We start from the raw sequence: 55,685 nt of genomic DNA, 5'->3' as shown, positions 1-55,685 counted from the left end.
ACATCGGTGCAGAGCTTGGCGAGAATGGCCGACACCAGACCGACGGCGAAGATACGGGAGTAGCTCATGACGGCCCCGCCCTGCGAGAGCAGTTCGATGGGCAGCATGGGGAAGTGCTTGATGACGCGCAGGTATCCGATGACGAAGGCTGCGAAGCCCAGGTACATCAACAGGACGCGGGGATCAGCAAAGTTGCCGAAGGCCCCGAAGTCCTTCCCGGCGCGGGTGGCGAAGGCCATCATGACCAGGCCGAACACGCCACCGAACAGCGCGATGCCTTCCCAGGTATGGGCGCTGTCGCGGTGCTTGATGCCCTGCTGAATACGGATGGCCCAGCCCCACAGCACCTGCAGGATGCCGAACAGCAGCGCAAACACCAGAGCGATGTTGCTGAAGTAGCCGGTTTCCAGGCGGGGGAACACGATGGGAATCAGGCCGTAGTGCTTCTCACCGTGCTCTTCGTAACGCGCACCGGTCCAGCCCCACAGGTTGTTGAGCAGATCCGGGTTGACATAGAAGAAGTGCATGTGCTCGAGCAGCGTGCCGAAGAACTCACCGGTCAGGAAGCCCCACAGGATGCTCCAGGCGGCCATCACGTTGGTGACATAGCCCAGGTCCCTCAGGGTGGCCGGCGGCACGTACGCGCCGAAGAAGCTGAGATCCCAGCCCTCGTTGCGGCGGGCCTTGCCCAGCAGCCACATGCCGAACAGCAGGAACAGCAGGCCGTAGCCGATGTCCGCGATGATGATCCCGAAGAACAGCGGGAAGAACACCGCCACCACCCAGGTGGGGTCGAAAGACCCGTACTTGGGCAGGCTCATCAGGCCCATCACGGTCTGGAAAGGGCGCACGTAGCTGTTGTTCTTGAGCTGGACCGGCACGGCGTCGTCGTGGTGCTCGTCGACCGGGTGCAGCTCGTAGCTGACAGCGTCGCCGAACTTGCCCAGCGCCGCCTGCAGTGCAGGCACGCGGTCCACCGGGACGTAACCCTGCATGGCCAGACTGTACTTACCGCGCGCACTTACGGCGCGTACGTCGTGGACGGCAACCCGGTCTTTCAGGGCGTCGCGCACGGCAAACAGGGCGGGGCCGTGGGTCTGGGCCAGCTGGTCACGCTGATCGTTCAGCTGGCGCTGACGGTCGGTGCCGGTGCGCGCGATCTGGTCCATCTCAGCCGCAGCGTCGGTCAGCGAAAGCTGGTCGAAGCGGCCGGGCAGGCGCAGTTCGCCCAGACGGGCGCGGCTCAGTGCGGCGCGGGCAGCGTCGCGCTCGCCACGCAGGGTCGCCACCACACCGACGCGGTTGGCACCCACGCTCTCCATGGATACCGCGTAACGGTCACCCAGAGTCTCGCGCAGGGCCGCGTCGAGTTCGCCAGCGTTATCGGTAGGAGAAAGCAGGAAAGGCACCAGCGCCACACGGCGGCTGCGGCCGAGGCCGCCCACCATACGGGCGAGCGCACGCACGGTATCCCCGTAGGCGCGTTCCGTGTCCAGGTCCGCCTGCAACTCCTGGCGGTCCCGCGCCAGCGCCGAGACCGGCCCGGCGGCGGCTTCCACCACGTCCGCCCACTCGCTTTGAGCCGGCAGGGTAGCGGGGGCAGGGCGGTAGGCACCCAGTTCGGCAATGGTGCTGTCCGCGCGGGCAAGCAGGCGCTCGTCCTCGCGGCGGTGCTGGGCATCCTGCCCGGCGAGCGTGCCGGTGTTCAGCGGCCCGCCCGTGATGGGTTTGAGATGCAGCACTCCGGCGTCCTGCAGGGCCGCAATGACCGACTCGCTGTCGCGCTTGCGCGTGGCGATCACGACCTGCTGCATCGGGTTGATCACGGCAGCACCGCCCTCAGGATGTGCTCGGCAGCCTGCTGAATGCGCGCCGAGGCACGTTCACGGGTTGCATACGCGTCGCCTTCTGCCTTGCTGCGAGCTTCCTCACGGATGCGTGCAGTCTCGGCGGCGAGTTGCTGATCATGCTCGGCCTGCAGGGCCTGCGCGCGCGTTTCCGCGTCGCGGAGGATGCGGGCCGCTTCAGCTTCTGCCGCTTCGACTTCCCGCCTGGCTTCCTCACGGGCGGCTTCGATCTGCGCGTCCAGCGCGGCCTCACGGCTGGCCAGCTCACTCAAGACTCGACTTGAAACGTCCAAATCCCTCCTCCTTTCCCTTCGTGACACGTCTCCAGAATTCCGTCCGAAAATCCCCATCCGGAGATGAGGTGTCAGGAAGCTGGAGCGTGCTGATGGCCCGACCCTTATTACAATTGCGTCAGACTCGCCCAGCATCCTAACACAGCGTTAATAAGCTTCTGGCGGGCCAAGCGTCCCGGAGAGCACTCCTTGAAGTACCCCCTGGAGTCACCCGGTGGGGAACGGTTTCAAGCCAAAAAACTCAGGACTCAGTTGGACACTCGAATAAAAAAACCTGCCCCGGGGATGCGGTCAGGGACAGGGACGTGGAAGGTCAGGAAGTCAGAATTCAGACTCAGTCGCCACCGAGGAAAATGGGAGCACCCAGGCCGGTTTCGTTCTCGCTGTAGCCTTGTTCGCGGTGGGCATGCAGGTCCATGCCGGTCAGTTCCTGACTGGCGGGCACCCGCAGCGGGGTAAGGACGCTGACCAGCTTGAGCAGCACCCAGGTTCCGGCGCCGGCGTACAGCACACTGGCCACCACACTGATCAGCTGGGTGAGCATCTGCTCGGGAAGCGGCTTGCCACTGCCCGTGGTCCAGGCCAGGGCGCCGGTCAGCAGGGCGCCCACGATACCAGCGACGCCGTGGCAGGCGAAGACATCGAGGCTGTCGTCCGCACCCAGCCGATGCTTGAACTGCACGGTCCAGTAGCTGGCTGTAGCGCCCAGAGCCCCGATGACCAGAGCCGCCCAGGGGCTGACAAAGGCGCAGGCGGGGGTGATGGCGACGAGGCCGACCACCAGACCGGTCGCAGCGCCTACGGCCGTGGGCTTGCCGTTGCCTGCACTTTCCCAGGTGAGCCAGGTCAGCATGGCCGCTGCCGGTGCAATCAGAGTGGTAATGAAGGCCAGGGCGGCAGTCTGTCCGGCACTCAGGGCACTTCCGGCATTGAAGCCCATCCACCCAAACCACAGCAGCCCTGCGCCCAGCAGCACCAGCGGCACATTGTGCGGAACGTGGGCCGAGCGCGGATACCCGATGCGGGGGCCGATCACGAAGGCGGCCACCAGGGCGCTGACCCCGGCCGAGATATGGATCACGGTGCCTCCGGCAAAATCCAGCGCGCCGTCCTTGAACAGCCAGCCGTCGGCGCTCCAGACCCAGTGGGCCAGCGGGGAATAGATCAGCAGGCTCCACATGGCCCCGAACAGCACGAAAGCCCCAAAGCGCATCCGCTCGACGACCGCGCCGCTGATCAGGGCCAGGGCGATGATGGCGAACATCGCCTGAAAGGCCGCAAACACGTAGGTGGGGATAGTGCCGGTCAGCTGGTCCTGCATGCCACCAAGGCCCAGGTTGCCCAGTCCTCCCACCAGGGCATTGCCCCCTTCACCAAAGGCCAGCGAGTAGCCGGCGAGCATCCACAGCACGCCAACCATGCCGATAGACACCACGCTCATCATCATGGTGTTCAGCACGCTCTGGGTGCGGGTCAGGCCTCCATAAAAAAAGGCCAGCCCCGGTGTCATCAGCAGCACCAGGGCGGCCGACACCAGCATCCAGGCAGTGTCGCCACTGCTGAGTTCAGGCTTCGCGTCCTGGGCCAGCGTGGCGCCGCCCAGCAATACGGCCAGAGGAAGCAGGTTCTTGATCATCATCAGCGCTCCTAAAGGAAAACAGCTCAGACCGGCACGAGCTTTGTCTCGGTCACGGGGGTCAGGGCGGCGTTGTTCTCCTCGCCGGTGCGGATGCGGACCACACGCTCCAGCGGCTGCACGAAAATCTTGCCGTCACCGACCTCGCCGGTCCGGGCTCCCGAACAGATGGCCTGAATGGCCGCATCGACGAACGGTTCACTGACGGCCATACGGACCTCGACCTTGTCGCGGAATTCCACCATGACGCGGGTGCCCCGGTAATGCTCGACCAGTTCCTGCTCGCCGCCATGGCCGCTGACCCGGGACAGGGTCAGGCCACTGATCCCGGCCTGAAACAGCGACTCCTTGACCTGCTGAACCCGTTCGGGTCTGACGATCGCCGTGATCAGTTTCATGGCGTCTCCTTTTTTCGGAACAATTTGCAGAATTCGCATCCCCGCATATGACGATCTTAGATAGAACCGTACTGGATGTCAAAGATAATTTCGCTTGTTGGCTAGATAATGAATCACAGATTGCACACCAGTAGTCGGGCCAAGCGGATTGAGAACTCTTACTGCGCACTTTGTTCGCAAATCAGCTACCGAGCTGCAGCACGACAGTTGAAAAAGAAGAGGCCTTCCGGCCTCCTCTTTTCCACAACGTCCGAACTAAATCAGGCGGCGTCCGCGTAACCGGCGCCAGAGCCGCGCGGCAAGAAACAGGATGACCACCAGCAGTACCACCGCCAGGACCGGCACAAAAACTGCCAGCAGACTGACGCCCAGGCTGAGTCCATCCTCAGCGGAACTGACCACTGGGTTGGCCAGTCCACCGGTTGTGGCGGTGGCCACCGGCCGCACCACCGTGCGGGTGGCATGAACCCCACCGGCCACGATGACGCCCAGGGCCAGGCTCAGGGCAGGCGGAATGTCCGCGACCCCTGTCTGCGACGCAAAGAGAATGGCCCCTGCCGCCGTATTGACCACGCTACCTACCAGGTGCAGCACATGGTCTACCCCCGGAATCTTGTCTCCGACAAAATCCAGCAGACCAATCACGCCGATGCCCAGCAGCACCCAGGTGTTGGCCAGCAGGTCAAAGGGTGCCGCCAGATCCATCACCCCGGCGCGCGCCAGAAAGCCCACCACCAGCAGGGGAATATAGGCGTTAAGCCCGGCCGCGCCGGACAGGCCCAGTGAAGACAACAGACCGGACAGGATCTCCATGCCTGCACCATGACGCCCGAAACGGCCGGGGTGCCTAACGCCTTTCTTTATTCAGGGGACCCAGATTGAGGCAGCCCCGCCGGGTGGACGGCCCTCAGGCCAGATACGCCAGCAACAGGTCCACCCCGGCCCGCACGTCGTGTTCGTGCACCGACTCCACGATGGTGTGGATGTAGCGGGTTGGAATACTCAGCGTCAGGGTAGGCACCCCTGCCCGGCTGCGCTGGATCGCTCCGCCGTCCGTGCCACCCATCGACAGGACCTCCAGCTGGGCCTTGATGCCACGAGCCTCGGCCAGATCGTAGAACTCGTCGACCAGCCAGCGGGTGCTGATCATGCTGGAGTCGAACACCTTGATACCGATGCCGTCGCCCAGGCGCGTCACGGCGTCTTCAGGGCTGCCGCCCACCCCGTCAATGGCCAGCGTCACGTCCAGACCGATGCCGATGGTGGGTTCCACCCCGTAGGCAGCCGTGATGGCGCCGCGCAGGCCGACCTCTTCCTGAACGCTGAATACCGCATACAGGTCGTGCTTGAGAGTCTGGCCCTTCAGATGGCGCAGCACCTCCAGCAGCATAAAAACGCTGGCACGGTCATCCATGGCCTTGCCGGTGATCAGTTTGCCCACCTGCCGTGCGTTTTGCTCCAGCGTCACCATGTCCCCGATCCGGACCTGACGCTTGGCCTCTTCCCCGTCGAGCCCCAGGTCAATAAAGAATTCGCGGACCTCGGGAATCTTCTTGCGCTCCTCGGCGGAGGCGACATGCACCGGCTTGGTGCCCGGCTGCAGGATGCCGCTGAGTTTGCCCCCGCGCGTGTGCACCGTGACGTTGCGGGCAAACAGGTTGCGGGTATCGAAGCCGCCCAGCGCCTGCACCCGCAGGAAGCCTTTGTCGTCCACGAAGCGCACCAGGAAGCCGATCTCGTCCATGTGGGCCGAGACCATCACGCGCTGACGGTCCTGGGCCTCTCCGGCCGCCGCCCGGTAGGCGATTACGTTGCCCAGGGCGTCGACCCGGACCTCGTCGGCCAGGCCTTCAAGTTCTCCAAGAAGAAAGTCCCGCACCGCATCTTCCTGCCCTGGAACGCCGGGCAGGTCAGAAAGTTGCATCAGCACATCCAGCCGCAAATCAGTTGTAGGCACCCCGGCAGGATACGCCGCTTCTGACGGAGGGCCCTGGGCCCCTGTCCGGTGTCTGGAGACGCCGGTTCAGACCTCCGGACGCTCTACGGGCGCGTCAGCCTGGGGCCTGGAGGGAGTGGCCGGCTGGGGTTCAGGGGCAGGCTGGGATTCAGGAGCTGGCTCCAGCCTGGGACGCAGGTCCGTGCTGTTGAAGGCCTGCTGCGCTTCCCCCAGTCCAGCTGTGGCCCAGCGTTCCACGGCTCCCGCACCCAGACGCACCAGTTCTTCCAGGGTGCTGCGCTCCTCGTCGCGCCAGCGGCTGAGGACCCAGTCTGCCGGGTCCCGACCTGCCGGGGGCCGCGAGATGCCCAGCTTCAGGCGCACGAACGCCTCGGTGCCCAAGAGCCGGATGATGTCCCGCACCCCGTTCTGCCCGCCATGGCGCCCACCCAGCCGGAATTTCATCAGGCCAAAGGGGCTGTCCAGATCGTCCTGCACCACCAGCAGGGCCTCGGGAGGCAGCTTAAAAAACGACAGGCGGGGCACCACCGCCTTGCCCGAGGCGTTCATAAAGGTCTGCGGTTTGACCAGCAGAACCTTGACCCCCGGCGCGGCACCCAGGCGTATTTCGGCGACCTCAGCATCCTTGTCCTTGCGCCAGGTGCCTCCCCAGCGCCGGGCCACCTCGTCCACCACCAGCCAGCCGACGTTGTGCCGGGTCTGCGCATACTGCGCCCCCGGGTTGCCCAGACCCACGACCAGTTTCACGGCCTCAGGCCTCCAGGGCGCCGAGCACTTCTCGCCAGCGCGCCTCGGACTCGCGCACGCGCAGGTCTCCCCGGGCGCGGATGTAGCCCGCACGGAATTCGGCAAATCGGGTGTCAGTGTCGGCAAACAGCAGCCCCAGGGCCGCCTTAACGTCTTCCACGTTCTGACGGGTCAGGGTGGTGTCCTTGGCGTCCAGCACCTCGTCCAGGGTGGCCATCAGACCCGAGAGGGGCCGCAGCCACTGAAAGCCGGGGTGATTCATGACCAGCGAATACAGCTCGAAGGGGCCCTTGACCGGCCCGTGCAGGAATTCGTGCTCGCTCTTGGCGAAATCCAGCAGCGCCGAGTGAAAAGCCCGCAGCGCCGGCACCAGCGCCGTGAGCCTGGCCCGCACCTGAGCATCGGAGGCATTCATGTGTCCAAGGTAGCAAGGGCGGCCAGATCCAGCCGGTCTTTCTCCCTTAATTCCACCCCGTAGTACGCCGAGACGGTGTCTTTCATGACCCGGTGCATGGCGGGGCTCAGGGTCCGGACCCGCACACCACGGACCTCGACCCACCACTCGTCCAGAAAGTGCCCCGGCCAGTTCATCCGCGAGAGTTCACCAAGCATGCGCGGCGGGTCAGCCTGCACCGGAACGAGGTCGACCAGCAGGTCCTCGCGTCTGTAAAACACAGTTCCCGCCTCCAGCGAGCCGTGGGCGTGGAGGAAGCCCTGCTGTTCCAGGGCGGCCCCGGCCTGCCGGCCCTGAGCGGCCGGAATCAGAAAGTCCAGGTCGTCGTGATCGCGCACATGGCGCCGGGCAAGCAGTTCAATGGCGTTGCCCTCGATCAGCCATGCGGTGACTCCTGCCTCCGACAGTGCCCAGTACACCGGGAGGGTGCTTTCAAGCAACATGAGACTCAGCCTGGCGGGACGCCTCTCAAAAGGTGAAGGCCGACGCTGCTGACCATGACAGCGTCGGCCCTCACCCCGGCAGTGCTCAGCGACCGGGCTGCACCGACAGGGGGCGGTCGATCTCGGCCAGAACGACCAGCCACGTGTTGGTCGCCGGCTGACGCTCCACGGCCGCGTGGGTGGCCTTGCGCAACACCTGGGCGCAGGCCATGACCTCGGTCCCGTCGGCCTGACAGGCGCTGACCAGGGCCTGGGGCGTCAGGGTGCCTTCACCGGCATAGGCGCGCATCCACTGGACCTTCACGATGGAAGGCCCTACCTGTGCCCAGCGGTTGCTCGCCCAGCTGTGCAGCCAGCGCAGCTGACCACTGCCGGCGCGCTCGTTGAGACCGCCGCTCACCGGAGTCACCGCCACCTGGTTGAGGTAGCCGTTCTCGGTCAGCGCTGTGCCGGTAGCGGCACGCAGGGCCCGCAGGGCCGCCTGGCCTTCACCGGACAGGTTGGCCTCGGTACTGGCTGCGGAAGTGGCCGCAGTGGTCTGGGGCTGCACGGCCCCCGTTCCGCCGCAGCTGGTCATCAGCGGCAGGGCGAAGCACAGGGCGGTCAGGGCCAGGCTCAGCGGACGGGGGAAGGCGTTGGTCATGACCACACGGTAGTTGGAAAAAGCTCGCCCGGAACGTGGTTTTTTCCATTTTCCGGATTCATGAACCTGATGATCGGTTCCTGTCAGACCACTTCTGACAGCGCCGGAAGCCACATTAAGGTGGTTCTGCATTAAGACGATCAGTGCCTGGGTCTGATGGTTTCCTGACGCTGTACCCGAGCCGCTTCCCGTGACAGACAGCAGCCAGGGCCGGTCAACCCGTCCCGTTCAGTCCTGCGCGCCCACCCACGCACCTTCATGGAGCTGCCGGACGGTCAACCCGCCCGTGTCAGAAAACACCAGATTGTCACAAAGGCTTACCAGCCCAGGCTGCCGGGCTCACCCTTAAACGGACCGACCACCTCTGCCGTTATCCACCCGCCGTAGAACCCGCCGGGCTGCGGGGTCACGCGTTCGCCGGCCACCCGGCATTCGTCCATGTATCCGGCGTAGACCGCGATATGACCGGCAATGTCCTGAAAATCGGGATGCGGATGCTCGTAACTCCAGCCGGCCGCCACGGCCGTTTTACTGCCGGACGACAGTGTCCAGTACGACGCCTGACCCTTCCATTCGCAGACGCTGGCCCCGGGGGCAGGGCTGAGCACACCGGTCTCGAACGCGGTGCGTGGAAGGTAATAGGTGGGAGGGTGGCTGGTCTCCAGGACCCGGAAGGCTCCGGACGTCTCGGCAATCCTTGTTCCCCCCAGCCAGATCTCGATCCGTTTTGCAGTGCGCTCCACGCGAGGTGGACGGGGATAGGCCCAGACGCTTTCCTGACCGGGTTGCGGAATCTGTGGCACAGGCCGTGGCATGTCTTCAGCATGACGTGCCCGGTGGGATGGTGCCAGCGCTGAGCCGGCTCAGCGGCGCGAACGCCGCCCACGCAGGGCTTTTTCGCTTTCCAGCATGCGCTTGAGCGCCGCCTCGCTGCGGGTGAGCCCCTCCAGGCCCTCGCCACTGCGGCTGGCCCGCGGCTCGTAGTCGTCGAGCACCTTTCCTTCCAGATACCGGTCGAAAATCACCGGACAGATATAACTGCCGCGCGTCACTGCCGGGGTGTTGCCCAGGTCCGAGGCCACGTACTTCACGCAGTCCACCAGGGCCCGCCTGGCCTGCCTTTCGTTGTCAGCCACGCCGGTTTCCGCCAGATATTCGGCTGCCAGCAGCGTGCCGCCCCAGGTGCGGAAGTCCTTGGCGGTAAAGGGCCCCATGACCTCCCGCAGGTAGGCATTCAGTTCGCCGGCCCGGACCCGCCGGCGTGCGCCTTCCTCGCCTACAGTCTGAAACAGCCAGGGACCCGGCAGTTCGAGAAGCCGGGCAATGTTGCTGGCCAGGGTCCGGTCGGTGGTGGCCTTGTGCTGTGAGACGCCGTGCTTGCCACGAAAACAGAACGTCACGGTCTGACTCTCAACGGTCACGTGTCGCTGGCGCAGGGTGCTCAGGCCATACGTCTTGTGGCGCTGGGCATACAGGTCGCTGCCGACCCGGAACCGCGCCACGTGCAGCAGCCGGGTCATCAGCCCCATGACCTTGCGCGGTGGCAGGCCACTAACACGCAGGTCAGCGGTGGTGGCGGCGCGTAGAACCGGCAGCACCCCGGCAAAGCGGGTCAGGCGCTGCCATTTGCGCAGGGCACCGGCCTGCACGAAATCCGGGTGGTAGCGGTATTGAAGGCGGCCGGCCGCGTCCCGGCCGAAGGCCTGCAACTCGGCGTCCGGGTCAGGCGAGACATACACGTCGGTATAGGCCGGCGGCACCGCCAGCTGGGCAATGCGCGCCACTCCTTCCGTGTCGTCGTACTCGGAGCCGTCCGGATAGAAATAGCGGAAGGCTTTGGGATCATGTCCCTCGCGGCGCAGGTATTCCTCGGCCAGCAGTTCGGTTCGGCTGGGCATCAGGCGGCCCCGGGCGCGGCGGCCGTCGCATCCTCCAGGGCCTTCATGAAGACCATGTACCCCCATCCCCGGACATCATTCCTCGACCTGTAAGGGCAGCTGCCAGTTAATCGGCGCCTCCCCGACTTCCTCCAGCGCGGCATTGACCCGACTGAACGGCCGGGTGCCCATAAAGCGCGTCACACTCAGCGGACTGGGGTGCGCCGACTCGATAATCACGTGTTGCGGCGCCGCAATCAGCTTGGCCTTCTTGCGGGCATAAGCACCCCACAGCACGAAGACCACCCGGCCCGGCCGGGCATTAACTGCCCGGATCACCGCGTCGGTGAAGTGTTCCCATCCCTTGCCGGCGTGACTGTTGGCTTCGCCGGCCCGCACAGTGAGCACGGCATTGAGCAGCAGCACGCCCTGCTCGGCCCAGGCCCTCAGGTAACCATGGCGCGGCGGCGTAAAGCCCGGGATATCGGTCTGCAATTCCTTGTAGATGTTCTGCAGGCTGGGCGGCACCCGCACGCCGGGACGTACGCTGAAGCTCAGACCGTGCGCCTGACCGGACCCGTGGTAGGGGTCCTGACCCAGGATCATGACCTTCACGTTTTCCAGCGGCGTATAGCGCAGCGCATTGAAGACATCCGCCGCAGGTGGATAGACCGTATGGGCTCGCCGCTCCTCGACCAGGAAGTCTTTCAGGTCGTGAAAGTACGGCGCGGCAAATTCTCCGGCCAGTGCCTCCTGCCAGGACGCCGGCAGCCCGGCAGGCATGATCGCGTGCGGCGCCTTCTCGCCCGTGGGCGTGCCAAACAGGTCGGGAGAGTCACTCATGGTGAGGTGTAGTTTCCTCTGCCGGCGCGGCTGACCGCGCGCCTCCTCAAGGAATGCTCAAGCGTCCGTGCTCAGCCGTAAGGGCAGAGGCGACCAGGAAACGGGATCTCGTTCCACTGGAGTCGCGCGTGCCCCAGAACGCAGGTCACCTCTGGCCATCTCCAGGGCTGGCCCTGAACCGACGTTGCCGGAACCCGTCCTGGCGCCCGCCGCCCGGCAGCCTTTCAGGCACAAAAAACAGGTGCGCACCCGGCGGCGCACACCTGACTGCTATGCAGAACTCAGGAGAAGTTGGAGAGCGTCAGCGACGTCTTGCCCAGAGTGAACTGGATGGTGCAGCCAGCGAGCCCATTCTGATCAGCGAGGATATACGCGGTGGCACTGGCGTTGTTCTGACCGCCACTGGTCAGGATGTTGATCGCCTTGGACGTCGTGGCGGCGTCGGCACTCACCGTCACAACGTGTTCACTGATGCTGTACGTCGCGGAGGTCGCCGTGCCGCTGGTCTTCGTCAGGGTAACGGTCAGTTTCGGATCCACACTGAGTGTGGCGCTGCCGGTCGCGTCGCTGACTGCCGCATCGAAGCGCTGCACCGTCAGCTGAAAGGTAGATGGGAAGCTGCAGGTGCCCTGCACGACCGCCTGGGTAAACTGCGCCTGCAGCTTCATGGCGTGCGGACGAACGCCGAAGGGAACGTCCTCCGGGTATTTCAGGTCCGCAAAAGGCGTGGGGGGGGCAGTCTTGCTGGTGTCGTACCCGACGGTACCTTTGACGGCAGCAGGCTGCAGGGTGCTGGAGCTGCTGAGCTTCGCGCCATCCAGGTTGGCGGGGTTGCTGAAGGTCTGGGGAGGAATCAGCTTGCCGACCACCTGACCACAGCCGGTGGCAAGCGGAACAGTCAGAAGCAGGGCAGCACGAAGAAAGATGGTCATAGCGGTCTCCTGGAAGCTTTTCATACCGCACAAGAAAAGCATAAAATGAGTATTTTGAGCGGCTGGTAAACCCCAGCGGTCGGACCTCATTCAGTCAGGAACCCCGGCTGGGAGCAAGGGACAGATGGAGCATGCCAGAGACGGATATGGCGTGCCATGAGGTTTCCTACAGCCCATCATATTTGTGTAAGGTACATGAGAGAAACAAAGATGACAGTCCTGTAGATAGCGAATCTACACCTCCGAGCTGGAGACACAGCCCACGGGTGACGCGTCACAAGAAACACCGGTGGAGCACGAAGGTCCACCGGTGTCGAGCCGCAGCAAAGTGGCCGCAAAGAGCCTGAAAGGAGGTGTGCCAGAAAGCTTTACCGGCCTGCAGGCAAACAGGATGGTTCAGTCTTCAGGGTAAGGAGCCCGCTCAGTGCAGCGAACCGGGCCAGCGCTCATCCAGCGCCCGGAGCGGCTCAGACGCCCAGGCGCCCGGCCGCAGCCTTAGCCACCGGGGACCCGTTGCCACCGTCGAACGCGTCGATTTCCTCGATGAAGCGGTCGAACAGGTACCGGCTGTCGTGGGGCCCGGGCGATGCTTCGGGGTGGTACTGCACGCTGAACACCGGGTAGCGGCTGTGCGCCATTCCTTCCAGGGTGCCGTCGTTGAGGTTCACGTGGGTGGCCACGAAAGCCCCGTTCGGAATGGAATCGATGTCTACCGCGTAGCCGTGGTTCTGGGAAGTGATCTCCACATTACCGGTCAGCAGGTTCTTGACTGGCTGGTTGCCGCCGCGGTGCCCGAATTTCATCTTGAAGGTCCGGCCGCCGGCCGCCAGCCCCAGAATCTGGTGGCCCAGGCAGATGCCGAAGGTCGGCAGTAGCCCCATCAGTTCCCAGGCGGTCTTGTGGGCGTACTCCAGCGGTGCGGGATCGCCGGGACCGTTGGACAGGAACAGGCCGTGCGGCTGCAGCGCCATGATCTGCGCGGGGGTGGTGTGCGCCGGCACCACGATGGGCTCGATGCCCACCTCGGCCAGCCGCTCGATGATGGTGTGCTTGATTCCGAAATCCATCAGTACCACGCGCTTGCCCTGACGCAGGGTTGGAAAGGCGTAGGGCAGCGCTGTTGTGACCTCGCGGGTCATGTCGTGCCCGTCGATGTCCTGATGGCCCAGGGCACGCTGCACATACACCTGTTCCTCCGCCGGGGTGAATTCGCCGTACGGATCTTCCGGATGGGTGTAACTGCGGTGCGCGATCACGCCCTTGACGACCCCACCGGTCCGCAGGCGACGTACCAGTGCGCGTGTATCAATGCCCTGAATACTGACCACACCGTACTGCTGCATGAAGCTTTCAAGCGACTGCTGCGCGCGGTGGTTGCTGTACTCTCCCGAAAACTCCCGGGAGATAAAGCCGCGTACGTACGGCTTGTTGCTCTCCATGTCATAGATCGCCACGCCGTAGTTGCCGACGTGCGGGTAGGTGATGGTCACGATCTGCCCGTTGTAGCTGGGATCGGTCATGATCTCCTGGTACCCGGTCATGGAGGTGTTGAACACCACCTCACCCACCGTTTCACCACGGTGCCCGAAGGCGTATCCCCGGTATACGGTACCGTCTTCCAGAGCCAGGATGGCCCGTTCCTTTCTGATCATGCTGCTTCCCTCCATTCGCGCCTCACAGGACGCGTTTCATGGCTTGCCGAACGCCGGCCGCCTGAGACCTTAGCAGTCGAACCGAGCGTTCGTCTTGCCGATGATGACATTCCTCCGCACCGTGTGCCGTGAGGTCACATGGACCTGCCGGCCGATCAGCGCCTCGCCGACCAGCGCCAGACGGCTCAGCCACCGGAACCCATCATCCCAAGGCCTTGAACATGGCAATCTCGTTGCAGTTCTCGAAGAACGCGCAGCGCTGACATTCGCTCCAGACCTTGGGGTGCAGGTTGGTCTTCTCGATGCGGTAAAAGCCGCACTTCTCGAAGAACCCCTGCTGGTAGGTCCAGGCGAACAGGGCTGGAAGGGCGATTTCACGGGCCTCCTGCTCACAGGCCGCCACCAGATCACGCCCCAGGCCGCGCCCCTGCATGTTGGGATGAATCGCCAGTCCACGGACCTCTGCCAGGTCCGGGGCCAGCAGGTGCAGGCCACACACGCCGACCAGCCCGCCGGGCTGACCCTCGTGCGGCTCGGCCAGCACCAGATGAAAGTCGCGGATGGTCTCGGCCAGCAGACCCCGGGCACGCACCAGCATCAGCCCGCGGGCGGCCCAGTAGCCGATCAGCTCATGAATGGCGTCAATATCCGACAGGCGCGCCTTGCGCATCCTCAGCGGCGCCTGCGGATGAACATCAGGAATAGCGATGGAATCCAGGGCCAGAAAGGTCATGCCTGACCTCCCGGCCGCTGGGAGCAGGGTCCTGCGGCCAGCTTTACTGGCTCAGGTTGCGCATCCAGGTGGTGCCGCCGGGCCGCTCGCCCCGGGCCTTGTAGGCCTGCACCTGGGGCGCTTCGGGCATGTCGCCCATCACGACCGCCAGCGGCACCTGCTGGAAGCCGAAAGAGCTCCAGTCGCCGCCCTTGCTGAACATGTAGATGGCGCGGTCGCCGCGCGCCTGGGCGTACTCCAGGGCGCTCATGATCAGCCGGCGCCCCAGTCCCCCGCCCCGCGTTTCGGGCAGCACCGCCGCGCCACGCAGCAGGGAGACCCCCTCGCCATGCTCCAGGCCGATGCTGCCCACAGGCTGCCCGCCGCGCTCCAGCACCCAGTAAGTGGTGCCTTCGGCAAGCGCCGCTTCGGTATCCAGGCCCGCTTCGCGGAACACGCGGCAAACGGTGTCCTTGTCGTTGGGGGTGGCAAGACGAATCTGAACATTGGAATCGGTCATGGAAGAGCCCTCCGGATGTGATCACGCCGCACAGGCCCAGAAGCAGGTCTGGCACGGCTGAATGTTGGTTGCCGGCACAATAGCGCACGCACGCGCAGCCCGTCATGGTCATGTTCCGGCCTCCCCACCCGCTTCGTTGAGGCTCCGCCGCCATACCTGCTCGTCATGAATCCAGCCCTTGTCAAAGCCGCTACGGACCTGCGACGCTCCGGGCAGGGCCTCGCCCACGGCCTGCACGGTGGACGGTTCGAAGTCAAAACGCTTCCAGTAGTCCCCGGCCTCGGAGCTGAACAGGTAGACGGTGTGGTCCCCCCGCAGGCTGGCCTGGGTCAACGCCGAGAGCACCAGCGCCCGGCCCAGGCCCTGCGAACGGGCTTCCGGCACCACGGCCGTGGAGCGGATCAGCGAAACGCCGTCGCCGTGCTCCAGCCCGATACAGCCGCCTGGAACGCCGTCGAGCTGGGCAATCCAGTAGGTGCTGCCCTCCGGCGTGACGCTGCCGGTGTGTAGCCCGCAGCGGCCCAGCAGGTCAAGGATCACAGGGAAGTCGGCAGTTGCAGCCTGGCGCAGGCTGATATGCATGGAACTCAGGGATACAGGGGTCAGGGTCATGGGAATACCTCGGAGAAGGCCAAAGGCCAGGAAAAGACAGCAGGAAGCGGCAACAGGAACGGTCAGCGTCGTCGCTTCCGCATGCTGGAGGTCCAGGCCCGGGCGCTCATCTCAGCCCAGCGCCTCATGGGTCAGCGCCTCACGCGCCTGGCCAATGGCCTCGCGGACCCGGTCAGGGGCCGTGCCGCCGAAGCTCTGGCGGGCACGCACGCTCTGCTCGACGGTCAGGGCCTGCGCCACCTCGCCAGTCAGCAGCGGGTGCGCGGCGCGCAGTTCCTCGTCGCTCAGGTCCCACAGCTGCCGCCCGGAACGACTGGCCAGCCCGACCAGTCCACCCACCACCTCGTGCGCTTCGCGGAACGGCACACCCTGGCGGGCCAGGAAGTCGGCCACGTCGGTCGCGGTGCTGTAGCCACGTGCGGCGGCGGCGCGGGTCACGTCGGCGTGCCACACGGTCCGGGGCAGCATCTCGGTATACAGGCGCAGCACGATGCTGAGGGTGTCGTAGGAGTCAAAGACCCCTTCCTTGTCCTCCTGCAGGTCCTTGTTGTAGGCCAGCGGGGTGCCCTTGACCACCGTGAGCAGGCCCATCAGGTTGCCGAAGACCCGGCCGGCCTTGGCGCGGGCCAGTTCCGAGACGTCGGGGTTTTTCTTCTGGGGCATGATCGAACTGCCGGTGGTATGCGAGTCCGGGAGCGTCAGGAAGCCGAATTCGAAGGTGGAGTACACAATCAGCTCTTCGGACAGGCGCGAGAGGTGCGCCGAGAGGATCGCGCAGGCCGACAGGAACTCCAGCGCGAAGTCACGGCTGCCGACACCATCCAGAGAGTTGGCCGTGGGCCGGGCAAAGCCCAGCGCCGCGGCAGTGGCGTGGCGGTCAATCGGCCACGGTGTGCCGGCCAGTGCTGAACTGCCCAGCGGCGACTCGTCCATGCGCGCTGCGGCGTCGCGCAAGCGGCCCTCGTCGCGCTCCAGCATGGCCACGTAGGCCATGAACCAGTGCGCGAGCAAGATCGGCTGCGCCACCTGCAGGTGCGTGTATCCGGGCAGAATGACCTCGTCTGCCAGGTGCTTTTCGGCCTCGGCCAGCATGACTGCACGCAGGCTGCGGGTCTTCTCTGCAAGGTCCAGCGCCGCTTCCTTGGTAAACAGCCGGAAGTCCACCGCCACCTGATCGTTGCGGCTGCGGGCGGTATGCAGCTTGCCGGCCACGGGACCGATGCGGTCACGCAGGGCAGCTTCCACGTTCATGTGAACGTCCTCGCGGTCCAGGCGCCACTCGAAGGTGCCCGCGCGGATGTCGGCCAGTACGGCGCCCAGGCCGTCACTGATCTGCGCGACCTCCTCGCTGGTCAGAATGCCGACCTGTCCCAGCATGACCACGTGGGCCAGCGAGCCACGAATATCCTGCTCGGCGAGGCGCTGGTCAAAACCCACTGAGGCGTTGAACAGTTCGACCAGACCGTCGGTGGCTTCGGCAAAGCGCCCACCCCAGAGCTTCTTGTCTTGTGTTGATGGTGTCATGTGGATCTCCAGCAGACTCTTGACTTGGAAAAGAACCGAAGCCGGTGCTGCTTCACAGGGCTCACGCCGGCACATCCAGGAGTTTGACAAACACCGCAGGCGCCGGACTGGCCGGGTGGGCGTGGGCGTAGGGTTCCTCGGACCGGACGTAGCCCAGACGGATGTAGAAGGGCATGACTTCCCGGTTGAACTGCGAGACGGCCAGCAGCACGCGGGCGTAGCCATCCTGGCGGGCCTGACCCTCCACCGCCTGCACCAGCAAGCGGCCTATTCCCTGCCCACGCACCTCGGGCCGGGCGACCAGCTTATTGAGCGTCAGCGTCTGTGCTCCATCCGGACGGTACCCGACGCAGCCCACCACCTGAGCACCCCCAAGCACAGCAATAAATCCACCCGAGTCCGCACCAAACATCGACCGTTCCAGGTCAGCCAGCGTGGTGCGGTTCCAGCTGCTGCGGGGGTCCATGCCGGCGGCCATCATCACGGCGTGAAAGCCCGGCAGGTCGGCATACATGACAGGACGGATGGATACGGGCTGGCTCATGGCTGCTCCAGGGACAGACGCAGTTCCGGGTTGGTGGACTCCACAAAGCCCAGGCGCTCATAGATGGCCCGGCCCATGGGTGCGGCGTGCAGCTTGACGCTGTGCAGACCTTGCGAGCGGGCCTGCACCAGCATTTCGTTCATCAGCGCCTCGGCCAGCCCACGCCGCCGGTGCTGCGGAACCACGTACATGTTCATGACATAGGCCGAGAACAGGGCCCTGTCCCGGGCGCTGGGTATTTTGGGATGAAGCATCATGCCCACACCGCCGACCACGTGCGCACCGTGGACGACCAGAACTCCGCGGTAATCCCCCTGAGGGATGGCCGAGCGCAGCCAGTCGGCCCACAGGTCCAGCTGCTCTTCGGCACCCTGGGCAGTCAGCTCGTTCATATCCACGAACATCTGCCCCCGTTGCGCCGCGATCACAGCGGCATCTGCCGCCGTGGCGGACCGCAGCGTGTAGCCCCCGGGCAGACTCATAACCCGGCCCGCTCCGGAATCTGTGACAGGTGGTGCAACTGATGAGCCACATAATCCTGCGTCAGGAAGTGCAGGGTGACCGGCGCTCCGCCACCGACGCTCAGGGTATGGTCCAGGCTCCCCGCTGGCAGCGAGGCGATGACATGAGCGAGGTGCTGCTGGTACCCGGCCCACAGCCCCAGCACGTCAGCCCAGGACCTCTCGCTGTAGGCTCCCGCTACAACCCAGGCATTCTGATCGTAGCCAGGCAAGTCGAGACCGCTCTGTGCGCGCGCCTGGACAAAACGGGCGTGGTTGTTGACACCGCTGTCGATCAGGTGACCCAGGATCTCCTTGGCACACCAGACGCCCGGAGCAGGCTTACGGGCGGCCTGCTGCTCAGTCAGGGCCTGCAGGAACGGCAGATGCCCGGTGACAACTTCTGCCAGCTCCGGCACGTCAGACCCCGGCCTTGTCCTTCTGCCCGGCTTTGGCTTCCACCCGCGCCTGGACCCGCATGCGCAGCGCGTTGAGCTTGATAAAGGCCCCAGCGTCGTGCTGGTTGTAGTCGCCGCCCGCCTCGAAGCTCACCAGATCCTTGTCGTACAGGCTGCGCTCGGCCTTGCGCCCAGCCACGATGCAGTTTCCTTTGTACAGCTTGAGGCGCGCGGTGCCGGTTACCGCCTGGGCCACGTGGTCCATGTACACCTGCAGCGCCTCACGCTCGGGCGCGAACCAGAAGCCGTTGTAGACCAGTTCGGCGTACTTGGGACCCAGGGCGTCGCGCTGGTGAAGCACCTCGCGGTCCAGGGTCAGGCTTTCCACCGCACGGCGGGCGTGGTACAGCAGCGTGCCGCCGGGCGTTTCATAAACGCCGCGCGACTTCATGCCCACGAAGCGGTTCTCGACCAGATCGACACGACCGATGCCATGCCGGCCACCGATCTCATTGGCCCGGTCCAGCAGTGCAGCAGGTGACAGGGTCTCGCCGTTGATGGCCACGGCGTCGCCATTCAGGAACTGCACTTCCACGTACTCGGCCTCATCGGGGGCTTCCTCGGGGCCGACCGTCAGCTTGAACATGTGGGCAGGCGGCTCGGCCCAGGGGTCTTCGAGGATGCCGCCCTCGTAGGAGATATGCAGCATGTTGGCATCTGTGCTCCACGGGTCTTTCTTGGTGGTGGGGACCGGAATGCCGTGCTCGTGTGCGAAGGCTTCAAGGTCCGCGCGGCCCTGGAACTCCCAGTCGCGCCACGGAGCGACCGTGACGATGTCGGGCTGCAGGGCATAGGCGGTCATCTCGAAACGCACCTGATCGTTGCCCTTGCCGGTCGCGCCGTGCGACACGGCCACGGCGCCTTCCTTCTGGGCGATCTCGACCATCTTCTTGGCAATCAGCGGCCGGGCAATGGAGGTGCCCAGCAGGTAGTAACCCTCATACAGGGCGCTGGAGCGGAACATGGGAAACACGTAATCGCGCACGAATTCCTCGCGCAGATCCAGGGCGTAGGCTGCGACTGCTCCCGTATTCAGTGCCTTGACGCGGGCTTCCTCGACCTCATCCCCCTGACCCAGGTCGGCGGTAAAGCAGATCACGTCGTAGTTGCGCTCGGTCTGCAGCCACTTGAGGATGATGCTGGTGTCGAGGCCACCACTGTATGCCAGTACGATCTTGTCTTTTGCCATATCCGGATTCTCCTCCGTTTGTGTGAAGGCAGCGCGACAGCCCGGCGCGACTTTCCCAGCCTGTCCAGATTCTGGAAGGCCAGGAAAATTCAGCGTCGGGGGGTCAGGGTCTGCATTATTGAATGGTTATGCGCCAAAAACGCATAGCTATACATGGAAGGTAGCAGCCTGGAGACAGGGGGTCAAGGGAGGCACGCATAAAGACATAGAGAGGACCCGCAAAGAAGCAGGTGCCTCAGAACTCCAGCAGTGTTTTGTGGGCCTTCAAGTGCAGCGCCAGGAGCGCGTTGCCACATGATCGTTTCGCAGTATTGGGTACCTGTTCGCAGGAAGGGGACTACCCGGTCAGCTCAGGTTCAGAGCAAAGAGGAGACCGCGGTTGCCCCGTTGCAAGCCGGATAACCGTGAACAGACGGATATAAGTTCATCGCCCGGGGAAGTCCGTCGTTGGCCAGAATGTTAACTCCTCGGGCCACATCTTCACACAAGAAGGAAGGTGGACCTGGCCGACCAGATCCACCTTCTTGAGACCTGACCTTACTGAATACGGTAGTTCAGACCAATCTTGGCGCCAAAGCCGAAACCAATTCCTGTACCGGCACTGCTCACCACGATCGCAGGACCCGCATTGGCCTCGGCGAAGATGCTCAGTGGGCTGGACACCTGATACCGCATGCCCAGATTGCCATGGGGGTAAACCATAACGCCGGTGGTATTGCCAATGGCCACACCGGCACCAAGACCCAGGCCGTAATAGGGTGTGAGGCCGCCCAGGGTGCTGTTGCTTGGGAAGTCAGCAAGGTAGTCCACGCTGCCGCCTACCGTCAGGGTATTGAAATTGAAGCCGGTGGCTTCCAGGTTCAGGCTGTAGCGCATCGCAGAATTGGTGGTCAGGTCCTGCTGGTAATGCAGGCTGGCACCCGAGCCCACAGACCCACCGACGTAGCCGGCAGCAAAGGCAGGGGAGGTGGCAGTAACGGCCATCAGGCCAAGGAGTACCTTCTTCATAGTGTGAGCATAGCCACCTATGAATACCGGATAAAAAGTGTTTTCTTTACAAACGGCGCGATTTGGCTTGGCGTATTTCTCACATCTTGATCAGCTTGGGACGACCACCGAACAAGGCCTGTCCGGGACTTCCAAGCTGACCATTCAGAGAGAATTTACGCTTTGCAAGAACAGCAGGCACAGGTTGTCCTGAAGATCCAAGGAGACGAAAAGAGAGATGACTCCGTCCCCCTTAGGGGTCTTTCGCAAGACTCTGCCGTCCGATTGCATACCTGGTACTACAGGCAGCTATTGCATAACCATACAAGTACCCCCGACACTCCTCACGGAACCGTGGCATACTCAGCGTCTGGAATGCCTAAGCGTACTGACCTCCAGACCATCCTGATTCTCGGCAGCGGCCCCATCCAGATCGGGCAGGCAGCCGAGTTCGACTATTCCGGTACGCAGGCCCTGAAAGCCCTGCGTGGCGAGGGGTACCGGGTGGTGCTGGTCAACAGCAACCCGGCGACCATCATGACTGACCCCGATCTGGCTGACGCCACCTATCTGGAGCCGCTGACCCCCGAATTCGTGGAAAAGATTATTGCCCTGGAGAAGCCCGACGCGATCCTGCCCACGCTGGGCGGACAGACGGCGCTGAACCTGGCCATGGAACTGCACGAGCGCGGCACGTTGGAGAAATACGGCGTCGAGCTGATTGGCGCCGGGGTCGAGGCCATCAAGAAGGGCGAGGACCGCGAGCTGTTCCAGGCCGCCATGAAAAAGATCGGCGTGGAAACGGCGCGCGGCAAGATGGTGCATTCCATGGAAGAAGCCGTGGAGTACCAGAAGGAGATCGGCCTGCCGATCGTGATCCGGCCGTCCTTTACCCTGGGTGGGACTGGCGGCGGCATCGCGCACACCTACGAGGAATTCCTGACCATCACCGAAGGTGGCCTGCGCGACAGCCCGGTGACCAGCGTGCTGCTCGAAGAGAGCATCCTGGGCTGGAAGGAATACGAGCTTGAAGTCATGCGCGACACCGCCGACACGGTCATCATCATCACCAGCATCGAGAACTTCGACCCCATGGGCGTGCATACCGGCGACAGCATCACGGTGGCTCCGGCCCAGACGCTGAGCGATGTGGAATACCAGCGCCTGCGCGACCAGTCGCTGGCCATCATCCGTGAAATCGGCGTGGCGACCGGCGGCAGCAACATCCAGTTCGCAGTGAACCCCGACAATGGCCGCGTCATCGTCATCGAGATGAACCCGCGTGTCAGCCGCAGCAGCGCGCTGGCCAGCAAGGCCACCGGCTTCCCGATTGCCAAGATCGCCGCGCTGCTGGCGGTCGGCTACCACCTGGACGAGCTGCCCAACGACATCACGCGCGTCACGCCGGCGTCCTTCGAGCCCAGCATCGACTACGTGGTGACCAAGATCCCGCGCTTCGCCTTCGAGAAGTTTCCCGGCACGCCCGACCACCTGGGCACCCAGATGCGCAGCGTGGGTGAAGTGATGGCCATTGGCCGCACTTTCAAGGAGTCGCTGCAAAAAGCCCTGCGTTCCACTGAAGGTGATATCCGCGGGGTGTACGCCGAGATGGACGAGCCGGCCCTGCGCGGCCTGCTCTACCCGAACCCCCGCCGGATCGACGCCGTCATCGAATTGCTGCGCCGCGGCGAAAGCGTGACCGCACTGTTCGACGCCACCAAAATCGACCCCTGGTTTCTGGGGCAGCTCAAGGAAATCATCGATGCCGAGCACGAACTGCTGGACCTGGGTCCCATCGCCGGGTGGAAGTACGAGTACTGGCGCGAGGTCAAACGCCTGGGCTTCAGTGACGCCCGCATCGGCGAAATTGTTGGTCTGAGCGAACTGCAGGTACGCGAACTGCGCAAGGCAGCCCGGGCCACCCCCGTTTACAAGACGGTGGACACCTGCGCCGCCGAATTCGAGGCCCATACGCCCTATCACTACTCCACCTACGAGTGGGAAGACGAGGTTACGGGCACTGACAAGCCAAAGGTCGTGATCCTGGGTTCGGGACCCAACCGCATCGGGCAGGGCGTGGAGTTCGACTACGCCACCGTTCATGCGGTCTGGGCGCTGCAGGAAGCCGGGTATGAGACCATCATGATCAACTCCAACCCCGAGACGGTCAGCACCGACTACGACACCGCCGACCGTCTGTATTTCGAGCCGCTGACCTTTGAAGATGTCATGAACATCGTGGACCACGAAAAGCCAGTGGGCGTGATCGTGCAGCTCGGTGGACAGACACCGCTGAAACTGGCCAGAAAACTTGCCGACGCAGGCGCGCCGATCATCGGCACCAGTCCCGAAACCATTCATGAGGCCGAGGACCGCGCCAGTTTCAATGCGCTGTGCGAGCGGCTGGGCCTCGCGCAGCCGCGGGGCAAGGTGGCGGCGACGCCAGCAGAAGCCCGCCAACTGGCCGCCGAGCTGGGCTTCCCCCTGATGGCCCGCCCCAGTTACGTACTGGGTGGACGGGCCATGCGCACGGTGCGCAGCATGGAAGAGCTGGTCACCTACCTGGACGAGGTCTACACCGCCGTGGAAGGGCAGCCCAGCATCCTGCTCGACCAGTTCCTGGAAGGCGCACTGGAGCTGGACGTGGACACCCTGTGTGACGGCGAAAGGGCCGTGGTGGCCGGCATCATGGAGCACGTGGAGGCTGCCGGGGTGCACAGCGGCGACAGCGCCTGCGTGCTGCCCCCGGTCAACCTGAGTGCCGAGCTTCTTGCACGTGTAAAGGCCGATACCGAGCGCCTGGCGCTGGAGCTGGGTGTGCGCGGCCTGATGAACGTGCAGTGGGCGGTCAAGGACGGCACGGCGTACATCCTGGAGGCCAACCCGCGTGCCAGTCGTACGGTGCCTTTCGTGTCCAAAGCGGTGAACCATCCGCTGGCCAAAAGCGCGGCGCGGATTGCCGTGGGCCATACCCTGGAGCAGATCGGCCTGACCGCGACGCCCGAGGCAGCCATGTACAGCGTGAAGGAGGTGCATCTGCCCTTCCTGAAGTTCAAGGGTGTCAGCCCCATCCTGGGGCCGGAAATGAAGAGCACCGGCGAGAGTATGGGCATCGACGCCGATCCCTACCTGGCCTTCTACCGCGCGCAGCTGGGGGCCAAGAGCAACCTGCCGCTGAGTGGCACGGCCCTGCTGCTGGGCGAAGGGCTTGACGAAGTCGCGGCCACGCTGGGAAAAGCTGGCCTGAGCGTGATCCGGGAGCAGCAGGGCGAGCAGTTGCCCGACCTGTTGATCGACATCACTGGCTCTCCCCTGCTGCGCTTGGCCCTGGAGCGCGGCGTACCGATCGTCAGCACCCGCGAAGCGGCAACTTGGACCGGTAAGGCTATTGCCGCCGCTCAGGGCTCAGAGCTGCGCGTCCGCAGCCTGCAGGGGTGGCAGACGCCGGAAGCTGTGGCTGGCTGAGGCTCCGTTCAGTTCAAGGGCACAAAGGCAGAGGAAACGTGGTTCATTTCACGTTTCCTCTGCTTCTCCCTGCTTGTTTGAGATGAGGCCCGCTAATCCCAACAAGGGCAACGCGGTCAGCTGCAAGAAGCTGGGGTGGATCGCCCACCGGCAATCCGCCCCAGCACTTCAGCTGTTCAATTGCCCGTGGTGGTCGTGCCCGGTGCACTGATGCGGGAGAGCAGGACCACGGTATGTCCCATGCTTTCATAGACACGCAACTGCACCCGTTCACCGTTGCGCTCGAAGGTCTGCACCGGTCCACCATTGCCGACTTCGGGCCGGGTCATGACCGTTGTACCGGTCGTGGTGGTACCGGTGGTGCCAGCGGCTCCGGTGGTTCCGGTCGTGTCCGTTGTGCCGGTCCCGGTCGTGTCAGTGCCAGCCGCTCCCGTAGTGCCCGTCGTGCCAGTTCCGGTACCCGTAGCCCCGGTCGTTCCGGTACCGGCCGCTCCGGTTGCAGTTCCGGTGGCACCGGTAGTCCCAGTCGTGCCCGTTCCCCCGGTTGCGGTACCCGTTGCTCCTGTCGTGCCGGTTCCAGTTGCACCCGTTGCCGTACCAGTGGTCCCAGTCGCTCCGGTGGTTCCTGTAGCTGCTGTCCCAGCTGCGCCTGTCGTTCCCGTTCCGGTGGTGCCAGTCGCTCCAGTACCAGTCGTCCCAGTGCCGGTGGCACCGGTCGCAGCTGTGCCGGTGGCTCCCGCTGTTCCGGTTCCTGTCGTTCCGGTGGTCCCGGTGGCTGCGTCCGTGGTTCCTGTCGTCTCGGTGGTTTCAGTCGTCTCCGTGGTATCGCCGGTTCCCTCCGCGTCCGCGTCGCCGGTTTCCGCGCCAGCAGGTGCAGTGGCGTCAATGGCAGTAAAGCCTCCTGTGGCCAGCGCCTGGGTATACCGCTGCAGGGCGTCAGCGACAGAACCGCGGTAGACCACGCCTACCCCTGTAAAAGTCCTGACGCTTCTGACCGGTGTGGCGCCTTCCAGGTATGGAAGCGCCAGCTCACCGGAACGCAGGGTAAGCGTCGTCTGCGCAGGCAGGGCAGCTGTGCCCGTCTGCCCTGTCTGAGCTCCCGCCATTCCGAGGCTGAGGAGCAGTGTGGTTGTCAGCAGTGCGCGGCGTGCCAGAGTCGTCATAGTTTGACCTCCCAGGGATAGATGCCTTTCACTGAATTGAGCGGTGCGGTGGCTCCCGCCCTCTCACGGCCAGCGTAGGCACCCTCTATGTGAAGCTCTGGCTACTCCGCCCAGCGTTCCTTGGTAAGCGGCTCACATCTCCGTGTAGCAGGCATTGGCTCCTTCTGAGCATCGGAACTTCAGGTACTGGTATTCGGCGCCTCCAGGCCGGGTGGCGGCTCCGAAGTCCATGGCAGCTCGCGGTACGCTGCAGGAGCGGCAGCACTCCTGTGCGCCATGACCAGACTCCTCTGGCCTCTTTCCTAGGCAGGCCGGCGCGCAACCCGGTTGCGGCCGGAGTGCTTGGCGGCATACATCGCCTGGTCCGCAGCGCGGATCAATGCGTCTTCACGTGGAGCGTCGGACGGGAAACTGGCCACACCGATGCTGACTGTGATGCGGAAGGCCGTTCCATCCGGCGCGGAAAAGCCATGATGGGCCGCCACCGCTTCACGGATACGGTCCCCCATGACCAGGGCCACATGTTCGTCGGTGTCCGGGAGCAAAGCGACAATCTCCTCGCCGCCAAAACGCGCCACGACATCTGTCTGGCGAACTACACCACTGACCAGCCCCGCCAGTTCCTGTAATACACGGTCACCCACATCATGGCCGTAGGTGTCGTTCACCACCTTGAAGTGATCCACATCCAGCAGCAGCACGGAGCAGGGCTGGCCGTGCCGGCGCGCCTGGTCCAGGTGCCCTTCCAGGCGGGCCTGGAACTCGCGCCGGTTAAACAGGCCGGTCAGGGCGTCGCGCATGGACAGTTCCCGCAGCACCGCCTGAGACCGCATGATGCTGAACGCACCCAGCAGCAGGCTCAGCACCGTCAGGAAGAAGGCCCCGAGCACCACGCGGGTCAGCGTGCGGTTCCAGCGGGCGGCGCTGGCCAGTTGGCTTCGCGTGCGGGCCCGGTCGGCGTCATGCAACAGACCCACCTGGTCGGACAGGGCCCGAACCTGAACGTCCAGCCCATGAATGCGTTCGTGGATGGCGCGCAGGCCCCCGGCGTTCGGGTCAGGCATGGCGAGGATGGCCGTGACCTGACTTCTTATGGTCTGCCAGGAAGCGGCAATTTCCGCGAACTCTTCGGGATGGGCACCATCGTGCGGCTCCTGGGCCTCGGCCAGGGTGTCGCCGATCTGGCTGGCCAGCAGGGCAAAATGCTCGCGCTGAACGCTGCTGCCCTCAATGTGGTAGTGGTGCACCGGAATCACGGCGCGCTGTAGCAACTTCTGCAGTCTCAGGGTGATCTCGATCCGGTGGGTGGTGTCGCGCGTGATGTGAGCGCTGTGCTCGAACGCCTGGTCAAGTTTCAGGGACGCGAGGCCGGTAACGGTGCCCAGCGCGCAGGTGGCCAGCACCAGCCCGGCAATCAGGCGCGCCTGTGGCTTATGCAGCATGCGGGGGCCGGCTGGGGCGTGTAATCATGGCTGGAAATTCACTCCGTCTGCGGCTGGGCCTGGGTGCCCGGTGCTTTTCTGGCCGCGTGATGATTGTTTGTGGAACGACAATAGAGGACCTCTTCTGACAAAGGCATGACGGAATCGGTCGCTGCGGCCGGACCTGACCCGGAGCAACCACCCTGGCGCCCCATCAGCGTCTTCAGCCACATGAAGGCGGAGTTGACGGCCCCCACACTTCCCCCATTGAACCGGCGCTTACGCTCGGCGCATGACCGACAAGAACAACGAGGCGGAGCAGATGCAACAGGCCTACGCCGAGCGCCAGGAGCATGAAAAGGCGACCGGCAAGACCAGCGCCGGGGGCGCAGGCAGCACGGGCACCCCGGGCAACCAGCAGACTGGCGCGGAGACCACCGACGAGAATGACAGCGGGCCCCGGTCCGGACCCACGGAAAACTAGACCAGAACGCCACAGCTTTATTCAGGTCACCTCACGAAAGGAGCATGAAGTCACTTTTCATGGAGGCGTGGCATCCTGGCAGGATGAGAACGACACTGAAGGTTCTGGCTCTGGCTGCCGCTCTGACTGGCGCGGCGCAGGCGGCGACATCGGTCACGACGACGACGGTCAACCTGCGGCGCCTGCCCGCCATGAGCGGCCCGGTCGTGGGTGTGGTGCCGGCCAACACGCTGCTGACGGTGGCCTGCCGTGGTGACTGGTGCCGGACGTCCTACCAGGGGCGCGGCGGCTACATTGCCCGTACCTTGCTGCGCCCAGTGACGCGCAGCGCTCCCCTGGCCGGCGAGGGGGTGCGTTTCTACGCCACCTGCGCTGCGGCGCGTGCCGCCGGCGCTGCCCCTATGCGGCTCGGGCGCCCAGGATACCGCACCGCGCTGGACGCCAACCACAACGGTCTGGCCTGCGAACCCCGCGAACGCTGAGATTTTCCCCAACAGGAGGCAGCCATTGTGGCCTGCCTCCTGCTTTGTTTTCTAAAGCGGTGGCACAGTGGGGCCTATGACTGCACCTGCCCCTCCAGCTTCCCTGTTTATTCCCACCGCACCGGCTCAGCTGCGGGTGGACGTCTGGTCGGATATCGCCTGCCCCTGGTGCCATATCGGCAAGCGGCGTCTGGAAGCCGCCCTGGAGCGGTTTCCCCAGCGTGATGCTGTGCAGGTGGTGTGGCACAGCTTCGAGCTCGACCCCTCCGCGCCGCTCGAGCAGCCTGCGAGTATGCCCGAGCATCTGGCCCGCAAATACGGCCGCAGCGTCCAGGAGGCCCAGGGCATGATGGACCACATGACCCGTATGGCCGCCGGCGACGGCCTGGAGTACCACTTCGAGCGCACGCGCATGACAAACACCTTCCTGGCCCACCAGCTGATTCATCTGGCGGCTGGGCGTGGGCTCCAGGACGCCATGAAGGAACGTCTGCTGCTCGCGTACCTGAACCAGGGCGAACATATCGGCGAGATCGACACGCTGGTGCGCCTGGGCCAGGAGGTGGGACTGGACGCCACCGAAGTACGTGCTGCCCTGGAGGCTGGCACCTACGCCCAGGCCGTGCGCCAGGACGAGGCACAGGCCCACGCTCTAGGCATCAGCGGTGTGCCGTTTTTCGTCCTGGGCGGCAAATACGGCGTGAGCGGCGCGCAGGAGGCGGACGTTCTGCTGGGTGCCCTGAATCAGGTCTGGCAGGAGACGCATCCCGCCCCCCTGACCCTGCTGGGTGAAGCCGGTGACGGCTGCGACGACGGCAGCTGCGGCGTGCCCGACCGCTCCTGAACTGAAATGCCTGTGCCGCGCCCCCTGGGATCACGTCAGGAGGCGTGCACCTGTACCTGGGCGGCCACAGCCAGCGCCAGCGTCAGGGTGTGGCCCCGCACCTCGGCCGTCAGAGTTCCCAGGGCCACGTCTACACTCAGGACCTGCAGGGCGGCGCCCGGAGTCAGGTCCACGGCCACCAGGGCGCGCAGCTGCTCGGCATCACCGTCCGGCACACGCGCCACCACCGCGCGGTCACCGGTGGCCAGCTGCGACAGTCGGCGCTCGGCCCGCTCGGGCAGCTCCCCGCCCAGGGTAGGAATCGGGTCACCGTGTGGATCGTGGGTGGGATCGCCCAGCCACGCCGCGATGCGGGCTTCGAGCTTTTCGCTCAGGGCATGCTCCAGCCGCTCGGCCTCCTCGTGCACCTCGTCGAGGGGCACCCCCAGCGCGCGGTGCAAGAACAGTTCCAGCAGGCGGTGATGGCGCAGCACTTCCAGGGCCACCCGCTCGCCTTCGGCCGTCAGGCGGGCACCCTGATACGGCGCGTGGGACACCAGCCCCTGTTCGGTCAGCTTGCGCAGCATGCCGGTCACGCTGGCCGGGGCGACCTCCAGCACATCGGCCAGGGCCTGGGTACTGACCTTGCCGCCCTGAAGGTGGCTGCCTTGCCCGAGGACGTACAGGTGCTTGAGGTAATCCTCGGCAGAGGGGGACAGGGCACGCGCCGTCATACCCTCAGTCTAATCGGGAGACAGGGATGGAACTTTTGAAGGGTGTGTCACCTCTAAGGTATGAGGTGACCTTGAATGACGCCCTTACCCCCCTGGCCCGGACCAGTCTGGCCGACGCCGATCTGGTCCGCCTTGCCGTGCGTGACGAGCACGCTTTCGAGGAACTGGTGAGGCGGCACGCCGCGTCGGTTCACCGGCTGGCGGCCAGCACGGTGGGACCGGGGGCCGCCGACGATGTGGTTCAGGAGGTGTTTATCTCGGTTCACCGGAACCTGAGGGGCTTTCGTGGCGAGGCCAGTTTCAGCACCTGGCTGCACCGCATCACCCTGAACGCCTGTGCCCGGGCACTGCGCACCCGGGCCACGCTGACCCTGGACGACAGCCCTGAACTGGCCGCACCGCATGATCCGGTCCGCGCCGGCGAGCAGGCGCAGCTGCGCGCACGTCTGGCCGCTGGCCTGCAGAGCCTGCCGGCCGAGCAGCGCGAAGCCCTGACCTTGCGCGAGATCGCCGGTCTGGACTACGCCGAGATTGCCGCCGTGACCGGCACCGAACTGGGCACCGTCAAGAGCCGCATCAACCGGGGCCGCGCCGCCCTGCGTGCCTGGCTCACCCGCGCTGGAATCACGCCATGACCGCAATCACGCCATGAAAGGAGCAGATCCACGGATGAGCCTTCACCCTGACCCCGAACTTGACCGCCTGTTTGCCCAGGCCCGCGCCCTGAGTACGCACGACAGCGGCGCGGCCGAGCGTTTCCTGACCGGCCACCGCACCCGTCAGACTCAGGCCCGGCGCCGGCAGACCGGCTGGCTTTCGGCGCTGCTCGCCTCGGCAGCGGTCGTGGCCGGCGTGAGCGTGCTGAGGCCAGAGGCCCCGGATCTGCCCAGCAGCGCCGCCTACGCGGCCTACCAGGATGCGCTGGGAAGTGAGTGGTGAGCCGCGCGGCGTGGCTGATGGCGGCCCTGCTGATCCTGAGCAGCGGCCCGGCCGACGCGGCGGATGCCGACGATCTGCTGCTGGCCCTGAAACGGGCCCGGACCCTGGCCATCCGGGGGCAGGCAGAGGTCACGGTGAATTTCCCGCCCGGGTCCGAACCCACCCGGCGCGCTGGCCAGCTGCCACACGTCCCGTTCCGTCCTGCGCTGCTGGAGCGCAACTTCACGGTCAGCCGCAGTGGTCCGGAAACGCTGGCCGGACGGGCCACCACGCGCTACGACCTGTCTCCCCACAACGCCGGCGCCTCCCGCTGGTCCCTGTGGATCGATACCGTCTGGAACCTGCCACTGGCCTACGAGGAGCGGCTGGCCGACGGCAGCCTCGCCCGGCGCGCGGCGTTTGTGAAGGTGGGCGCGCTTCCTGCAAAAGTCAGCCGTCCGGTCACGTCCGTACCGGCTGGCCTGCGGGCCGCCCTGCTGCGGGCGCTGCCGGGCCTGCGTCTCCCTGCGGGCTTTGTCCCGGTGGACGTCCGCCGTCAGGGCAAGCGCTGGACTGTGACGCTCTCGGACGGCGTGAATGTGCTGGCGCTCGTGGCCGCGCCCCGGGGCGTTCAGGCCGCGCCGGGGGTGGCGTCCCGCAAGGCAGGCACGCGCGCGGTGTGGCTGGTGGGCGCCTTGCCTCAGAACGCACTGCGTGATGCGCTCGCCGGCGTGCGGGAGGCTGACCCGGAGGGTCTGGGAACTTTTGTGACCGTGCCCGACTCCAACCCCTAGAACTTCCACCTGAATTCAGCCCCCCTTCTCAGGAGCCCACATGTCCCTGTCTCCCCACACCCGCCCCCTCAACGCCGAGGACGCCGCGCATTTTCTGCGCCGCACGGCCTTTGGAGCCACCGACGAGCAGATTCGCGCCCTGGTCGGAAAGGACGCCCGCACGATCGCCCGCGAGGCGCTGACCTTTTCCACCGAAGCGGCGCCCGACAACCCCTTCAACCCGGCCCAGGGGGCCACGCCCGGCGCCATGATTCAGCTCACCCGGGGACAGTGGCTGTACGAACTGCTGTACTCGCCCCAGCCGCTGCGCGAGAAACTGGCGCTGACCTGGAGCAACCATTTCGTGATCGGGACCGACAAGGTCCGCAATCAGCCCAGCCTCGCGGCCTATCTGGCGCTGCTTCGCCAGCACGCCGCCACCGACCGTTTCGAGGCGTTCACGCTGGCCGTCGCCCAGTCGCCGGCCATGCTGCGCTATCTGGACAACGATCAGAACCGCAGGGGCAAACCCAACGAGAACTTCAGCCGCGAGTTGCTGGAACTGTTCACCACCGGCATTGGCCACTACACCGAGGACGACGTCCGCGAAGGGGCGCGTGCCCTGAGCGGCTGGACCTTCACGGGTGGACGCGGAAACCAGCGTTATCTGGAAGCGGCCCAATTCGTCTTCAACCCCAGGCAGCACGACGCCGGGCAGAAGACCTACCTGGGCCGGAGCGGCAGGCTGGGCGGGGAGGACGTGGTCCATCTGGCAGCCAATCATCCGCAGACGGCCACCTTTGTCAGCCGCAAGCTCCACCGCGCCTTCGTGAATGACACGCCCGACACCCAGGCTGTGGCTGGCAGCGCCGAAACCTGGCGGCGCACCAGCGGCAACGTCCGGGCCGTGCTGGAGGAGCTGCTTTCCAGCGCCGTGTTCTACGCCCCGACCCACCGCGCGAGCATCATCCGCAGCCCGGTGGAGTTCCTGGCCGGCGCGGTGCGCAGCCTCGGCAGTCCACGTCTGGGGCCCAAACAGCTTCTGAATCTGGCGCAGACCGCCGGCAAGATGGGCCAGCTCCTGCTGCTGCCCGACACGGTCAAGGGCTGGGACGGTGGGCGAGAGTGGATCAACGACACCACCCTGCTGACCCGCATGCAGGTGGCGGCCAGCCTGACGCTGGGCGGCAATGCCCCGAAGCTGGAAACGGCGCCCACACCGCTGGCACTGCTGGGCCGCGAAACGCCGCTGCCCGGCACCGAACGCCTGAATGACCGCCAGCGCACCTACCTGACCCTGATCAGCCCGGAATTTCAGCTCGCCTAAAGCGGAGGAACGCAGCCATGACGACACGACGTGACTTTCTGAAGTACTCCGCGCTGGCCGTGGCTGCCACCAGCGGCATGCCCGGCTTTTTGGCCCGCGCCGCGGCCCAGGCGCAGGGCAACGGCACGAAAACCCTGGTGGTGATTCAGCTCACCGGGGGCAACGACGGCCTGAACACCCTGATTCCCTACAGCAACGGCGCGTACTACGCCGCGCGCCCGACCATCGCCATTCCGAAAAAGGACGTGCTGACGTTGACGCCGGACTTGGGCATGCATCCGGCCCTGAAGCCCCTGATGCCGCTGTGGGACGCCGGGCGGTTCGCCTGGATGGAAAACGTGGGCTATCCCAACCCCAACCGCAGCCACTTCGCCAGCATGGCCATCTGGCACACCGCCGATCCCACGCAGGCTCAGGGAGACGGCTGGATCGGCCGTTTGGCCGAGAAGATCGGGGACCCCTTCTGCGCCAGCAACGTGGGCGGCACCACCCCACAGGCGCTGCGCGCCAGCGAATTCAGCCTGCCCAGCATCGACACGGTGGACGGCTTTCAGGTGAAGCTGCCGCAGGGCCTGGAGGGCGCCTTCGAGAACATGCTGAACGCCCCGCGCCGTGGTGAAGCCGAGTACCTGTCACGGGCGACCCGCCAGATGCTGACCAACACTGCCCGCGTGCAGGAAAACGCCAGAAAATACAAGGCCGGCGCCACCTACCCCGAGGGCCGCTTTGCTACCCAGCTGCGTGACGCGGCCCGCCTGATCGCCGCGGGTGTGGGCCAGCGGGTGCTGTACGTATCACTCGGCGGCTTCGACACCCACGCCGGCCAGCGCGCCGATCAGGACGAGCTGCTGGGCACCCTGGCCGGAGGTCTGGCGGCGTTTCAGGCTGACCTGGAACGGCAGGGCCTGGCCGATGGGGTCATTGTCATGGGCTTTTCCGAATTCGGGCGCCGGGTTGCGGAAAACGACAGCGCCGGCACCGATCACGGCAAGGGCAGCGTGATGTTCGCGCTGGGCAAGGGTGTGCGCGGCGGCATTCACGGCGACAGTCCGGACCTGGAGAACCTCAGCGACGGCGATATCCGCTACAAGCAGGATTTCCGTGGGGTCTACGAGGGCGCCCTGACGAAATGGCTGGGCCTGGATGCCCGCACAATTCTGGGCGGCAGCTTTACGGGGCCGCAGTGGGTCGCATGAAAGGGGACCGCGTGAGGCTGCTGGGGGCGGCGCTGGCTGGGCTGACCCTGCTGAGCGTTCCCGCCGCCCTGGCCCTGCCCACCTACCGCAAGCAGGCGGCGCAGCAGTTCCGGTACGACCGCGACAACCCGCTGTGGGACCTGGACCGCCGGGTGGTGCCCTGCACCTACTGCCACATCAGGGTGACAGGCGGCGCGCCCTGGAATCCGTTCGGAGAAGCCATTCGCGCCGCCTTCCGGGCCGACGCGCAGGCCGGGAAGCACTCGAAGTTTCCCGTGATTCTGCATGGCCTGCTGGCCTCGGAAGGTGACGCGGACAAGGACGGCTACAGCGACGCTCTGGAAGTGTATGCCCGCACGCTGCCTGGCGACGACACGAGTTATCCCAGGACCGCCGAGAAAGAAGTGCGCGCGGCCTACGAGAATGCGGGGGGCGCTCAGCAGTACCTGCCACCGAAGTCAAAGAAGTAACTCCCCTTGGTGCAAGTTCTTTACGGGACGTGATGGGCGACTCTACCCATCCATTTTAGATAAGGCTGTAAAGCCAGCTTTTGTCTCAAAGCACCCTGTTCACGCTTTCGCTGAACGGCGAAACAGGGCAGCATTCAGAAACTCCATTGAAAACACAGCCTCCGTTGCCTGTTCCGGCAGGCGCAGAGGCCCTGAGTCCAGCAGTTCCAACCAGGAGAACAGGGCTCGCAGATCCTCAGGGCCGTAGGCGATTCCGCCTTCAAGGCTGCCCTGCCGTAACAGCGTGAGGTCGTCCCCGTCGGAACCCATCTTGCCCGGTGCGAACGTGCAGATCCCAAACCTCCCACCGGGTTTCAGACAGGCGGCCAGAGCACTGAAATAGGAGAGTCTGCGGTGGGGCGCGAGGTGATGAAAGCAGCCAGAGTCATACACCACGTCATACGGCCCGCCCGGAATCCCTTCACGTAGGACGTCGCATTCCATATATGTAGCGTCCGAGTCAGCCGACCGTTCCCGGGCCCCGGTCACCGCAAAAGGTGAGATATCGATTCCGACTGCCCGATAGCCCTGCCCCGCGAACCAGCGGGTGTTCCGGCCAAGGCCGCAGCCGATATCCAGAGCACTGTGCCCCGCGCCTCCAGGCAGAAGCCCACTCCGGCTCCAGTCCACCAGATTGACGTCCGGGAAATCAGAATTGAGTGGGTGATCCGGGCGGCTGAAAATCTGGGCCCAGTGGTCATACGCGTCACGCCTGGTCCAGTCCGAGCCGTCATCGAACAGCTGGTCCAGAGTGTCCAGGAGCTGTTCCAGGTTCGCCACGCGCATGCAGCAGGATACTGTTTGGGCGACGGGGACTGTAGAGATACTCCGGCAGACCACACGGAAGATTGGGCTTCACTCCGCCGCCCCGTCTCTTATCCTCAATCCATCATGCGTGAAGACCTTCCATGTCCCTACTGTGATGAGGCTGAACTTCGGCGTGACGCCTTCGTTCTGGAAAACCACCTCTGCCTCCTGAGCATCAAACCCAGCGAGACGGGCGCCTTGGAAGGGGCGGGCATTATCGTCCCGAAAGCCCACCGCCCTACGGTGTTCGATCTCACGCCGCAGGAGTGGGCCGCCACGCAAGAGTTGCTCCTCCAGGCAAAGGCGCACCTGGACGCCACGCTCGCTCCAGACGAATACAACGCCGGGTGGAATGTGGGCGAGGTCGGGGGCCAGCACGTGATGCACGCGCACTTTCACGTCATGCCGCGTTTCAGCGACGAGCCAAGAGCCGGACAGGGGATTCGCAGTCACCTGAAGTCAGTAGAGAACCGGCGCCGTTCCTTACCGCGGACTTGACTGACTACCGCTCACGGTGGTCAGGTAGGAGTCGTCAATCACCGGGACAAGCACAATGGAATCGAAGCAGAATGACGATGCAGGCCAACTGAACCAGACCCAGGAAATTCTGGGCCTTCACTTCATCCCTGGTGCGCACCCGTCTGAAGCTCTGCAACCACGCAATCGTCCTTTCTACCTTTCAGCGCCGCTGATAGCGGCGCAGCAGGTGTCCATCTTCCGTTTTTCGCCGATTTCATCGGTTCGGTGCGATCATCTCCACGACCACCGCTGCCAGCTCAGCGTCCGGAGCATCACTGTTGTACGCCTTATCCCCGATCAGCCGCTTCGGGAAATCCAGCCCAAACGAGGCGTCCAGAGTCTTCTGAACGAACTTGACCTCTGCCCGACTGGCACTGCACGCGTGTACCGCGAGCGGCGCGCTGCTCGCGTCCACCATGACCAAAACTTTGGTGCCTTTGCCTTTCTTGGTGGGCCCGACGCCCGCGCCCCTTTTTTGGCAGGACTGAAGGTTCCGTCGATGAAGGCCTCTTCTGAGATCAAGCAGCTGCTTCTCCTCGCCCAGCTCGTACAGGGCCGCCCGGACCTTCGGCTCCACCTAGCAGCAGTCGTACTCTGGTTACAGAGCACGTTTTGGCAGGTGAGCTTTACCCTGTCACAGGCCTTGTTCCCAAACTCTCCGAGAAGCGCAGGAGATAACCATTGGGATCTTGCACCAGAAATTCTCTGTTGCCGCTTTCCCGATCTCCAGTGACCCGCCATTTCTCTCTAGGAGAGACAAATAGTGGCCAACTGATTCGCTCTAAACCTTCCAGGAGCGGGTTGATCTGAGCTACTCCGATCTCAAAGTTGATGCCGCGTCCCAATGGATATTCCAACGGTCCAGTCTGCCACTCGCCAGTGATCACAGTGAGCATCACCTGGGCCCCATCGCGCTCAAGATAAGCAAAACCCTGTTCAGGACGCTGATATGCGAGCCCGAAGCCTAGACCATCGCACCAGAAATCCAAACTCTGTTGAAGGTCGAAGACATCAAACTCTGGAACGAGGGCGTTGAATCCGCCAGTTGGTGTCTTTCCATTCGCCTCACTCACGCTGGTGATCAAAGCACAGTATGCAGAGAGTAGGCGAAGAGCCTGAGTCTGAACTCCTCAACAACGACGGTTCGAAATGCCGTATTCGTCGTTTGCGTACACGCCGTAGCCTGCTTTCAGACTGTGCGCTCCCAGGTGATCCACATGCGCTCGACCTGATAGCCAAGCCGGGTGTTGACCCGCAGCATGGGCAGGTTCAGCACGGTGCCGCCGGTCCCGGCCGTGCGGAAGCCCTGCTCCCTGGCCCACTGCAATGCGTCCGCCTTGACCAGGGTCGCCAGACCGCGTGCCCGGTGTGCCGGGTGGGTCACGGTCATTTCACTGTCCACCTCCTGGCCCCGTGGTTTCAGGCGGGTCAGGGTCACAATCTCGCCACGCAGGCGCACCACGAAGGCCCGTTCCTCGCGGCGGATGACGTCACGGAGCTCGTTTCTGGATAATTTCCGCATCTGGGTGGTCGGATTGCGAGGGGCGTCCGCCACCCCCTGGGCGTACAGGGCCGCCATCACTTCCCAGTCGCTTTCCGGGACTTCAGGGTCCAGCGCCTCGGCCTCGTAGCCCTGCAGAAACAGGCGTTCCTCCAGGGGCCAGAACCTCTCGAAGTCAAAGGTGCTCAGTGGGAGGTGCGCCCCCCACGACTGCCAGGCATTGCGGAATCCAGCGGTCTGAAACAGCTCCATCTGCTCGGTGAAGTCCTCGCGGGTCACGCCCAGCAGGCGCGAAAACCCAGCCGGCAGGTCGGCCAGCAGTCTCAGGTACAGCGGGGTCAGGGCAACCCGGTCTCCGGCCACGTCCAGCCGCAGGGCATCGGGAGTTGCTGGGTCGAAGGGATACAGGTGCGCGGTGGCGATGATCTGGTCTCCCCTGACAGCCACCAGCCGTCGGCGTGCCGGGTCCTGGGACTCGCGGAACTGCGCCTCGGTATAGGTCCAGTGACCGCGCACACCTTCGGTGACCAGCCGGGCGACGGCACTTGCGTCCGTATTCTGGAAAGGTCTGAGGGTGAATGGAACAGCTGCAGAGTGATCGTGAGCAACAGGCATGGCGTCATGCTGCGGCAGCACTCCTCAATGCGCGACTTCCGCGACTAGGCACGATAGCCTATCTCTGCATATGCGCTGGCTCCGGGACCCGCTCTTGCCCTGCCCGACAATGTGATTCGTTATCCAGCCTGACTTATACTCACGATCCATTCACAGAACCTCTTGACGAAATTATGCGGCAGGCGTATTCTGTCCTTGCCGGAACGGAAGCGCCATCGGTGTGCTTGTTCCCCTGCCCGGAGGGACTCGTCGCAGCCCCAACCCCAGACCAGACCGCGCCCCTGCCACTTTGGCGGGGGCGTTTGCATTCGGCAGGTGAAAACGATGTTGCGTAGAGTGCCTTTCCGACAATCTGCGGGCAGCCCGGTAGACTGCTGTTTATGTCAACTGAGCAGCTGAGCATCAACACCATCCGCACGCTGTCTATCGATGCCGTCCAGGCCGCCAACAGCGGTCACCCTGGCGCGCCGCTGGGCATGGCCCCGATGGCCTACGTGGTGTGGCAGGAGTTCCTGCGCTTCAACCCGAAGCAATCACAGTGGGCCGGGCGTGACCGCTTCGTCCTGTCGGCTGGACACGCCAGCATGCTGATCTACAGCCTTCTGCACCTGACCGGCTATGACATGCCGATGGAGGACCTGAAGAACTTCCGCCAGTGGGGCAGCAAGACCCCCGGTCACCCGGAGTTCTTCCACACGCCCGGCCTGGACGCGACCACCGGACCGCTGGGTCAGGGCGCAGCCATGACGGTCGGACTGGCCATGGCCGAGGCCCATCTCGCCGAGCGCTACAACCGCCCCGAGTTCCCTATCTTCGACAATTACGTCTATTCCATCCTGGGCGACGGGGACCTGCAGGAAGGCATCAACCATGAAGCCGCCGCGCTGGCCGGGCACCTGAAACTGGGCAAGCTGATCTGGCTGCACGACGACAACCAGATCCAGCTGGACACCGCCACCGAGAAGGCCGAGTCTGAGGACACCGCCGCACGCTTCCGCGCCTACGGCTGGGAGGTGCTGCGCGTCGAAGACGGCAATGACCTGAACCAGATCCGTCAGGCGATTACGGCCGCCCGGGCCAACACCGCGCAGCCCAGCCTGATTCAGGTGCGCACAGTCATCGGGTTCGGCAGCCCGCGCGCCGGCACCAGCAAGGCCCACGGCGAACCCCTGGGCGAGGAGGGCGTGGCGCAGACCAAGCAGGCCCTGGGCTGGGATTACCCCCCCTTCACGGTGCCGGACGAGGTCCGCGCCCACATGGACGCCACCGAGCGCGGCGCGAGGTACGAGGCCGAGTGGAACGCCCTGCTGGAGGGCTACCGAGCTGCCTACCCAGAACTGGGCCGCGAAGTGGACGCCATGCTGAACCGTGAACTGCCCGCCAACCTGGCCGACACGCTCCCCAGCTACGAGGTGGGGGGCAAGGCCGTGGCGACCCGCAACGCCAGCGGTGAAGTGATCAACGCGCTCGCCAAGGTGGTGCCCGGCCTGATGGGCGGCAGCGCGGACCTGTCGGGCAGCACCAAGACCACCATCAAGGACGGCGGCGAGATGCAGGCCGGCCATATGGGCGGACGCAACGTGCTGTTCGGCGTGCGCGAGTTCGGGATGGCCGCCGCCGGCAACGGTCTGAGCCTCTACGGCGGTATCCGCCCGCTGGTGGGTACCTTCCTGGTGTTCGCGGATTACCTCAAGCCGGCCTTCCGCCTCAGTGCCATCCAGATGCAGCCGGTCACCTACGTCCTGACCCACGACTCCATCGGCCTGGGTGAGGACGGCCCCACCCACCAGCCGATCGAGCAGCTGGCCATGCTGCGCAGCGTGCCCGGCGCGCACGTGATCCGTCCGGCCGACGCCAACGAGACAGCCGCTGCGTGGCAGATGGCGCTGGAATACGACAAGGGCCCCACCGCCATCGCGCTGTCACGCCAGGACCTGCCGATCCTGCCGCGCAACCATGCCGGCGTGAAAAAAGGTGCCTATGTGGTCCGGGACGCCGAGGGAGGCGCGCAGGTGATCCTGATCGCCTCGGGCAGTGAGGTCAGCCTGGCGCTCGACGCCGCCGAGGCCCTGGCAGCTGAAGGCATCGGTGCCCGTGTGGTCAGCATGCCCTGCATGGAAGTCTTCCGCGCGCAGGACGCCAGCTACCGCGACAGCGTGCTGACCCCTGGAGTCAAACGCGTGGCCATCGAGGCCGCCAGCAAGGCCCCCTGGTACGAGTGGACACAGGGCGGCCCGGTGATCGGCATGGACACCTTCGGGGCGTCCGCGCCGGCCAAGGTGCTGTTCGAGAAATTTGGCTTTAGCGTGCAGAACGTGGTGAAGGTCGTCAGAAGCGTCCTGTAACGCTTCTCTTCTGGCAGCGCCCGGTCATGTCCGCATGGCTGGGCGTTTGCCTGTCCCGATAATGGTGCCCTATGCGCCTCATACGGTTTCCGTTTATCTCGTCGACAAACCGGAAGAGCACCAGTTTCTCATCTTCAGGGCTGGAACCCGCCCTGCTCCTCCCCGCTCCGCTCGAATGGAAGAGTGTGATAAACGAATCAATCGGAGTCCGTAACACCCACCAGATTGCCCGAACATGGCGCGGCCCGGTCGAATACCAGCTGTCCGGTACCGGCCCGGTCGTGATGGTCCTTAACGGTGGGCACTGTTCCCGGGATACCCGACTGGGTCACGAACAGCTGGCGGCGGCTGGATTCACGGTTCTGATTCCGTCCCGCCCGGGGTACGACAGCACGCCCGCCGACCTGGGTGAGACCGCCCATGAGGCGGCCAAGACCCTCGTGGCCCTGCTGGATCACCTGAATATTTCCAGTATGCGGGTGATAGGGATCTCGGCGGCCGGGCCCACCGCGCTGACCCTGGCCGCCGAATATCCGGAGCGGGTGGATCAGCTGGTGCTGGAATCGGCGCTGGTCGATCCGTGGGAACCGGGCGTCCAGCGTCTGGCAAGGCTGGTTTTTGGACGGCTACAGACCTGGACCTGGCGCTTGAACCGGGCGCTGCTGCGCCTCGCGCCGGGGCCCATGCTGCGCCTCATGCTCAGTCAGCTTTCGACCCGTCCGGTCCAGCAGGTCATGGCAGGCCTGACACCAGCGGACCAGCGGGAAATTCAGGTGCTGCTGCGTTCGTTCAGCTCGGGGCGCGCCGGCTTCCTCAATGACATCCGGCATGTGTCACCGGACCTGCAACGCATCCGGACACCCACCCTGGTGATGTATTCACCATATGACAGAAGCATTCCTCTGAAGCAGCCCTTACGCCTGCTGCGCGAGTTACCGGACGCCGTTGGTGTGGAGATTCCCAGCGACCTGCACCTGATGTGGCTCGGTGCCACGGCCAGGACGGTCCGGGACCACCGGCTGGCCTTCTTGCGGCAGCTGACCAGCTGATGGGGGTTGCCTGACCTTCCGCTGACAGGATGACTCCGGGCCCCCGGTCACCTCACGGTAATTCGGTCCTGGTCTGCACGTTGCCTGTGGCTATCTGCCTGGCATCGTTGCTCTACACATCCGCCGATCAATCGCTTTTTCAGTGCGCTTCGGGCACGCAGGCAGTTTTTGACTGCCGAGCTGTGCCGGTGCGCCAGAATGGGGGCGACCATGCACAGATACCTGGAACTCAGCGAGGAGGGCGGCAGCGCGCATAAGTTCTACGAGGCCCGGGCCGAGGGCTGTACCTTGACCGTGCGCTATGGCCGCATCGGAACGGAGGGCCAGACGCAGGTCAGGATCTTTGCCACACCTGAGGAGGCCCAGGCAGAAGCACAGAAGAAACTGGCTGAGAAACGCCGCAAGGGCTACATGGACGCGGTGGCAGGTGAGCGGGAGAAACGCGCCGTGCCCCAGCCAGCTCTGCGCCTGCCCAAAGCCCTGAGCTCCTACCGTGAGGTCCTGGAAGCCAGCGTGCGTCCGTATGTTGCCCTGAAGGGAAGCCCACCCCGACCGACGATGAGTCCCTGGACCAGCAAACTTGGCGGGGTGCCCTACCGGCCGCTGGGAAGCGCCTGGCCTCTGGCCAGTGACGGTCAGCCGCTGGCCTTTCTGGCCCAGCTGAATTTTGCCGAGTTGCCTCCCCTGGCGGGTTTTCCGCAGCAGGGCATCGTGCAGTTCTTCATCCGTGACGACGACTTTTACGGGGCGAACTTTGACGGGGCCCTGGACATGACGTCCCTGGCCGACGATGCGAATTACCGCGTGCTGTACCACCCGGAGGTCATCCCGGACCCGGCGGGGCTGGAGCAGACGCTTCCAGTGGGGGTGCCGGGCAGCGACGACAGCATCCTGGGCCTGCCCCACGACCCGACCCTAACTTTTGAGCTGCGCGGTGAACTGCGGTCAGGACCGGTCACCAGCGACGACCGGCTTTTTGACCAGCTGGTCGGGCAGTCGCTCTGGGAGCTGGGCGACACCGAAGATGTGAACGCCGACGACCTGTCGGACCGCTACGCCCTGCTGGCCGGAAGCGGCCACAAGCTCGGCGGATATCCCAACTTCACCCAGCACGACCCGCGCAGCGTGGATGATCCGCATGTGCTGCTGTTTCAGCTGGACAGCGACGATGACCTGAGTCTCATGTGGGGCGACGTGGGCATCGCCAACTTTTTTATTCACCCGGATGATCTGACACGCGCCGACTTCAGCCGTGTGGTGTTCCACTGGGACTGCTGCTGAACGTGACCAGCACCGCACCCGTGAACCACTCTCAGACTTTTCCAACCACCTGGTGTCAACCCATTTTCCTGACTCAAGCAGAGAAAACTCATGCTCGGACACGTCCTGGAGCGGCAGATTGTAGCCTGCCGGGATGGCCGAGTCTGTCAGCGTCCAGCGTCGCAAGAAACAGAGGCAGAGGCCGGATGTCACTTCTCTGGTTGCGGCGCCTTCGGTTTCCGCTGGGTGCTTTGTCACTCAGCGGCAGCAGTTGCAGACCCACGCGCTTCGTCCGGTCGCCCTGCAGCGTGGCGCTGCGCAGCCAGTGCTTCGCGCGGCCGGGCTGATCCGGCAGGACACGTCGGCCATTCAGACTCAGCAGCAGGCCGGGTGACGGCCAGGGTCGGCTCCCCACAGCTCTACACACAGCTGATGCAATGCACAGGTGGAAATACGAAGTTTCTGTCGGCCTTGTTGGACTACGGTTTCAAAGGGGATGAAATCCCCGTCCTGCTGAACACTGAAGGTGCCACGGTCAGCCAGCTGCAGGCCCCATTCTCGCTGCGGCCCGGAAACATGGCGCCGGGATCGATGACTTCCGCGATCAATGGGCGTTTAAAAAGCCCACCATGGACCAGTTAAGGAACTGGGCGTACGGGTGGCCAAAGGACGACGGGTTTATCGGCAAGGTCATCGACCTCAAGCTCCAGCCGGGAACGCTGATCGACCGCTACGGTGCACCGACAGGCCGCTTTGTGTCTCCTGTGGGCCCCAGCTTTGGCTCCAGGGCTCTGGCCGGTCCCGAGGGATACGAGAATTATTATGTCGACGAGGTGCTCAGGCCCCTCGACGTCAAGAGCGGCGCCGCCTCTCTGTGGTTCGGTGAGGTCGGCGGCGCCAGGCAGTACATCCTGCCTGGCAGGATCGTGCAACTGATTGAGCAGGGCGCGCTCCGGCGGGTCAAGGTCGTGCCAGGAAGCAAGAAGTGGGGACGCCATGACCCGTGAAGAGCTGATCCAGAACCTGACCAATGCCGGCGTATCTCCCAGCCTCTACGACTCTGACTCGTTTATGCCGGATACCTATCTGCTGGGGAAGGTTGACGGTAAATGGAGCCTGTATTCCCACAAGCGGGGGCATCTGGATATTGAAAAGACGTTTGATAGTGAATCCGCCCTGCATGAATACCTCTGGTAGAAGGTGCGGCACCTGCAGCAGATCAACGCCAATTAACCGGGCTGCTGATAGATGGGCGGAATGTATCCTGCACCCATTTAAAAGAGGGTGAACATTGAGAAGTAATCTGCGCGCTCGTTAGGGCTGCGAGCGAAACAGGCGTAAGGGGGTGGGAACTACTCAACGTCAGGAATCCTTCACGCTGCGCAGTTCCCAGAAAATGCTTACTCTTCAGACCGATATGCGGCGTGAGGCAGGACCACTTGGTTCAGCAGAACCACTTTCTGGTTGGATCACCGCCCCGCAGGCACCGCTGCCAACGCCGCGTCGGCGGTTTTCAGGGCAGCGTCCACGGTTGCCCGGACCAGTTGCGGATCGACCAGGGTGTCGCTGGGCTGGTGGTAGTTGGCGTCCAGCCCCCGGTGAAAGAACAGTGTCGGAATGCCCATCTGCGCGAATGGTGCCTGGTCACTGCCGCCCCGGTCCGGGGATGAGCCGGCGATCTGGGCAGCCTGACGCGCAATGTCCACCAGACGGCTCTCACCGGACACGTTCAGCGGCGTCACGTTCACGCCCACCATGTCGAAGTTGAACATAGCCTTGAGCCCCTGCACCAGCGCCGGGTTCTCCTTGACAAAGGCGCGTGAGCCGCGCAGGCCGTCCTCCTCGCCGTCGAACAGGACGAAGTAGCTGCGCTGCCCCATCGGGGTATTGACCGTGCGCCGCGCGATCTCCACCACGGCCGCCGTGCCTGACAGGTTGTCATTGGCGCCCGGGGAACGGAACACCGAATCCATGTGCCCGCCAAACAGGATCTCAGGACGGGTCACGCCCGACTTGAACGCCACGACGTTCACGCCGCGTACCTCGCCGTCGCGCACCCGCACATTCAGGGTGACGGGCTGGCCATTGCGCAGCGCCGCGCCGGCTGTACTGGTTACCGCCAGGGCCGGGAGTTCCACCCGCTCACCCAGACGGCCCTGCAGTTCCTTGGCCTCGGTGTTCACCACAATCAGCCCGGCCGCGCCGGCCGCCAGGGCATTCCTGGCCTTCTCCAGGAAGGGAATCTGGCCACGTTGCACCACCGCCACCTGACCACGGACATTGACTGCCCTGAAGTTCTCGGGCGTGCCCACACCCGGAACCCGCACGGCCCTGGCGGTCACCCCCCCGCCGGTGCTGCCTTCCAGCGCCCGGCCAGTCAGTGTCTGGGTTCCCTGCCGCACGTCCGAGCCCAGATCATCGAAACGGGGGTAGGTAAAGACGTCCCGGCGGGTGGTGTAGCCCAGGGCCTGGAACTGTGCCTCGAAGTAGGCGCGCGCCTTTTCGTTGGCTTCACTACCGGCCACGCGGGGACCGAACTTCACGACGGTGGTCAAGTCATCCTCGATGTTGGCCAGCGCGGAGGACGCCAACATCAGCGCGCCCATTAGGGCGCCCAGTTTCCAGGTTTGCATGTCTTCAGAAAAGCATGCTGTGGGGCCAAACACTCCGCCATCTGTCACGGTTGTGGGACGTGCGCCCCAGCCTCCGACCCCAGCGTGATGTTGATCTTCCATATGCCTAGTACGACCGTCGGGGACGACAGTTCCTGGACTGTGTGGAACCGGCTGCAGAGGAGCTGGGCCCGCGGCCAGCCCAGCTCCTCTGTCAGTGTCAGGACGCTGGCAGGCTCATCGTCACGCAGCGCGTCCGCGGCCTCCTGCGCCGCGGACACCGTCAGAAACGCCTGCTTACACTCCTGCTGCGGGGTGATGTAAGTGGTGAAGCTGCCGCAGGAGCCTTGCTCACGCTCCATAACAGGGATCTTCTGATCGGGACCCTCAGCGCCCAGCTCACGCCCGAGGACCCTGAAGGAAGACGCCTCCTGACCTGCCTTCCTGGCGGTCTGGGCCGATTCCGGGGCCAGGTCCCCGCACCGGGGAGGAGGGCTTCGCGCTGAGGACCACCGGTCAGCTGCTTGCTGCTCGGCTGCCCACCACTGCACCATACCCTGCGGTGCAGCAGATGGCGGAAGCAACCCCAGCACAGGACACCACCGTGGTCCTGCCGTGGAGCTGACCGGCACTGGCGCTGCGGTCGCTTCTGGAATTCCCGGGAGGCCTGGCCCCGCGCCACCTGCCGGGGCGGACGCCACCGGGCCAGTCTGCAACGTCCACCTGAATGAAAACCGGACCGTCAGGTGACATGCGGCTCACTTGAGCTCACATCACGGTCCCCTACGAAGCTGTCAGCCTATCGCTCCATAATAGCAGGGCCGTTTAGGTTTTTTGGTGTCCTGAACGACAGATGGTCCTGTCATGGTCAAGTTTTGTGGAAAAGTTCTTATAAAGATTCCATTATGAAACGGTGAAGAACCGCCATCCTGTTGCCTTTCTGATTCATCCCCGGGTCAACGTCGCCGCTGACCTTGGGCAGTTGTTTCATCCGCTGCTGGCGCGGCTTCCCAACGGGATTTACACGGCTGGCCTGCAACACCTTCCGGTACCGCCGCTCGTGACCGGCCAGATCCGCTACACCGACGCTCCAGAGGAGGTGGCTGCCCACCTGATTACCGTGCCTCTCAGTGCGGGATAACTTCTGCATCTGCCTCGCCCGAAAGTGCAGGCGAAACTCGAGGCCGCGGTGGACCGCGCCCGCGACCTGGGGGCCCAAACGGTCGGACTGGGTGGTCTCAATGCTCTGGCAGCCGGGGGCGGCGAAACCCTGGCGCACCGTACCGATATCGGCGTCACCAATGGCAATGCGTTTACGGCGGCCATGACCCTGCAGGGGTCCAGCAAGCCCTGGCCTACACCTCTGATCCGGCCGGGGCGCACATCGCCCTGGTGGGTGCAACCAGCAGCGTGGGGGCCTGCCTGACGCGTATGCTTGCGCGCCGTCACCACGGTCGGCTGACCCTGGTGGCCCGCAACGCGCAGCGACTTCATGCCTTGCGAGATGATCTGGTCAGCGGTGGGGCCGACGCGCACGCCACCCTGGATATGAGCGACGTGCGGAAGGCAGATCTGGTTGTGCTGCTTACCAGTGCAACCGACGCTGTTCTGCGCAGCGAACACCTTAAGCCCGGCGCAGTGGTCCTTGACGATACCCAGCCACGCAACACCGACGCGTCTTTGCTCGACACCCGTCTGGACGTCACCATCCTGGATGGTGGACTGGTTGAAATCCCAGGCAATTACATGCGGGGCAGCATCGGTCTGCCCCGCGGCGTTGCCTACGCCTGTCTGGCCGAGACCCTGCTGCTGGGCCTCAGCGGGCACCGGGGACACTTCTCGATCGGTGCGTCCACGGTGGATCAGGCAGAGCATATGGTCAGCCTTGCGCAGCGGTATTCACACCTGGGTTTCCACATCGCCCCGCCCCACAGCTTCAGCCGTCCGCTGAACACGCCTGCTCCTCGTTCGCCGCAGCTGAGCCTGGCATGACCCACGTCGTCCTCCTTGGTGGTGGCTTCGTCAATATCGATGCCTACCGGGCCCTGATGCGCACTGTCGGTGCCGACGTTCGCGCGGGACGGGTGCGGATTACGCTGGTCACCCCCGACCCACATCACACCTTTCGTGGCTGGACTGGTGAGGTGCTCGCCGGTCTGCTTCCCGTTGAGCACACCCTGACACCCCTGCGTACAGTGCTTCCCCACGCCAGGATCGTTCTGGGACGTGCACAGCACGTGGACACCACCAGGCAATGCGTTCAGGTGCTTCAGGAAACTGGGGAATTCGCGGAGCTTTCCTATGACCATCTGCTGGTGGGCGTCGGGTCCCGCGACCCCTTCGTGCGCCTGCCGGGGTTACGCGAATACGGCTGGTGCCTCAAGGACAGCCGAGACATGCACCGGCTGTATGCGCATCTCGAGGCCTGGCGCCCGGCTGGTGCCCGCGCCCTTGTCATCGGGGGTGGGTTTGCTGGCGTCGAGATGACTGCCGCCCTGCGCGAGCGCTATACCCCGCAGGAACTTCAGATATGGCTGGCATCAGCCACCCCGGCGCTGCTCACCAGCCTGCGGCCCAGATTCAACCACCTGGCGAACCAAGCCGAACGGACCCTCCGCGCCCGGAACATCGAGATACAAACCGAGGTGCGGGTTCAGGAACTGACTTCCCTTGGCGCGCGGCTGAACGACGGCACCTTCGTCGCTGCCGATCTGATCCTCGTCACGGCTGGGGTAAGTGCGCAGGATATCTCCGGTCTCAACGACTTGCCCCGCCATGCCAGCGGCCAACTGCTCACCGACTCGCACCTGCGGGTGGTGGGACACACCAACATCTGGGCTGGCGGAGACGCCGCACACGTCATTCATCCCGTCACCGGCGAACCCTGCCCCACCAATGCACTGTGGGCCATGAAGCATGGCATGTGCGCCGGCAGCAACATTGGCCGCACGATCCGTGGACGCAGCCCACGGGCCTTCGCCTACCGCGGTCTGGGCCAGGGCGCGGCCTTCGCGGTAGGCAACGGCATCACCGAACTCAAGGGCCTGCAGTTCACTGGCCGGCTGGGCTGGCTCCTGCGCTTGCTGTTCTTCGTGTGGTATATGCCTACGAAAGCGGGTGGAGCACGCGTGCTGCTCGACTGGCTGACCTTAAGGAGTAAAGTCCAGGCGTCCAGGGTCTCCCCTAGTCAGCCTGAAAAAGACCGTCTGGGCAACGACCAGAAATCAGGACGAAGAATCCCCCGGAGTTCCGGGGGATTCTTCGTCCTGCATGTGGTGCACTCGACTGGATTCGAACCAGTGGCCTGCCCCTTAGGAGGGGGCTGCTCTATCCAACTGAGCTACGAGTGCGTGGCTGGCTCAGGCACAGGCGACGGGAGTATAGCAGGCGCTGCAGCGCCGTCTGGAAGATGCTAAGACCTTGTGCATGAGACAAAAATGTAAGTAACGTCCTCTTATACTTCCTTGAGGTTCTCATGACCAATGCCGTGTACACCATGATTGCGCGCGCCTTATCAGGCGTTGTATCCGAACGGGCCGCCGAGACCATGCTGCGCGCGGCGCTGCGGGAGCAGAATGTTCAGCCAGATACAGTAACCGCGCAGGAAATGCAGAAAGTTCTGTCCGGGTCGCTGCTCACGCGGCTGTCTTCGGCCATGCCGGCCGGCCGTGCCCGTCAGGAACTGCAGCGCCTGTCCGCTCAGCTGGCCTCGCAGTACCCCAAAGCCCCTACGCTGTTTGAGGAACTGGAGCCCTACGCCGCGTGGGACGAAAGCCCAGAGGTAACCCACGGAGGCTGGGTGGATCTGAATCTCTCGGCAGACGATTTCGAATTCGACGATCCCGAGTACACCAGCGGCCTGATCGCCCGCAGCTACCGCCTTGAAAACCCCCAGGAGCAGGAGGCGCTGATTCTGGAACTGGCCCGGCTCAACGGCGTGCAGGGCATCATGATCTGCCGTTCCAGCGGCGAAGTACTGAGCATGCGAGCCCTACAGGACGCTTCCAGGCTCAGTGGGGCGGTGGCGGCCACTGCCATGCTGTTCCAGAAGCAGGGCCTGAGCCTGATGGCCGCCGAACTGGGCGGTCAGACCGTGTGCGTCCGGCCCCTTGGTGCCTACTGCGTGGCGGTCGTGGCTGGGCCCCAGGTCAATGTGGGCCGTCTGCTGGTGGAACTGCGGCAGGTCCAGGTGAGCGCATGACCAGCCCCCTTCAGCGCCTGAGCGTGCTGCACGTGGCCCTTCTGGTCGCTGGGGCCGGGTCGGCTGGGGCGCAGGATCTTACTGCCTACGGGCGGCTGGCCGCCAGCCTGGATCAGGCAGCAGCAGTGCGGTCCTCCTCCGCTGCTGCGGCGCTGACGCAGCTTGACCGCGCGCAGCAGGCGCTCGACACCCTGGCCCCCACGCTGCGCAACCGGCAGATCGTTTCGGGGCTGGAAGATTCACTGGGTGCCGCACGCGCCTCGCTGGCCCGCACGCCGGCTGAACTGCAGGCGCAGGTACAGCTGGCGCGTGGCCTGATGCGTAAGGCCCTGTACGACCAGACCCTGGCCGGACTGGGCGGGCAGCCGGCCAACGGCAGCGCGCAGCTGAGGCTGCTGACCCGTGAGTTCGGTCTGCAGGGCGCGGCCGCGCAGGCCGTCATAAAGGACGCACGTGCCGGTAACCTGGAGCGCGTGGCCTGGAGGTTGCAACGCACGGCGGCGCAGAAGGTCAGTGCGGCGCTGCAGGGCACCCGCGCCGAACAGAGCACCGCCTCGTACCTGAATCTGGTGCGGGCCACGGGCTGGTTCACGGTGGTGCAGGACGCACCGGGCACCACCCTGAAGGTCGCGCAGTTCGGAGAGGCCCTGCGGCAGCTGACGGGCGGCGACACGGCGGCGCTCAACCAGTCGCTGGCGACCCTGCGGGCCGGCACCCGGGCGCTGAATGCGACCCTGGTCAGCCCGCCTGACCGGCGAGCCACGCCCGCTGCACCGGCGGCCAGCCCAGCGCAGGGCGCAGGCACCCCTGCCGGGTCAGCCAGCCCTTCCAATCCAGCCACAGCCGCCAACTCCACGCCGGCCACCGTGCCTCCAGCCTCTCCGGCGGCAGACACGGCGCCGGGCAACATCACGGTCATCGCGGCGCCCGCCGGGCTTAACGGCGCCTACGCTGCATTAGGACGCGCCCTGAGTTCCGCCAGTCACGCGGACCTGAACACCGCGCGGGCGCAGCTGGGCCAGGCAGAACGGGCGCTGGCTGGAGCCCCCTCGTCGCTGCGCGGGGCAGCGGGCTATGACCGTCTGCTCGCTGATGTGCGCAGCGCCGGGGCCCGGTCGGTGCTGCGGCCCTCGGATGTGCAGGCTCTGATCGGTGGGTTGAGCAACCTCGAACGTACAGTAGCCGGGCAGCCGGCCAGCGTCCTGGACCGGGTCTCCGGCGGGGTGGCCCGCGGCTTTAGCGGCTGGGTGCGGGTGCTGACCTTCCTGCTGCTGGCCCTGCTGTCGGTCGTGCCTCTGTACCTGCTGAACCTGGCCTTCGGTGGGCGCAACACCTACTGGCGGGCCATCGCGGGCGGGCTGGTGCTGCTGCTGCTGCCCACACTGCTCGAAGGCCTGTTTGGCCTGCTGGGCGGACTGGGTGACCTGCTGGGGGTCGGGCCGCTGCGCAGCCTGCTGAATTTCAGCCTGTCGCAGGGGGCCTACGCCCTGCCGATGTGGGCCCTGCTGACGGCTGGGGCCATCGGCCTGCTGGCCTTCGGCTTCCGGGGGCTGTGTGAGCAGTTCGGCCTGCTGGGCCGAGGGGCAAGCGCGAAGAATGACACACAGGACGCCAGCCTGGACTGGGATGATGACCTATGACCCTGACTAACCGCCGTATGACCCCGACCCACAGGAGCGCCGCATGACCTCGGGTGGCCTGTCACGTCTGCCGATCAAGATGCTCGGGGACCTTGTCTCGCCGCGCGCGCTCGAGCGCATCATGCAGGACGCTGCCCAGAGCCGCGGCAAATCGGTCGGTGACCTGGATGTCGCAACCCTCGAAGACATCCTCAAGCGCGAGGTGTTCAAGCGTCTGCAGCTGAGCGTTCCTGCGCCCCTGGCCAAGAAACGGGTGTCCGAGGTGCTCAACGAGCTGATGAAATCCACCCAGGAGCGCCTGCTGCCCAACATGGCCGAAAGCCCGCTCCCGGAGCTTGAAGATGCCTCGCGGCGCTTCTCGCTGTACTTCGACTGGCCGGAGATGCAGCGCCTGCGCGGCCTGATCGGCGTGGCCCGTGAGGAGGAGAAGGGCGGACGCGATATCAGCGCGCTGGTGCAGGAGGGCCACACCCTGCTGGCCGGGATGGCCCGGCGCCTGGAAGAAGGCCTGGTCGCCCAGGCCCAGGACCTGGCCGAACTGCGCGCCACCTTCAAACGGGTCGAGGGCATGGGCAGCCGCGAGGTGCGCCGCCTCGAGACCCTGTTGACCCAGATCGACGAGGCGCAGACGCAGGGCACCCTGCTGCCGGCCGAGGTCGAGCGGGCGCGCGGCATCACCTTCAAGCTGCGCAAACTGCTCGAATCGTCGGTGGTACAGCCGGTGGGTGACGGGGCGGCTCCCGTGGCCCTGGACCCCGAAGCCCAGGCCCGCGTGCTGGCACTGGAACAGGAGCACAGCGCGCAGCTGTTCTCGCGTGTGGAACGCGACTTCGCGCCGCTGCTGCGCGCCCGCCCTGAACTGGAGGCCCGCCGTGACGTCCTGCGCACCCAGCAGCAGGCCGGACAGCTTACCGCCGAGGTGGTCGAGGCCTGGCGCAATGAGCTGGCGCAGGCCCGCACCGAGCTGATCGACGCCCAGCGCAGCGAATTCCAGGCTCTGGAAGCCGAGCTGGAATCGCTCAGTGCCGGGGCCGATGTGCGCGTGGTGCTCGACGCTGCCCGCAACAGCCTGCAGGGCGGCACGCTGATCAACGACGAACTGCTGGAACTGCGCAGTGCCCGTCAGGCCCTGGCCGAGGGGGGCGCCGCCGGACAGCTGCTGGCCGTGCAGCGCGAACTGCTGGACCTGGAACGCTCAGCACGCGATGTGGCGGGTGCCGGAGAGGAACTTGCTCCCCTGATTGCCGACGCCCAGACCCGTGTGGCCGCCGGCGAGGCCATGGACCTCACGCCGCTGTGGACCGTCCTGGAACGCTACATGGGCGCCGCCGCACAGCAGCGCGAGGACTTCGACGCCCGCGCGGATCACGTGGTTCGCGAATACGACACCGTTCGTGGGCTGGCCGGCGAGACCACCCAGCGCCTGGGCCGGCTGGCCGACTCCCTGCGTGCCCAGCGCCGCCTGGGCCCCATGAGTGCCGAGGCCCGTGAGCGGTATGCCCAGGCCCTGGAAGAAGCCGAGGCCCTGCTGGCTGAGGCCCACGCCGAGTACCGGGCCGCCCAGGAAGTCACCTCGACCTTTGGCCAGGACGCACTGAGCGGGCTGCTGGGTGTGTTCGATATGGGCGGGGGCGACGCCGACCTTTTTGGCGGCGCGGTGGACAGCCCGGCTGTGGCTACCGCCACAGCCACGGAGTCAGCCCAGGATGAGGCGCTGGAGTCCTGGGTGGTCGAGTCGGGCCGGATCGTGGACGGCTCAGACGACGCCGCCGCACAAGAGATCGTGGCATTACTGACACAGGCCGGGACACTGGGGATCACCGCACTGGACTTCCGGGATGCCTCACACGACTGGGCGGCGCGGGCTGCTATGCCGGGCGGCTGGCGGCTGGCCCGCGCCGTGAAACGCGACACCCTGGAACAGGTCGCTATGCGCTGGTTGGAGACCGGTCAGGCCTGAGCAGGACGCAGGGATTAAACGAGCGGGACCTCTGGCGAACAGACCAGGGGCCCCCTTTTCTGTTCCCTGCCGCTTCTGTTCTGTTCCACTTCTGGGCCCTTCAGGGCCGGGGCACTGATTCTGGCCGGCGCTGGGACAGCACCGCGCCGGCCAGAATCAGTGCCCCGCCGATCAGCAGCCCCGGACGCAGGGCCTCGCCCAGCACGAAGAAGGCCAGCAGCACCGTGAATAGCGGCTCCAGGGTTCCCAGCAGGCTGGCCCGCGCCGCGCCGAGGTGACGCACGGCGCTGTACAGCGCCGGCACCGCTATCAGCGTCGGAATGGCTGCCATGCCCAGCACGGCGGTCCACTGCGCTGCGCTGTCCGGCACCTGCAAGGTGCCTTCCAGCCCCGAGAGCCCGGTAAAGTAGACGCCAGCCACCAGAGCCATATGCGCGGTACTGCCCAGTGCGGGCGCGCCGCTCAGCCAGCGTTCGGAAGCCATCAGGTAGACGGCGTACAGTGCCCCCGCCCCGGCGCCCAGCAGCAACCCGGCCAAATTATGGTCCGCCGCTCCCGGCAGGCCCACGACCAGTCCCAGGCCCCCGGCCGCCAGTGCCACGGCGCCCAGTTGCGCGCCGCCGGGGCGGCGTCCCAGGCCCCAGCCCAGCAGCACCACGAAGGCCGGTGCCAGGTACAGCAGCAGCCCCGTTGTGCCGGCACTGATGCGGTCGAGCGCACCAAAAAAACAGGTCGTGGCCAGGGCATACAGCACCCCGACCCCCAGCATGCGCCGGCGCATTGCCGGGCTCAGGCCACCGGTGAACGGCAGCAGCACCAGGGCCACCAGCCCGAAGCGTAATCCCAGGGTGCTGTAGCTGCTCAGACCCGCCTGGGTGGCCAGCTTGCCCCAGATTCCCAGGGTGGAAAAAGCCAGAGCGGCGGCCAGCCCCCATGCCAGCCCGGCGTGGGGGTGCGGAAGCTCGGCGGTACGGACAGCAGTCACGCCGCGCAGTGTAATCCGGCCATCTGGGGCTGGAAGGTGGGCTCTGCTAGCCTCGGGGTGGATGTCTGGACCTGCCGCCCCTGCGCTGTTGCCTGAACCCCGGAAAACCACGGCGAGCGCACAGGTGGCAACGCCGTGGCGGGTGGCGGTGCCTTTGCCGGTACCGGCCTATGACTTTGCCGTGCCGCACGGATGGGTCAATCCGCACGTCCCGGGCGAGGCCCCGCTGGGCTGCCGGGTGCTGGTGCCCTGGCGGGGCGAACTGGTGGTCGGGCTGGTGGTCGGTGAAGGCGAACCCCGGGGTGGGCACCGGCTGCGCGAGGCGGTACATGTGCTTGACGACCCGGCCGCACCATGGGTAGCGCCGGCTACCGTGCGCGCGGTGACTGCCTGGGCCGCCGACGCCCACCTGCCAGCCGGGCTGGTGTGGTGCGACCTGCTGTGTGTGGGCTGGGACTCACCCTGCACCCACGAAGTGCGCGCCGTGGAGGGAGCGGACCTGAACGCATTCGGAGCGCGCGCACCGGGAAGCAGCTGGAATGACGCCGTGACCTTCGCGCCGCCGCTGCTGGACGCCATCCGTGAACAGGGTCTGTTGGAAGAAACGTTCACGGCGCTGGGGCGCACCCGGACGGTCATCTCGGCCCGGGACCTGGACGACGTGCCTGCCGAGGCCCGGACCGTGACGCTGCTGCGCGCGGTCTCTCCCCTGCCGGACGACCTGACCCCCAAGCAGCGCCAGGCCTGTGAGTGGCTGGCCGCCCATGGTCCACAGCCTTCGCTCAGCGCCTGGGCCCGGGGGGCGGGGGTCAGCAGTGGTGTGACCACTGGTGCCCTGAACGCCGGCGGAGCACTGATGGTCGCGGAACTGGGAGAAGCGCCCCCCGCCTGGGCATGGCTGCGGGAGCATGGCCCGGTCGACTCACTGACCGCCTGGGCCAGTGGTGCAGTGCTTGCCGGGGTACCGCTGAGCGTGACGCAGGCCGGCGCGCTAGCTGCCCGGGGCTGGGCGGCGCATGTGCAGCAACCCGCGCCTCCGCCGGCATTGCCGGAACCGGCCATGGGCGCCGAGGGGGCAGCCGATCCCGACCGGCTACCGGAAGCGGCGGTCTGGCGTCTGCATGGTGGCCGGGCTGCCAACCGCTTCCGGGTGCTGGCCCCGCGCATGGCCCGGCTGCTCTCCCAGGGGCGGGGTGTGCTGGTGATCGCCCCGGAACACGCCACGCTGCGCCGTGCGTGGGAGGGCCTCTCGGGGCTGGCGCAGGCCAGTGACACCCGGGCCGTGCAGGTCAGCGGCCAGCTGGGAGACGCCCAGCGTGAGCACGCCTGGGCTCTGGTGCGCAGTGGGTCGGCGCGGCTGGTGATCGGCAGCTACCTCGCGCTGAGTGCCCCCTTAGAGAACCTCGCACTGCTGATCGTGCTGGAAGAGGGCAGTGACGCCTACAAGCTGCAAAGCGGTTCCAGGGCGTTCATTCCGGATCTGGCGGCGCGGGTGGCCGCCGAGCAGGACGCCGCGCTGGCGCTGGTGGGCGTGACGCCGGCAGTGGAAAGCATCCCGCATCCGGGGGCCGTGCTGCCGCCGCCACGCACCCGCCTGCATGTGGTGGACTACGCCCGCCCGCCCGAGCAGCCCGAACTGGGGCCGCTGAGTGGCGTGCACCTCACACCCGGCGACCTGGGCTACCCGCTAAGCCATGACCTCGCGCGCGTGCTGCGTCAGGTGCAGGAACGTGGGCGTCAGGCGGTGCTGGTAGCACCCCGGCGCGGCTACAGCGCCCTGCTGCGCTGCCCGGGCTGCGAACACACCCCGCAGTGCCGCAACTGTGACGTGCCGCTGCGCTTTCATCAGGAGACCCGCCAGCTGACCTGCCACCAGTGCGGCTACCACGAGGTCATCCCCGACCGCTGCGACAAGTGCGGCGAGCGGATGTGGAAGGCGCGCGGTCCCGGCACCGAATGGATCGCCCAGGAGGTCGGCAAACTGCTGCCGGGCTTCCCGGTCTACCGGCTGGACAAGGACCGCCAGGATGACCTGAGTGCTCTCATGAACGGAGAAAGCGGGGTGCTGGTGGGCACGCAGCTGCTGCTGTCGCACCCGGCCCCGCCCAATCTGGCGGTGATCGGCGTG

At 65.3% G+C, this 55,685-nt stretch carries 57 protein-coding genes, 1 tRNA gene and 2 pseudogenes (2 of these 60 cut by a window edge); 25 read left to right on the top strand and 35 right to left on the bottom strand.

Annotated elements, in window-relative coordinates; all coding sequences use genetic code 11:
• The 24 genes from IEY49_RS13575 to IEY49_RS13460 form a co-directional block, all read right to left on the bottom strand.
• Positions 1-1,826, bottom strand: partial view of a V-type ATP synthase subunit I gene (locus tag IEY49_RS13575; RefSeq protein ID WP_189009729.1) — the 5' portion only. Its footprint begins 238 nt before the window's first position; only the first 1,826 of its 2,064 coding nucleotides appear in the window; its start codon is at positions 1,824-1,826; its stop codon lies beyond the left edge, outside the window.
• Positions 1,823-2,140, bottom strand: coding sequence for a V-type ATPase subunit subunit G family protein (locus tag IEY49_RS13570; protein ID WP_189009726.1), 318 nt, complete (start codon positions 2,138-2,140; stop codon positions 1,823-1,825). The genes IEY49_RS13575 and IEY49_RS13570 overlap by 4 nt, the downstream gene beginning before the upstream one ends.
• Positions 2,141-2,474: 334 nt before the next feature.
• Positions 2,475-3,776 carry an ammonium transporter gene (locus IEY49_RS13565; protein WP_189009821.1) on the bottom strand — a complete coding sequence of 434 codons (1,302 nt, stop codon included), beginning with the start codon at positions 3,774-3,776 and terminating at the stop codon, positions 2,475-2,477.
• A 26-nt stretch (positions 3,777-3,802) separates the two neighbouring features.
• A complete protein-coding gene (locus tag IEY49_RS13560; RefSeq protein ID WP_189009723.1) occupies positions 3,803-4,174 on the bottom strand; it encodes a P-II family nitrogen regulator in 372 nt (123 codons plus the stop codon).
• A gap of 255 nt (positions 4,175-4,429) precedes the next feature.
• Positions 4,430-4,987 (bottom strand): DUF4126 domain-containing protein, encoded by a 558-nt coding sequence (locus tag IEY49_RS13555; protein ID WP_189009720.1) that lies wholly within the window; start codon positions 4,985-4,987, stop codon positions 4,430-4,432.
• A gap of 94 nt (positions 4,988-5,081) precedes the next feature.
• Entirely contained in the window at positions 5,082-6,131 is a 1,050-nt protein-coding gene (locus IEY49_RS13550; RefSeq protein WP_229780800.1) for a M42 family metallopeptidase, read from the bottom strand.
• 66 nt (positions 6,132-6,197) lie between these two features.
• Positions 6,198-6,878 carry an aminoacyl-tRNA hydrolase gene (gene pth, locus IEY49_RS13545; RefSeq protein ID WP_189009717.1) on the bottom strand — a complete coding sequence of 227 codons (681 nt, stop codon included), beginning with the start codon at positions 6,876-6,878 and terminating at the stop codon, positions 6,198-6,200.
• A 4-nt stretch (positions 6,879-6,882) separates the two neighbouring features.
• The gene (locus IEY49_RS13540) at positions 6,883-7,293 is read right to left on the bottom strand and encodes a hypothetical protein (RefSeq protein ID WP_189009714.1); all 411 of its coding nucleotides are present in this window, start codon (positions 7,291-7,293) and stop codon (positions 6,883-6,885) included.
• Positions 7,290-7,775, bottom strand: a complete 486-nt coding sequence (locus IEY49_RS13535) for a nucleotidyltransferase domain-containing protein (RefSeq protein WP_189009711.1) — start codon at positions 7,773-7,775, stop codon at positions 7,290-7,292. The genes IEY49_RS13540 and IEY49_RS13535 overlap by 4 nt, the downstream gene beginning before the upstream one ends.
• 85 nt (positions 7,776-7,860) lie before the next feature.
• Positions 7,861-8,418, bottom strand: coding sequence for a hypothetical protein (locus IEY49_RS13530; RefSeq protein ID WP_189009708.1), 558 nt, complete (start codon positions 8,416-8,418; stop codon positions 7,861-7,863).
• A 317-nt stretch (positions 8,419-8,735) separates the two neighbouring features.
• A complete protein-coding gene (locus tag IEY49_RS13525; protein WP_189009705.1) occupies positions 8,736-9,233 on the bottom strand; it encodes a DUF427 domain-containing protein in 498 nt (165 codons plus the stop codon).
• Between the two features lie 48 nt (positions 9,234-9,281).
• Positions 9,282-10,316: a DNA topoisomerase IB gene (locus IEY49_RS13520; RefSeq protein ID WP_189009702.1), complete on the bottom strand. Its 1,035-nt coding sequence runs from the start codon at positions 10,314-10,316 to the stop codon at positions 9,282-9,284.
• Between the two features lie 75 nt (positions 10,317-10,391).
• Entirely contained in the window at positions 10,392-11,138 is a 747-nt protein-coding gene (gene ung, locus IEY49_RS13515; protein ID WP_189009699.1) for a uracil-DNA glycosylase, read from the bottom strand.
• A gap of 281 nt (positions 11,139-11,419) precedes the next feature.
• A complete protein-coding gene (locus IEY49_RS13510) occupies positions 11,420-12,070 on the bottom strand; it encodes a hypothetical protein (RefSeq protein WP_189009696.1) in 651 nt (216 codons plus the stop codon).
• A gap of 467 nt (positions 12,071-12,537) precedes the next feature.
• Positions 12,538-13,722 (bottom strand): glutamine-hydrolyzing carbamoyl-phosphate synthase small subunit, encoded by a 1,185-nt coding sequence (gene carA, locus IEY49_RS13505; protein WP_189009693.1) that lies wholly within the window; start codon positions 13,720-13,722, stop codon positions 12,538-12,540.
• Between the two features lie 202 nt (positions 13,723-13,924).
• Positions 13,925-14,455: an N-acetyltransferase gene (locus IEY49_RS13500; RefSeq protein WP_189009690.1), complete on the bottom strand. Its 531-nt coding sequence runs from the start codon at positions 14,453-14,455 to the stop codon at positions 13,925-13,927.
• 43 nt (positions 14,456-14,498) lie between these two features.
• Entirely contained in the window at positions 14,499-14,954 is a 456-nt protein-coding gene (locus IEY49_RS13495) for a GNAT family N-acetyltransferase (RefSeq protein ID WP_189009687.1), read from the bottom strand.
• 108 nt (positions 14,955-15,062) lie between these two features.
• Positions 15,063-15,566 carry a GNAT family N-acetyltransferase gene (locus tag IEY49_RS13490; protein WP_189009684.1) on the bottom strand — a complete coding sequence of 168 codons (504 nt, stop codon included), beginning with the start codon at positions 15,564-15,566 and terminating at the stop codon, positions 15,063-15,065.
• A gap of 111 nt (positions 15,567-15,677) precedes the next feature.
• On the bottom strand, positions 15,678-17,090 hold the full coding sequence (argH, locus tag IEY49_RS13485; protein ID WP_189009680.1) for an argininosuccinate lyase: 1,413 nt from the start codon (positions 17,088-17,090) through the stop codon (positions 15,678-15,680).
• Between the two features lie 61 nt (positions 17,091-17,151).
• Positions 17,152-17,634 (bottom strand): GNAT family N-acetyltransferase, encoded by a 483-nt coding sequence (locus tag IEY49_RS13480; protein ID WP_189009677.1) that lies wholly within the window; start codon positions 17,632-17,634, stop codon positions 17,152-17,154.
• The gene (locus IEY49_RS13475; protein WP_189009674.1) at positions 17,631-18,116 is read right to left on the bottom strand and encodes a GNAT family N-acetyltransferase; all 486 of its coding nucleotides are present in this window, start codon (positions 18,114-18,116) and stop codon (positions 17,631-17,633) included. The genes IEY49_RS13480 and IEY49_RS13475 overlap by 4 nt, the downstream gene beginning before the upstream one ends.
• Complete coding sequence (locus IEY49_RS13470) at positions 18,113-18,553, bottom strand: DinB family protein (protein WP_189009671.1); 441 nt, start codon at positions 18,551-18,553, stop codon at positions 18,113-18,115. Before IEY49_RS13470 ends, IEY49_RS13475 begins: the two co-directional genes overlap by 4 nt.
• A 1-nt stretch (position 18,554) precedes the next feature.
• Positions 18,555-19,781 (bottom strand): argininosuccinate synthase, encoded by a 1,227-nt coding sequence (locus tag IEY49_RS13465; protein WP_189009668.1) that lies wholly within the window; start codon positions 19,779-19,781, stop codon positions 18,555-18,557.
• Positions 19,782-20,318: 537 nt separating this feature from the next.
• A complete protein-coding gene (locus IEY49_RS13460; protein WP_189009665.1) occupies positions 20,319-20,789 on the bottom strand; it encodes a hypothetical protein in 471 nt (156 codons plus the stop codon).
• A 354-nt stretch (positions 20,790-21,143) separates the two neighbouring features.
• On the opposite strand from IEY49_RS13460, the gene carB reads away from it, so the two are divergent.
• Positions 21,144-24,233, top strand: a complete 3,090-nt coding sequence (carB, locus tag IEY49_RS13455; protein ID WP_189009662.1) for a carbamoyl-phosphate synthase large subunit — start codon at positions 21,144-21,146, stop codon at positions 24,231-24,233.
• A 176-nt stretch (positions 24,234-24,409) separates the two neighbouring features.
• Here carB and IEY49_RS13450 read toward each other — a convergent pair whose 3' ends face one another.
• Both IEY49_RS13450 and IEY49_RS13445 read right to left on the bottom strand, forming a co-directional pair.
• Entirely contained in the window at positions 24,410-25,396 is a 987-nt protein-coding gene (locus IEY49_RS13450) for a hypothetical protein (protein WP_189009644.1), read from the bottom strand.
• Between the two features lie 302 nt (positions 25,397-25,698).
• Positions 25,699-26,838 carry a GGDEF domain-containing protein gene (locus IEY49_RS13445; RefSeq protein ID WP_189009641.1) on the bottom strand — a complete coding sequence of 380 codons (1,140 nt, stop codon included), beginning with the start codon at positions 26,836-26,838 and terminating at the stop codon, positions 25,699-25,701.
• Between the two features lie 271 nt (positions 26,839-27,109).
• On the opposite strand from IEY49_RS13445, the gene IEY49_RS13440 reads away from it, so the two are divergent.
• The 3 genes from IEY49_RS13440 to IEY49_RS13430 all read left to right on the top strand — a co-directional run bounded on the left by IEY49_RS13440 (position 27,110) and on the right by IEY49_RS13430 (position 28,627).
• Complete coding sequence (locus IEY49_RS13440; protein WP_189009638.1) at positions 27,110-27,301, top strand: hypothetical protein; 192 nt, start codon at positions 27,110-27,112, stop codon at positions 27,299-27,301.
• 83 nt (positions 27,302-27,384) lie between these two features.
• Positions 27,385-27,783: an excalibur calcium-binding domain-containing protein gene (locus IEY49_RS13435; RefSeq protein ID WP_189009635.1), complete on the top strand. Its 399-nt coding sequence runs from the start codon at positions 27,385-27,387 to the stop codon at positions 27,781-27,783.
• Positions 27,784-27,859: 76 nt separating this feature from the next.
• Positions 27,860-28,627 carry a DsbA family oxidoreductase gene (locus tag IEY49_RS13430; protein ID WP_189009632.1) on the top strand — a complete coding sequence of 256 codons (768 nt, stop codon included), beginning with the start codon at positions 27,860-27,862 and terminating at the stop codon, positions 28,625-28,627.
• A gap of 35 nt (positions 28,628-28,662) precedes the next feature.
• On the opposite strand, the gene IEY49_RS13425 is transcribed toward IEY49_RS13430, so the two are convergent.
• Positions 28,663-29,340, bottom strand: coding sequence for a metal-dependent transcriptional regulator (locus IEY49_RS13425; protein ID WP_189009629.1), 678 nt, complete (start codon positions 29,338-29,340; stop codon positions 28,663-28,665).
• 65 nt (positions 29,341-29,405) lie between these two features.
• On the opposite strand from IEY49_RS13425, the gene IEY49_RS13420 reads away from it, so the two are divergent.
• Genes IEY49_RS13420 through IEY49_RS13395 form a run of 6 tightly spaced genes read left to right on the top strand, consistent with a single transcriptional unit; the run spans position 29,406 to position 34,024 of the window.
• Positions 29,406-29,975, top strand: coding sequence for an RNA polymerase sigma factor (locus IEY49_RS13420; RefSeq protein WP_373291919.1), 570 nt, complete (start codon positions 29,406-29,408; stop codon positions 29,973-29,975).
• A gap of 34 nt (positions 29,976-30,009) precedes the next feature.
• Entirely contained in the window at positions 30,010-30,279 is a 270-nt protein-coding gene (locus IEY49_RS13415) for a hypothetical protein (protein WP_189009623.1), read from the top strand.
• Positions 30,276-31,052: a transcriptional regulator gene (locus IEY49_RS13410; protein ID WP_189009620.1), complete on the top strand. Its 777-nt coding sequence runs from the start codon at positions 30,276-30,278 to the stop codon at positions 31,050-31,052. The genes IEY49_RS13415 and IEY49_RS13410 overlap by 4 nt, the downstream gene beginning before the upstream one ends.
• Positions 31,053-31,092: 40 nt before the next feature.
• Positions 31,093-32,358 carry a DUF1800 domain-containing protein gene (locus IEY49_RS13405; RefSeq protein ID WP_189009617.1) on the top strand — a complete coding sequence of 422 codons (1,266 nt, stop codon included), beginning with the start codon at positions 31,093-31,095 and terminating at the stop codon, positions 32,356-32,358.
• Between the two features lie 17 nt (positions 32,359-32,375).
• Positions 32,376-33,554 carry a DUF1501 domain-containing protein gene (locus IEY49_RS13400; protein ID WP_189009613.1) on the top strand — a complete coding sequence of 393 codons (1,179 nt, stop codon included), beginning with the start codon at positions 32,376-32,378 and terminating at the stop codon, positions 33,552-33,554.
• On the top strand, positions 33,551-34,024 hold the full coding sequence (locus IEY49_RS13395; protein ID WP_189009610.1) for a hypothetical protein: 474 nt from the start codon (positions 33,551-33,553) through the stop codon (positions 34,022-34,024). The genes IEY49_RS13400 and IEY49_RS13395 overlap by 4 nt, the downstream gene beginning before the upstream one ends.
• Positions 34,025-34,123: 99 nt before the next feature.
• On the opposite strand, the gene IEY49_RS13390 is transcribed toward IEY49_RS13395, so the two are convergent.
• Positions 34,124-34,849, bottom strand: coding sequence for a class I SAM-dependent methyltransferase (locus IEY49_RS13390; RefSeq protein ID WP_189009607.1), 726 nt, complete (start codon positions 34,847-34,849; stop codon positions 34,124-34,126).
• A gap of 105 nt (positions 34,850-34,954) precedes the next feature.
• Between IEY49_RS13390 and IEY49_RS13385 the strand changes: the two genes are divergently transcribed.
• A complete protein-coding gene (locus tag IEY49_RS13385) occupies positions 34,955-35,368 on the top strand; it encodes an HIT family protein (RefSeq protein ID WP_189009604.1) in 414 nt (137 codons plus the stop codon).
• Positions 35,369-35,402: 34 nt separating this feature from the next.
• Here the strand turns inward: IEY49_RS13385 and IEY49_RS13380 are convergent.
• From IEY49_RS13380 to IEY49_RS13370, 3 genes and pseudogenes are all read right to left on the bottom strand, one after another.
• Positions 35,403-35,966: pseudogene (locus IEY49_RS13380) on the bottom strand (IS5 family transposase); the annotation flags it as partial.
• A 49-nt stretch (positions 35,967-36,015) separates the two neighbouring features.
• Positions 36,016-36,474 carry a bleomycin resistance protein gene (locus IEY49_RS13375; protein ID WP_229780799.1) on the bottom strand — a complete coding sequence of 153 codons (459 nt, stop codon included), beginning with the start codon at positions 36,472-36,474 and terminating at the stop codon, positions 36,016-36,018.
• Between the two features lie 104 nt (positions 36,475-36,578).
• Positions 36,579-37,505: a GNAT family N-acetyltransferase gene (locus IEY49_RS13370; protein WP_189009602.1), complete on the bottom strand. Its 927-nt coding sequence runs from the start codon at positions 37,503-37,505 to the stop codon at positions 36,579-36,581.
• 380 nt (positions 37,506-37,885) lie between these two features.
• Here IEY49_RS13370 and tkt point away from each other — a divergent pair, with 380 nt between their 5' ends.
• The 6 genes from tkt (at position 37,886) to IEY49_RS13340 (ending at position 43,356) form a co-directional block, all read left to right on the top strand.
• Positions 37,886-39,850: a transketolase gene (gene tkt, locus IEY49_RS13365; protein WP_189009600.1), complete on the top strand. Its 1,965-nt coding sequence runs from the start codon at positions 37,886-37,888 to the stop codon at positions 39,848-39,850.
• A 185-nt stretch (positions 39,851-40,035) separates the two neighbouring features.
• Complete coding sequence (locus IEY49_RS13360; RefSeq protein ID WP_189009597.1) at positions 40,036-40,899, top strand: alpha/beta fold hydrolase; 864 nt, start codon at positions 40,036-40,038, stop codon at positions 40,897-40,899.
• Between the two features lie 210 nt (positions 40,900-41,109).
• Positions 41,110-42,180 carry a DUF1963 domain-containing protein gene (locus IEY49_RS13355; protein WP_189009594.1) on the top strand — a complete coding sequence of 357 codons (1,071 nt, stop codon included), beginning with the start codon at positions 41,110-41,112 and terminating at the stop codon, positions 42,178-42,180.
• 133 nt (positions 42,181-42,313) lie between these two features.
• Positions 42,314-42,553: a hypothetical protein gene (locus IEY49_RS13350; protein ID WP_189009591.1), complete on the top strand. Its 240-nt coding sequence runs from the start codon at positions 42,314-42,316 to the stop codon at positions 42,551-42,553.
• Between the two features lie 235 nt (positions 42,554-42,788).
• Positions 42,789-43,166 (top strand): TNT domain-containing protein, encoded by a 378-nt coding sequence (locus IEY49_RS13345; RefSeq protein ID WP_189009588.1) that lies wholly within the window; start codon positions 42,789-42,791, stop codon positions 43,164-43,166.
• Positions 43,156-43,356: a hypothetical protein gene (locus IEY49_RS13340; RefSeq protein ID WP_189009585.1), complete on the top strand. Its 201-nt coding sequence runs from the start codon at positions 43,156-43,158 to the stop codon at positions 43,354-43,356. Before IEY49_RS13345 ends, IEY49_RS13340 begins: the two co-directional genes overlap by 11 nt.
• Before the next feature lie 272 nt (positions 43,357-43,628).
• Here IEY49_RS13340 and IEY49_RS13335 read toward each other — a convergent pair whose 3' ends face one another.
• Positions 43,629-44,792, bottom strand: coding sequence for a M28 family peptidase (locus tag IEY49_RS13335; protein ID WP_229780798.1), 1,164 nt, complete (start codon positions 44,790-44,792; stop codon positions 43,629-43,631).
• A 44-nt stretch (positions 44,793-44,836) separates the two neighbouring features.
• Positions 44,837-45,133 carry a hypothetical protein gene (locus IEY49_RS13330; protein WP_189009837.1) on the bottom strand — a complete coding sequence of 99 codons (297 nt, stop codon included), beginning with the start codon at positions 45,131-45,133 and terminating at the stop codon, positions 44,837-44,839.
• Positions 45,134-45,684: 551 nt separating this feature from the next.
• On the opposite strand from IEY49_RS13330, the gene IEY49_RS21475 reads away from it, so the two are divergent.
• The 4 genes and pseudogenes from IEY49_RS21475 to IEY49_RS21885 form a co-directional block, all read left to right on the top strand.
• Entirely contained in the window at positions 45,685-45,912 is a 228-nt protein-coding gene (locus IEY49_RS21475; RefSeq protein WP_229780797.1) for a hypothetical protein, read from the top strand.
• 24 nt (positions 45,913-45,936) lie between these two features.
• Positions 45,937-46,197: a hypothetical protein gene (locus IEY49_RS21470; protein WP_229780796.1), complete on the top strand. Its 261-nt coding sequence runs from the start codon at positions 45,937-45,939 to the stop codon at positions 46,195-46,197.
• Complete coding sequence (locus IEY49_RS21465) at positions 46,164-46,763, top strand: hypothetical protein (RefSeq protein ID WP_308424662.1); 600 nt, start codon at positions 46,164-46,166, stop codon at positions 46,761-46,763. Before IEY49_RS21470 ends, IEY49_RS21465 begins: the two co-directional genes overlap by 34 nt.
• Positions 46,760-47,584: pseudogene (locus IEY49_RS21885) on the top strand (NAD(P)/FAD-dependent oxidoreductase); the annotation flags it as partial. The gene IEY49_RS21465 and the pseudogene IEY49_RS21885, both read left to right, overlap by 4 nt.
• A 460-nt stretch (positions 47,585-48,044) precedes the next feature.
• Here IEY49_RS21885 and IEY49_RS13315 read toward each other — a convergent pair.
• A tRNA-Arg gene (locus IEY49_RS13315) sits at positions 48,045-48,121 on the bottom strand.
• A gap of 125 nt (positions 48,122-48,246) precedes the next feature.
• On the opposite strand from IEY49_RS13315, the gene IEY49_RS13310 reads away from it, so the two are divergent.
• The 3 genes from IEY49_RS13310 to IEY49_RS13300 are packed head-to-tail and all read left to right on the top strand — an operon-like array spanning position 48,247 to position 52,572.
• Positions 48,247-48,972: a roadblock/LC7 domain-containing protein gene (locus IEY49_RS13310; RefSeq protein ID WP_189009582.1), complete on the top strand. Its 726-nt coding sequence runs from the start codon at positions 48,247-48,249 to the stop codon at positions 48,970-48,972.
• Positions 48,969-50,612 carry a hypothetical protein gene (locus tag IEY49_RS13305; RefSeq protein ID WP_189009579.1) on the top strand — a complete coding sequence of 548 codons (1,644 nt, stop codon included), beginning with the start codon at positions 48,969-48,971 and terminating at the stop codon, positions 50,610-50,612. The genes IEY49_RS13310 and IEY49_RS13305 overlap by 4 nt, the downstream gene beginning before the upstream one ends.
• Before the next feature lie 43 nt (positions 50,613-50,655).
• Positions 50,656-52,572: a coiled-coil domain-containing protein gene (locus IEY49_RS13300; RefSeq protein ID WP_189009576.1), complete on the top strand. Its 1,917-nt coding sequence runs from the start codon at positions 50,656-50,658 to the stop codon at positions 52,570-52,572.
• 100 nt (positions 52,573-52,672) lie between these two features.
• Here IEY49_RS13300 and IEY49_RS13295 read toward each other — a convergent pair whose 3' ends face one another.
• Positions 52,673-53,557 carry a DMT family transporter gene (locus IEY49_RS13295; protein ID WP_229780793.1) on the bottom strand — a complete coding sequence of 295 codons (885 nt, stop codon included), beginning with the start codon at positions 53,555-53,557 and terminating at the stop codon, positions 52,673-52,675.
• 61 nt (positions 53,558-53,618) lie between these two features.
• Between IEY49_RS13295 and priA the strand changes: the two genes are divergently transcribed.
• Positions 53,619-55,685, top strand: partial view of a replication restart helicase PriA gene (priA, locus tag IEY49_RS13290; RefSeq protein WP_189009573.1) — the 5' portion only. Its footprint extends 507 nt past the window's final position; 2,067 of the gene's 2,574 nt are visible here — the first part of the coding sequence; it begins with the start codon at positions 53,619-53,621; its stop codon lies beyond the right edge, outside the window.

It is taken from the genome of Deinococcus malanensis (assembly GCF_014647655.1).
Classification (GTDB): domain Bacteria; phylum Deinococcota; class Deinococci; order Deinococcales; family Deinococcaceae; genus Deinococcus; species Deinococcus malanensis.
The sequence above is the reverse complement of the archived record's forward strand: the minus strand, read 5'-3'. Positions and strand labels throughout refer to the sequence as shown.

Coding starts and splice junctions, on each gene's coding strand:
- carB (WP_189009662.1), top strand. CDS start 21,144: ATGCCTAAGCGTACTGACCTCCAGACCATCCTGATTCTCGGCAGCGGC.
- IEY49_RS13510 (WP_189009696.1), bottom strand. CDS start 12,070: ATGACCATCTTTCTTCGTGCTGCCCTGCTTCTGACTGTTCCGCTTGCC.
- IEY49_RS13450 (WP_189009644.1), bottom strand. CDS start 25,396: ATGACGACTCTGGCACGCCGCGCACTGCTGACAACCACACTGCTCCTC.
- IEY49_RS13385 (WP_189009604.1), top strand. CDS start 34,955: ATGCGTGAAGACCTTCCATGTCCCTACTGTGATGAGGCTGAACTTCGG.
- IEY49_RS13370 (WP_189009602.1), bottom strand. CDS start 37,505: ATGCCTGTTGCTCACGATCACTCTGCAGCTGTTCCATTCACCCTCAGA.
- ung (WP_189009699.1), bottom strand. CDS start 11,138: ATGAGTGACTCTCCCGACCTGTTTGGCACGCCCACGGGCGAGAAGGCG.
- IEY49_RS13460 (WP_189009665.1), bottom strand. CDS start 20,789: ATGAAGAAGGTACTCCTTGGCCTGATGGCCGTTACTGCCACCTCCCCT.
- IEY49_RS13565 (WP_189009821.1), bottom strand. CDS start 3,776: ATGATCAAGAACCTGCTTCCTCTGGCCGTATTGCTGGGCGGCGCCACG.
- IEY49_RS13475 (WP_189009674.1), bottom strand. CDS start 18,116: ATGAGTCTGCCCGGGGGCTACACGCTGCGGTCCGCCACGGCGGCAGAT.
- IEY49_RS13440 (WP_189009638.1), top strand. CDS start 27,110: ATGACCGACAAGAACAACGAGGCGGAGCAGATGCAACAGGCCTACGCC.
- IEY49_RS13525 (WP_189009705.1), bottom strand. CDS start 9,233: ATGCCACGGCCTGTGCCACAGATTCCGCAACCCGGTCAGGAAAGCGTC.
- IEY49_RS13335 (WP_229780798.1), bottom strand. CDS start 44,792: ATGCAAACCTGGAAACTGGGCGCCCTAATGGGCGCGCTGATGTTGGCG.
- IEY49_RS13555 (WP_189009720.1), bottom strand. CDS start 4,987: ATGGAGATCCTGTCCGGTCTGTTGTCTTCACTGGGCCTGTCCGGCGCG.
- IEY49_RS13345 (WP_189009588.1), top strand. CDS start 42,789: ATGGACCAGTTAAGGAACTGGGCGTACGGGTGGCCAAAGGACGACGGG.
- IEY49_RS13340 (WP_189009585.1), top strand. CDS start 43,156: ATGACCCGTGAAGAGCTGATCCAGAACCTGACCAATGCCGGCGTATCT.
- IEY49_RS13405 (WP_189009617.1), top strand. CDS start 31,093: ATGTCCCTGTCTCCCCACACCCGCCCCCTCAACGCCGAGGACGCCGCG.
- IEY49_RS13560 (WP_189009723.1), bottom strand. CDS start 4,174: ATGAAACTGATCACGGCGATCGTCAGACCCGAACGGGTTCAGCAGGTC.
- IEY49_RS13435 (WP_189009635.1), top strand. CDS start 27,385: ATGAGAACGACACTGAAGGTTCTGGCTCTGGCTGCCGCTCTGACTGGC.
- IEY49_RS13530 (WP_189009708.1), bottom strand. CDS start 8,418: ATGACCAACGCCTTCCCCCGTCCGCTGAGCCTGGCCCTGACCGCCCTG.
- tkt (WP_189009600.1), top strand. CDS start 37,886: ATGTCAACTGAGCAGCTGAGCATCAACACCATCCGCACGCTGTCTATC.
- IEY49_RS13500 (WP_189009690.1), bottom strand. CDS start 14,455: ATGACCTTTCTGGCCCTGGATTCCATCGCTATTCCTGATGTTCATCCG.
- IEY49_RS13445 (WP_189009641.1), bottom strand. CDS start 26,838: ATGCTGCATAAGCCACAGGCGCGCCTGATTGCCGGGCTGGTGCTGGCC.
- IEY49_RS13415 (WP_189009623.1), top strand. CDS start 30,010: ATGAGCCTTCACCCTGACCCCGAACTTGACCGCCTGTTTGCCCAGGCC.
- IEY49_RS13535 (WP_189009711.1), bottom strand. CDS start 7,775: ATGTTGCTTGAAAGCACCCTCCCGGTGTACTGGGCACTGTCGGAGGCA.
- IEY49_RS13465 (WP_189009668.1), bottom strand. CDS start 19,781: ATGGCAAAAGACAAGATCGTACTGGCATACAGTGGTGGCCTCGACACC.
- carA (WP_189009693.1), bottom strand. CDS start 13,722: ATGATCAGAAAGGAACGGGCCATCCTGGCTCTGGAAGACGGTACCGTA.
- IEY49_RS13490 (WP_189009684.1), bottom strand. CDS start 15,566: ATGACCCTGACCCCTGTATCCCTGAGTTCCATGCATATCAGCCTGCGC.
- IEY49_RS13300 (WP_189009576.1), top strand. CDS start 50,656: ATGACCTCGGGTGGCCTGTCACGTCTGCCGATCAAGATGCTCGGGGAC.
- IEY49_RS13350 (WP_189009591.1), top strand. CDS start 42,314: ATGGCCGAGTCTGTCAGCGTCCAGCGTCGCAAGAAACAGAGGCAGAGG.
- IEY49_RS13520 (WP_189009702.1), bottom strand. CDS start 10,316: ATGCCCAGCCGAACCGAACTGCTGGCCGAGGAATACCTGCGCCGCGAG.
- IEY49_RS13330 (WP_189009837.1), bottom strand. CDS start 45,133: ATGGAGCGTGAGCAAGGCTCCTGCGGCAGCTTCACCACTTACATCACC.
- IEY49_RS13390 (WP_189009607.1), bottom strand. CDS start 34,849: ATGCGCGTGGCGAACCTGGAACAGCTCCTGGACACTCTGGACCAGCTG.
- IEY49_RS13480 (WP_189009677.1), bottom strand. CDS start 17,634: ATGAGCCAGCCCGTATCCATCCGTCCTGTCATGTATGCCGACCTGCCG.
- IEY49_RS13495 (WP_189009687.1), bottom strand. CDS start 14,954: ATGACCGATTCCAATGTTCAGATTCGTCTTGCCACCCCCAACGACAAG.
- IEY49_RS13400 (WP_189009613.1), top strand. CDS start 32,376: ATGACGACACGACGTGACTTTCTGAAGTACTCCGCGCTGGCCGTGGCT.
- IEY49_RS13430 (WP_189009632.1), top strand. CDS start 27,860: ATGACTGCACCTGCCCCTCCAGCTTCCCTGTTTATTCCCACCGCACCG.
- IEY49_RS13310 (WP_189009582.1), top strand. CDS start 48,247: ATGACCAATGCCGTGTACACCATGATTGCGCGCGCCTTATCAGGCGTT.
- IEY49_RS13305 (WP_189009579.1), top strand. CDS start 48,969: ATGACCAGCCCCCTTCAGCGCCTGAGCGTGCTGCACGTGGCCCTTCTG.
- IEY49_RS13395 (WP_189009610.1), top strand. CDS start 33,551: ATGAAAGGGGACCGCGTGAGGCTGCTGGGGGCGGCGCTGGCTGGGCTG.
- IEY49_RS13425 (WP_189009629.1), bottom strand. CDS start 29,340: ATGACGGCGCGTGCCCTGTCCCCCTCTGCCGAGGATTACCTCAAGCAC.
- IEY49_RS13540 (WP_189009714.1), bottom strand. CDS start 7,293: ATGAATGCCTCCGATGCTCAGGTGCGGGCCAGGCTCACGGCGCTGGTG.
- argH (WP_189009680.1), bottom strand. CDS start 17,090: ATGACACCATCAACACAAGACAAGAAGCTCTGGGGTGGGCGCTTTGCC.
- IEY49_RS13355 (WP_189009594.1), top strand. CDS start 41,110: ATGCACAGATACCTGGAACTCAGCGAGGAGGGCGGCAGCGCGCATAAG.